The 52,988-nt window shown below is 67.5% G+C and carries 46 protein-coding genes, 1 tRNA gene and 1 pseudogene (1 of these 48 cut by a window edge); 27 read left to right on the top strand and 21 right to left on the bottom strand.

What is annotated here, in order from left to right; genetic code table 11:
* The first annotated feature begins 254 nt into the window (after positions 1-254).
* From QRN34_RS09235 to QRN34_RS09205, 7 genes are all read left to right on the top strand, one after another.
* Entirely contained in the window at positions 255-1,001 is a 747-nt protein-coding gene (locus QRN34_RS09235; protein ID WP_285403974.1) for a DUF6776 family protein, read from the top strand.
* Positions 988-1,422, top strand: coding sequence for a polymer-forming cytoskeletal protein (locus QRN34_RS09230; protein ID WP_285403973.1), 435 nt, complete (start codon positions 988-990; stop codon positions 1,420-1,422). Before QRN34_RS09235 ends, QRN34_RS09230 begins: the two co-directional genes overlap by 14 nt.
* A 31-nt stretch (positions 1,423-1,453) precedes the next feature.
* Complete coding sequence (erpA, locus tag QRN34_RS09225) at positions 1,454-1,840, top strand: iron-sulfur cluster insertion protein ErpA (RefSeq protein ID WP_081916807.1); 387 nt, start codon at positions 1,454-1,456, stop codon at positions 1,838-1,840.
* 13 nt (positions 1,841-1,853) lie between these two features.
* Entirely contained in the window at positions 1,854-2,795 is a 942-nt protein-coding gene (gene nudC, locus QRN34_RS09220; protein WP_285403972.1) for an NAD(+) diphosphatase, read from the top strand.
* Between the two features lie 46 nt (positions 2,796-2,841).
* Complete coding sequence (locus tag QRN34_RS09215; RefSeq protein ID WP_285403971.1) at positions 2,842-3,708, top strand: beta-lactamase induction protein; 867 nt, start codon at positions 2,842-2,844, stop codon at positions 3,706-3,708.
* A 139-nt stretch (positions 3,709-3,847) separates the two neighbouring features.
* Positions 3,848-4,981, top strand: coding sequence for a hypothetical protein (locus QRN34_RS09210; RefSeq protein WP_285403970.1), 1,134 nt, complete (start codon positions 3,848-3,850; stop codon positions 4,979-4,981).
* A gap of 15 nt (positions 4,982-4,996) precedes the next feature.
* Entirely contained in the window at positions 4,997-5,737 is a 741-nt protein-coding gene (locus QRN34_RS09205; protein WP_285403969.1) for an RICIN domain-containing protein, read from the top strand.
* Positions 5,738-5,797: 60 nt separating this feature from the next.
* On the opposite strand, the gene QRN34_RS09200 is transcribed toward QRN34_RS09205, so the two are convergent.
* The 7 genes from QRN34_RS09200 to QRN34_RS09170 all read right to left on the bottom strand — a co-directional run bounded on the left by QRN34_RS09200 (position 5,798) and on the right by QRN34_RS09170 (position 16,053).
* The gene (locus QRN34_RS09200; protein WP_285403968.1) at positions 5,798-7,672 is read right to left on the bottom strand and encodes an MFS transporter; all 1,875 of its coding nucleotides are present in this window, start codon (positions 7,670-7,672) and stop codon (positions 5,798-5,800) included.
* A 97-nt stretch (positions 7,673-7,769) separates the two neighbouring features.
* Positions 7,770-9,050, bottom strand: a complete 1,281-nt coding sequence (gene purD / locus QRN34_RS09195) for a phosphoribosylamine--glycine ligase (protein WP_285403966.1) — start codon at positions 9,048-9,050, stop codon at positions 7,770-7,772.
* A gap of 33 nt (positions 9,051-9,083) precedes the next feature.
* A complete protein-coding gene (locus tag QRN34_RS09190) occupies positions 9,084-10,448 on the bottom strand; it encodes an AMP-binding protein (RefSeq protein WP_285403965.1) in 1,365 nt (454 codons plus the stop codon).
* 16 nt (positions 10,449-10,464) lie between these two features.
* Complete coding sequence (locus QRN34_RS09185; RefSeq protein ID WP_285403964.1) at positions 10,465-11,034, bottom strand: Sua5/YciO/YrdC/YwlC family protein; 570 nt, start codon at positions 11,032-11,034, stop codon at positions 10,465-10,467.
* Position 11,035: 1 nt separating this feature from the next.
* The gene (locus tag QRN34_RS09180; RefSeq protein ID WP_285403963.1) at positions 11,036-13,588 is read right to left on the bottom strand and encodes a DNA topoisomerase I; all 2,553 of its coding nucleotides are present in this window, start codon (positions 13,586-13,588) and stop codon (positions 11,036-11,038) included.
* Between the two features lie 100 nt (positions 13,589-13,688).
* On the bottom strand, positions 13,689-14,831 hold the full coding sequence (gene dprA, locus QRN34_RS09175) for a DNA-processing protein DprA (RefSeq protein ID WP_285403962.1): 1,143 nt from the start codon (positions 14,829-14,831) through the stop codon (positions 13,689-13,691).
* A 61-nt stretch (positions 14,832-14,892) separates the two neighbouring features.
* Complete coding sequence (locus QRN34_RS09170) at positions 14,893-16,053, bottom strand: LysM domain-containing protein (protein WP_285403961.1); 1,161 nt, start codon at positions 16,051-16,053, stop codon at positions 14,893-14,895.
* 207 nt (positions 16,054-16,260) lie between these two features.
* Here QRN34_RS09170 and def point away from each other — a divergent pair, with 207 nt between their 5' ends.
* The 3 genes from def to rsmB are packed head-to-tail and all read left to right on the top strand — an operon-like array spanning position 16,261 to position 19,015.
* Positions 16,261-16,764: a peptide deformylase gene (gene def, locus QRN34_RS09165; protein WP_285403960.1), complete on the top strand. Its 504-nt coding sequence runs from the start codon at positions 16,261-16,263 to the stop codon at positions 16,762-16,764.
* A 2-nt stretch (positions 16,765-16,766) separates the two neighbouring features.
* Positions 16,767-17,711, top strand: coding sequence for a methionyl-tRNA formyltransferase (fmt, locus tag QRN34_RS09160; RefSeq protein WP_285403959.1), 945 nt, complete (start codon positions 16,767-16,769; stop codon positions 17,709-17,711).
* Positions 17,708-19,015, top strand: coding sequence for a 16S rRNA (cytosine(967)-C(5))-methyltransferase RsmB (gene rsmB, locus QRN34_RS09155; RefSeq protein WP_285403958.1), 1,308 nt, complete (start codon positions 17,708-17,710; stop codon positions 19,013-19,015). Before fmt ends, rsmB begins: the two co-directional genes overlap by 4 nt.
* Positions 19,016-19,030: 15 nt before the next feature.
* Here rsmB and QRN34_RS09150 read toward each other — a convergent pair whose 3' ends face one another.
* Positions 19,031-20,185, bottom strand: a complete 1,155-nt coding sequence (locus QRN34_RS09150; RefSeq protein ID WP_285403957.1) for a glycosyltransferase — start codon at positions 20,183-20,185, stop codon at positions 19,031-19,033.
* A 162-nt stretch (positions 20,186-20,347) separates the two neighbouring features.
* Between QRN34_RS09150 and QRN34_RS09145 the strand changes: the two genes are divergently transcribed.
* Genes QRN34_RS09145 through QRN34_RS09130 form a run of 4 tightly spaced genes read left to right on the top strand, consistent with a single transcriptional unit; the run spans position 20,348 to position 24,911 of the window.
* A complete protein-coding gene (locus tag QRN34_RS09145) occupies positions 20,348-21,604 on the top strand; it encodes an O-antigen ligase family protein (protein WP_285403956.1) in 1,257 nt (418 codons plus the stop codon).
* A gap of 1 nt (position 21,605) precedes the next feature.
* Positions 21,606-22,616: a glycosyltransferase gene (locus QRN34_RS09140; protein WP_285403955.1), complete on the top strand. Its 1,011-nt coding sequence runs from the start codon at positions 21,606-21,608 to the stop codon at positions 22,614-22,616.
* A 31-nt stretch (positions 22,617-22,647) separates the two neighbouring features.
* Complete coding sequence (locus QRN34_RS09135) at positions 22,648-24,588, top strand: glycosyltransferase family 39 protein (RefSeq protein WP_285403980.1); 1,941 nt, start codon at positions 22,648-22,650, stop codon at positions 24,586-24,588.
* Positions 24,585-24,911 (top strand): hypothetical protein, encoded by a 327-nt coding sequence (locus tag QRN34_RS09130; RefSeq protein WP_285403954.1) that lies wholly within the window; start codon positions 24,585-24,587, stop codon positions 24,909-24,911. Before QRN34_RS09135 ends, QRN34_RS09130 begins: the two co-directional genes overlap by 4 nt.
* Here QRN34_RS09130 and QRN34_RS09125 read toward each other — a convergent pair.
* Positions 24,886-25,791, bottom strand: coding sequence for a lipid A biosynthesis acyltransferase (locus tag QRN34_RS09125; RefSeq protein ID WP_285403979.1), 906 nt, complete (start codon positions 25,789-25,791; stop codon positions 24,886-24,888). The two genes, QRN34_RS09130 and QRN34_RS09125, sit on opposite strands and share 26 nt — an antisense overlap.
* A 94-nt stretch (positions 25,792-25,885) precedes the next feature.
* Between QRN34_RS09125 and dtd the strand changes: the two genes are divergently transcribed.
* The 5 genes from dtd to QRN34_RS09100 all read left to right on the top strand — a co-directional run bounded on the left by dtd (position 25,886) and on the right by QRN34_RS09100 (position 29,810).
* The gene (dtd, locus tag QRN34_RS09120) at positions 25,886-26,326 is read left to right on the top strand and encodes a D-aminoacyl-tRNA deacylase (RefSeq protein ID WP_285403953.1); all 441 of its coding nucleotides are present in this window, start codon (positions 25,886-25,888) and stop codon (positions 26,324-26,326) included.
* A 182-nt stretch (positions 26,327-26,508) separates the two neighbouring features.
* Positions 26,509-28,371: an RNA polymerase sigma factor RpoD gene (rpoD, locus tag QRN34_RS09115; protein ID WP_036138422.1), complete on the top strand. Its 1,863-nt coding sequence runs from the start codon at positions 26,509-26,511 to the stop codon at positions 28,369-28,371.
* Positions 28,372-28,501: 130 nt separating this feature from the next.
* Entirely contained in the window at positions 28,502-29,032 is a 531-nt protein-coding gene (locus tag QRN34_RS09110; RefSeq protein WP_285403952.1) for a hypothetical protein, read from the top strand.
* 96 nt (positions 29,033-29,128) lie between these two features.
* Positions 29,129-29,671, top strand: a complete 543-nt coding sequence (locus QRN34_RS09105) for a hypothetical protein (protein WP_285403951.1) — start codon at positions 29,129-29,131, stop codon at positions 29,669-29,671.
* 63 nt (positions 29,672-29,734) lie between these two features.
* Positions 29,735-29,810: transfer RNA gene (locus QRN34_RS09100), tRNA-Ile, on the top strand.
* A gap of 316 nt (positions 29,811-30,126) precedes the next feature.
* On the opposite strand, the gene QRN34_RS09095 is transcribed toward QRN34_RS09100, so the two are convergent.
* Positions 30,127-30,537, bottom strand: coding sequence for an SgcJ/EcaC family oxidoreductase (locus tag QRN34_RS09095; protein WP_285403950.1), 411 nt, complete (start codon positions 30,535-30,537; stop codon positions 30,127-30,129).
* A 283-nt stretch (positions 30,538-30,820) separates the two neighbouring features.
* On the opposite strand from QRN34_RS09095, the gene QRN34_RS09090 reads away from it, so the two are divergent.
* The 4 genes from QRN34_RS09090 to QRN34_RS09075 all read left to right on the top strand — a co-directional run bounded on the left by QRN34_RS09090 (position 30,821) and on the right by QRN34_RS09075 (position 35,647).
* Positions 30,821-31,102 carry a hypothetical protein gene (locus QRN34_RS09090; RefSeq protein ID WP_036138436.1) on the top strand — a complete coding sequence of 94 codons (282 nt, stop codon included), beginning with the start codon at positions 30,821-30,823 and terminating at the stop codon, positions 31,100-31,102.
* 116 nt (positions 31,103-31,218) lie between these two features.
* Positions 31,219-32,862: a multicopper oxidase domain-containing protein gene (locus QRN34_RS09085; protein WP_285403949.1), complete on the top strand. Its 1,644-nt coding sequence runs from the start codon at positions 31,219-31,221 to the stop codon at positions 32,860-32,862.
* Positions 32,863-33,067: 205 nt separating this feature from the next.
* Positions 33,068-35,104: an alkaline phosphatase family protein gene (locus tag QRN34_RS09080; RefSeq protein WP_285403948.1), complete on the top strand. Its 2,037-nt coding sequence runs from the start codon at positions 33,068-33,070 to the stop codon at positions 35,102-35,104.
* A gap of 114 nt (positions 35,105-35,218) precedes the next feature.
* Positions 35,219-35,647 (top strand): DUF3617 family protein, encoded by a 429-nt coding sequence (locus QRN34_RS09075; RefSeq protein ID WP_285403947.1) that lies wholly within the window; start codon positions 35,219-35,221, stop codon positions 35,645-35,647.
* A gap of 283 nt (positions 35,648-35,930) precedes the next feature.
* On the opposite strand, the gene QRN34_RS09070 is transcribed toward QRN34_RS09075, so the two are convergent.
* From QRN34_RS09070 to QRN34_RS09055, 4 genes are all read right to left on the bottom strand, one after another.
* The gene (locus tag QRN34_RS09070) at positions 35,931-36,311 is read right to left on the bottom strand and encodes a glyoxalase (protein ID WP_285403946.1); all 381 of its coding nucleotides are present in this window, start codon (positions 36,309-36,311) and stop codon (positions 35,931-35,933) included.
* An 82-nt stretch (positions 36,312-36,393) separates the two neighbouring features.
* Complete coding sequence (locus QRN34_RS09065) at positions 36,394-37,512, bottom strand: J domain-containing protein (protein WP_285403945.1); 1,119 nt, start codon at positions 37,510-37,512, stop codon at positions 36,394-36,396.
* An 89-nt stretch (positions 37,513-37,601) separates the two neighbouring features.
* Positions 37,602-39,170 (bottom strand): glycoside hydrolase family 30 beta sandwich domain-containing protein, encoded by a 1,569-nt coding sequence (locus QRN34_RS09060; protein ID WP_285403944.1) that lies wholly within the window; start codon positions 39,168-39,170, stop codon positions 37,602-37,604.
* Between the two features lie 21 nt (positions 39,171-39,191).
* Entirely contained in the window at positions 39,192-40,043 is an 852-nt protein-coding gene (locus tag QRN34_RS09055) for a helix-turn-helix transcriptional regulator (RefSeq protein WP_285403943.1), read from the bottom strand.
* Between the two features lie 98 nt (positions 40,044-40,141).
* On the opposite strand from QRN34_RS09055, the gene QRN34_RS09050 reads away from it, so the two are divergent.
* Positions 40,142-41,038: an SDR family oxidoreductase gene (locus tag QRN34_RS09050; protein WP_285403942.1), complete on the top strand. Its 897-nt coding sequence runs from the start codon at positions 40,142-40,144 to the stop codon at positions 41,036-41,038.
* A 241-nt stretch (positions 41,039-41,279) separates the two neighbouring features.
* Here QRN34_RS09050 and QRN34_RS09045 read toward each other — a convergent pair whose 3' ends face one another.
* From QRN34_RS09045 to QRN34_RS09020, 6 genes and pseudogenes are all read right to left on the bottom strand, one after another.
* Positions 41,280-43,592 carry a hypothetical protein gene (locus QRN34_RS09045; protein WP_285403941.1) on the bottom strand — a complete coding sequence of 771 codons (2,313 nt, stop codon included), beginning with the start codon at positions 43,590-43,592 and terminating at the stop codon, positions 41,280-41,282.
* A gap of 309 nt (positions 43,593-43,901) precedes the next feature.
* Entirely contained in the window at positions 43,902-44,423 is a 522-nt protein-coding gene (locus QRN34_RS09040; RefSeq protein WP_051938507.1) for a DUF2127 domain-containing protein, read from the bottom strand.
* A 132-nt stretch (positions 44,424-44,555) separates the two neighbouring features.
* Positions 44,556-44,846, bottom strand: a pseudogene (locus tag QRN34_RS09035) (DUF2894 domain-containing protein); the annotation flags it as partial.
* A 14-nt stretch (positions 44,847-44,860) separates the two neighbouring features.
* Complete coding sequence (locus QRN34_RS09030) at positions 44,861-45,505, bottom strand: OmpA family protein (protein ID WP_036138457.1); 645 nt, start codon at positions 45,503-45,505, stop codon at positions 44,861-44,863.
* Positions 45,502-47,475, bottom strand: a complete 1,974-nt coding sequence (locus QRN34_RS09025) for a DUF802 domain-containing protein (protein ID WP_285403937.1) — start codon at positions 47,473-47,475, stop codon at positions 45,502-45,504. The genes QRN34_RS09030 and QRN34_RS09025 overlap by 4 nt, the downstream gene beginning before the upstream one ends.
* 10 nt (positions 47,476-47,485) lie before the next feature.
* The gene (locus QRN34_RS09020; RefSeq protein WP_285403935.1) at positions 47,486-48,181 is read right to left on the bottom strand and encodes a DUF3348 domain-containing protein; all 696 of its coding nucleotides are present in this window, start codon (positions 48,179-48,181) and stop codon (positions 47,486-47,488) included.
* Positions 48,182-48,272: 91 nt separating this feature from the next.
* On the opposite strand from QRN34_RS09020, the gene QRN34_RS09015 reads away from it, so the two are divergent.
* On the top strand, positions 48,273-50,027 hold the full coding sequence (locus QRN34_RS09015) for an alpha-amylase family glycosyl hydrolase (protein ID WP_285403933.1): 1,755 nt from the start codon (positions 48,273-48,275) through the stop codon (positions 50,025-50,027).
* 22 nt (positions 50,028-50,049) lie between these two features.
* Here the strand turns inward: QRN34_RS09015 and mgrA are convergent, their stop codons facing one another.
* A complete protein-coding gene (gene mgrA / locus QRN34_RS09010) occupies positions 50,050-51,081 on the bottom strand; it encodes an L-glyceraldehyde 3-phosphate reductase (protein ID WP_285403931.1) in 1,032 nt (343 codons plus the stop codon).
* Between the two features lie 121 nt (positions 51,082-51,202).
* On the opposite strand from mgrA, the gene QRN34_RS09005 reads away from it, so the two are divergent.
* Entirely contained in the window at positions 51,203-52,213 is a 1,011-nt protein-coding gene (locus QRN34_RS09005; RefSeq protein WP_285403929.1) for an iron ABC transporter permease, read from the top strand.
* Positions 52,210-52,988 carry the 5' portion of an ABC transporter ATP-binding protein gene (locus tag QRN34_RS09000; RefSeq protein WP_051938510.1) on the top strand. 10 nt of this gene lie beyond the right edge of the window, so 779 of the gene's 789 nt are visible here — the first part of the coding sequence; the start codon lies at positions 52,210-52,212; its stop codon lies off the right edge, out of view. Before QRN34_RS09005 ends, QRN34_RS09000 begins: the two co-directional genes overlap by 4 nt.

The following is a 52,988-nucleotide window of genomic DNA, read 5'->3' as shown; positions in this document are numbered from 1 at the left end:
AACCAGGTACACGGCCGCGCCAGCGGCCTTTCATCCGGGTCGCCGCAGGCGTGGCACCGAGGGGGCTACCCGCCGGCTCTTGCTCCAGGCGCCAAGGCTCCAAGGCTCCAAGGCGCCAAGGCTCCAAGGCTCCAAAGCCAAACGCGATGCCGAAGGCGAGCCCACCAACACCACGGCCATACGCAACGAACTTTTCGCCCGGAGCCGCCAAGGCGATACCATTCGGCCTTCACGCATTCTCCACGGACTCGCCCATGGCGTCACGCCACCCACCCCGCTTCGTCGTACGTCGCCTCGAGGACCTCTCGGCGGCGCGGCGCAAGCGCCTCCTGCTGCTGGCCGCCTGGCTGGGCAGCCTGGTGGCCGTGGCACTGGTGACTTGGGCTGCGGTCAGCGCGCGGCAGCCGCATCGCCTTGGCGCATCGGCCACGGCGGCGAGCGGCGATGCCGAAGGCGAGGCGCTGCGCCAGAAGGTCGCCAACGGGCAGCGCGACAGCCAGGTCGCCGAGATTGCCGCCAGGGAACTTCGGCGCAACCTCGCCGAGCGCGACGAGGAAATAAGCGGCCTTCGCGCCGACCTGGCGTTCTACACGCGACTGGTGGGCAACGGCGGCCAGCGCGACGGCCTGAAGATCCAGGGAGCCCGGGCCACAGCGGTCAGGGGCAGCGCGGACGCGTGGAACCTGGTGGTCACCCTCACACGCAGCGCCCGGGGCGGCGATCCGGTCAAGGGCGACCTGCGCCTTGCCGTCGAGGGTATCCAGGACAACACGGTGCGCACGCTGGAAGGCCCCGCGCTCGGGCTGGCCGTTTCCGGGGAGGGCCTGCCGTTCGCCTTCCGGTATTTTCAACAGGTCCAGGGCAGCTTCACGCTGCCGACCGGCTTCCAGCCGACCCGGCTCCGCTTGCAGGCGAAGGGCGCCGGCCAGGAAGAGGTCGCCGCCACGCTGTCCTGGACCGATGTCACACGCAACGACGAGGCTAGCGATGTTCAGCACTAAGGGGAAAACGCAGGGGCCGGCGGTCAATGCCGCGGCGACGAGCCTGATCGCCCGTGGCGTAGTCATCCGGGGCGACGTGTCGTTCAACGGCAACCTGCATCTGGATGGAACCGTGGAAGGCGCCGTCCACGCCGAGGCGGGCAGCGACGGCGTGCTCACCATCAGTGAGACCGGCCGCGTGGTCGGGCGCATCGAGGTACCGCATGCGGTCATCAACGGCGCGGTCACCGGCGATATCGACGCTGCCGAACGCCTGGAACTGGCGCCGCTGGCCCGCATCGAGGGGGATGTGCACTACCAGGTGCTGGAGATGGCGGCCGGCGCGCAGGTGAACGGCAAGATGATCCACCGCGGCCCGGTGACGGTCCGCCAGCTGGCCCAGGCGGCCATCGCCGCGGCGCCGGTGGCATCCGAGGCTTGACCTGTCGCCGATCGGCGCCATTATGGACGGCATGAACAACCCCTTCCCCATGGCTCCGTCGGCATCCGCGCCGGATTACCGCACGGCGGGTGCGCCCCTCATCTTCACCGAGGCCGCGGCCCGCAAGGTGCACGAGCTGATCGACGAAGAAGGCAACCCGTCGCTCAAGCTGCGTGTCTATATCAGCGGTGGCGGCTGCTCGGGTTTCCAGTACGGGTTCACCTTCGACGAGGAACAAGCCGAAGACGACCTGGCCGTGTCCCGCGAAGGGGTGACGCTGGTGGTCGATCCCCTGTCGCTGCAATACCTGACGGGCGCCGAGATCGACTACGCGGAATCGTTCAGCGGCTCGCAGTTCGTCATTCGCAACCCGAACGCGAAGACGACCTGCGGCTGCGGCTCCTCGTTCAGCGCATGAGCGGCACCACCGCGTGAGCAATGTTTTCGCGGGGCTCCAGATCGACCGCATGGCCGAGCGCCGTGAGGATCGGGTCTGGGTCGAAGAGATCGAACGCGCACCCGACTCCCGTTTCCTCGTGCTGGACAGCGAGGGCCAGGCCTTTGTGGCCGCCCAGGCCGATCTGCCGGAGTGGATGCCCCCCGCCATGCGCGCCGAGCGCTTCGGCGATGTGCCGTCCACCCTGCTGGGCCTGGCCGAGGGCAACGCGTGGTTCGCGCTGGTACTGGACGAAGCACACGCCGCGACGTTCATCGACCTGACCGCCGCCCGACGCATGTCCCTGCGCGAGGCCGGGCTGGTGTTTCCGGCCTTCGAGGCGGGCCTGTTCGCCTTCGCCAAGGGCATCGCGCACTGGCAGCGGCAGATGCGGTTCTGCAACCTCTGCGGGGCACCGACCCTCGTCGTGGCGTCGGGCCATCGCGTGCAATGCACCAACCCCGATGGCCCGCACATGCATTTTCCGCGCACGGACGCGGCCATCATCGTGATCGTGGAGGACGGCGACCGCTGCCTGCTCGGCCGGCAACGCGGGTGGCCGGCGGGTCGCTATTCCACGCTCGCCGGTTTCATCGAGCCGGGTGAATCGCTGGAGGATGCCGTGAAGCGCGAGGTGCGCGAGGAATCGGGCGTGGAGGTGTTGCACGCCACGTACCACTCGTCGCAGCCCTGGCCCATGCCCGCATCGCTGATGGTCGGGTTCACCGCTACCGCGAAAACCCGCAAGATCGTGCTCCGCGACGATGAGCTGGAAGACGCCCGCTGGTTCACCGCCGACGATATCGCCGCCGGCATACGCTCCGGCGAACTGGGCGTGCCACCGCCGCTGTCGGTGTCGTACCGGCTGATCGAGCACTGGCTGGCGCAACGGCAGGTATCGCTCGAGCAGCTGCTGGCGGACGCGCCGCGCCACTGAGTTCTTCGCCTACAATCGAGTCATCCATCTACGGATTGCGCTCGCCATGGCCATACGCCTCCTCGCCATCCTCATCGCCCTGGTCGTCGTCTGGAGCGTGCCCCGCCTCGCGCGTTGGCGAGACGACCGCTGGTTCCGCGGCTGGGCCGCGCGCACGGGCGACCTGTCCGGCCCCGGCCGCGTGGCGGTGCTGCTGCTGGTACCCGTCGCCCTGGCCGCGATCATCTCGGGACTGCTTTATTCGCTGCCCTTCTTCGATCTGGCCTGGCTGGTCTTCGCCATCGTCGTGCTCACCTATGCCCTGGGCCCGCGCGAGATCGAAACCGATATCGATGCCGTATTGCGCGCCGCCGATCCCTTGCGCCGCGATGAAGCCCTGAACGCACTGCGCCATGACGAAGCGACCCTGCCCTGGTACGCGCCCGCCCTCGTCGAGGCCGCGTTCTACGGCGCCCTGCGCCGCCGGTTCGGCGTCCTGCTGTGGTTCCTGCTGCTGGGCCCCGCCGGCGCGCTGGGCTATCGACTGGCGCAGGTGCTGGGACGCGACGCCTCGGTGTCGCTGGACGGCGCCACGCGTACGTCGGCACATCGCCTGGCCGACGCGCTGGACTGGCTCCCCGCCCACCTCATGGTCTTCGCCATGGCCCTGGTGTCCGACTTCGACGCGGTCATCGGTGCATGGAAACAGTGGCACCACACCTCGGGCAGTCCACGCTCACGGCTGGAGCCGGATTTCCTCGGCGCGGTCGCCCGCGCCGGCGTGGATGCCGATGTCGAAGCCGGCGACGGCTATGCGCAAGATGTCAGCGATCCGCTGGTCGAACTGGAGGACGCCCGCCGGGTGATCCGACGCGTGCTGGTGGTCTGGATGGCCGTGGTCGCGGTGATCGTGCTGGCGGCATGGGTGGCCTGAGACTGCAGCGAACACATACTCACTTATCGGGGTTTTCCTACAGAAGAGTCCGGTTAGACATTGCGATGCTGCGGGCTCCCCCCACCGCCAAGGAACTGGCATGCGTCATCCCCTCTCCCTGTGTCTCAGTCTCGCCCTCATGGGCACCGTCGGTCATGCCGTCGCGTCGCCCGCATCAACATCCGCTCCTCCCGTCTATCTTCGGCTCTCCGAACTCGGCACAGCGCTAGCCGCCGACGGACAACGCACATCGGCCTCCCACTTCTCGTTTCCCCACCTGGCCGGAGCGGAGACAAAGGCGCGGCTGCTCTGGCTGACCAGCACCGAACTGGCGTCGCGGGAGGTTCGTGAACTCGTGGCGGACGCGCTTCTGCTCGGCGACGGGATACTGGTAAGCCGGAACGACACGGGCGACACGGAACGAGCGATGTTCGGTTTCGCCGGCCAGTCCGGCATGTCGGTCTATCGACGCTCTCCCGACGGGGTGCTGGACGTGATGGTCATCGACGATGCGATGTCCGTCGAAGACGCGACCGCACGCGTGACGGACTGGTTTGCCCGTTCCTCGCCGAAGGACGCTCGGTCGAGACCGGCACGTCTGGCCCGCCAGGTCGAGGGATTGAACGCCGCGGACAAGCTGGACGATGGAAGCTATACCCCGTCACTGCAACTGTGGGTGGACAAGCCGTTCGCCGATGGCCGCCGGATCTTCCACGACATCAAAGTCATGCGCGACGTCACCCCGAGCCGAGACGACAAGGTGGTCATCGTCAAGACACAGGTCAACCAGGCCCCATCGCGCCGCGGCACCTGGTGGAACGGCGCACCCAATCCGGGCGGCAAGTCTTATTACCTGCTCATCCCCGACCGCTATCGCGTCACGACCGGGCTCAACTTCGCCGACAATGCCTCCCTGGTGACGCTGCAGGAATATGCCCCCATCTCCGATGGCGTGAAGGAGCGCACGGTCAACCACTCGCTCAGCATCAAGGCATCGAGCAACCTCAGCGCCACGCCGGATGTCCTCGCCGCCCTCGCCAGCGTCGGGGCCCCGTCGGTGGGCAAACTTCCCGTGACGCTCTCCAGTGGCAGGGAACGCATGGAGACCCAGTCGGTCACCATGACACTCAAGGACTACACGACGCACGTCGCCCCGGTGACGATCGGGCAATCACGTGCCGTGAGCTGGGCATTCCCGCTGGCGAACGATATTGCCAGCGACATCGATTATTTCAAGGATGGCGAGAACCATAACGCCTCGCTGCTTTCCTAGAGGAAAGCCACGCCGATGATGAAGAGCGCCACGCTCGAAATGGCCTCGACATGGCGCATCCAGGGTGATCGCGATGGCGACCTCGTCGTCACCACACGCGCCGATGTCTCCACTCGCGTCTACGACACGCTGGAAAACGATTCCGCTATCGAGGACGACGAGGAGTCCGTCATGGAGCTCACGACACGCGTATCGATGGACTCGCCGTTCCTGGCGCGTCAGCCGGTCGTGCGGTTGCAGTCGCTGGCGGGCACGGGCGCCTGCCTTACCCAGCCGGATGCCGGTCGGCCCGACGTCGTGATGGCGGCCTGCGACCGCGGCGAGGCCAATCGCGGGCAGCAGTGGATGCTGGAGCTGGACGGCACATATCGCAACCGGGCAAGCAAGCGATGCCTCACCGCGGAGGAAACCAGCGGCGAGGTGGTGGTGTCCGACTGCGACAGCCCCTCGCTCAACAAGCAGTGGTCATGGTCGGCCGATCGCATCCACTCGCGCTATGCGGGTGGCAACCACTGGCGCCTGCATGTCCGCGGCGGACGTCCAAATGCCAAGTTCGATCCCGCCCTGCATCAGGTCATCGTGTCCAACGACAGCCATCCGCTGCTACGTCCCTGGTCGTCCTACCCGAACAAGCCGACGCCCGGCGACGTGATTCCGCGGCTCGCTACCGTCTCACCACCGGTCCCGGAAAGCTACCTGGCCTATCGCGAGGTGAGCGCGGACGAGCGCTGGCAGCCCGTCCTGGTGCGCAAGTAAACCGCGCCCGCGCCTGATGCCCCGGTCCGGAGACTGTGGCAGGTCTCGACGCCGACGGCTTCAGGCGCGGTCACCACGAAGTTCATCCACCCGCGCGTGCAGCGACGCGGCGGTCGCCTGCGCGGCCGGCGTGGGCACGCTGCCCACGAGTTCGATCCTGGACCAGAAGCGACGTGGCAGGCGGGTTCGGCCCAGCGCCGTGTCACGCCGGCTGAAGATGCTTCCCCACAGCCCCCGCAACGCCAGCGGCACCACCGGCACAGGGCGGCGGGCGAGGATGTGTTCCACCCCGGGGCGGAAGGGCATGATCGAGCCATCCTTGGTCAGCCCGCCTTCGGGAAAGATGCAGACCACCTCGCCTTCGGCCAGCGCCTGGTCGATCGCCTCGAAGGCCGCGGCGAGTAAAGCCTCGTCCTCGTGGCGGCCGGCGATAGGAATCGCCCTGGCGGTGCGGAAGACGAAATGGAGAACCGGCAGGTCGTAGATCCGGTGATACATGACGAAGCGCATCGGCCGTCGCACGCTGGCCATCAGGATCAACGGGTCCATGAAGCTCACATGGTTGCAGACGACCAGGGCGGCGCCCTCGTCGGGCACGTTTTCCAGCCCCTGCACGCGAATGCGGTACAGCGTGTGCACGAGCACCCAGGTGATGAAGCGCATCATGAATTCGGGTACGAGCGTGAAGATGTATGCGGCCACCGCAATGTTGACCAGCCCGGTGACCAGGAAAATCGTCGGCGTGTCGAGGCCCAGTGCGGTCAGTCCGATGCCGAATCCCGACGCGATGCAGATCAACACTGCGTTGACGATGTTGTTGCCCGCGATCACCCGCGAAAGCCGCTCCCTCGGCGCGCGACTCTGCACGAAGGCGAACAGCGGCACCACGTAGAAGCCGGCGAACGCGCCGATCATCGTCAGGTCGAACGCCACCCGCCATGCACCCGGTGCAGCGAGGAATGCCGTCCAGCCCAGCGACAGGCCCGGGGTCACGCCCGGCCGGGCGAAGAACAGGTCCACCGCGAACACCGTGAGGCCGAAGGCGCCGATCGGCACCAGGCCGATCTCCACGCGCTTGTTCGACAACCGTTCGCACAGCAGCGAACCGATCCCCGTACCGAGCGAGAACAACGTAAGCACGAGCGTATTGACCGAGCCGTCGCCAGCAAGCACGTGGCGCGTGTAATTGGGTAGCTGGGCGATCATCACGGTGCCGAAGAACCAGAACCATGAAATGCCGAGCACCGCGTTGAACACCGCGCGGTCGGCATGGGTGATCTTGAGCACGCGCCAGGTTTCGCTCAGCGGGTTCCAGTTGAACCGGAGCCCGGGAGCGGTCGCCGGGGCTTCCGGAATGGACCGGCTGACGAGGTAGCCGACGACGGCGATCGCGATGGTCGTGAGCGACGCGGCCAACGTGCCATAGCCTGCGATGAGCATCAACGCGTTGCCGACGATCATCCCGACCAGCATCGCCAGCTGCGTGCCGGTCTCCACCAGCGCGTTGCCGCCGACCAGCTCGGTCCGCTCCAGCGCCTGCGGCAGGATCGAGTACTTGATCGGGCCAAACACGGTCGAATGCACGCCCATGAGGAACAGCACCACCAGCAGCAGGGACACGTGGTGGGTAAAGAAGCCCACGGCGGCGATGGTCATCGCCGCGATCTCGAACAACTTCACGTAGCGGATGATTCGCGTCTTCTCGAACTTCTCCGCCAGTTGACCCGCCGTCGCCGAGAACAGGAAGTACGGCAGGATAAACAGTGCGGGCGCGAGGTTCGTATACAGCGAGACCTGGGCGTCGGGCAGCGCCATCTGGAAGGCAACCAGCATGACCATCGCATTGCGGAACGCGTTGTCGTTGAACGCGCCCAGGGCTTGCGTCCAGAAGAACGGCGCGAACCGCCGCCTGGCAAGAAGTGAAAACTGGGACATGCCATGGCCGCCTCGGTAGGTCGACGCAGTGTATCGCAGCGTTGCCGGACCCAGGACGTCGATGCGGCCCGCTGGGGCCGCGACATCGAACCGTTTATCAGCGATCGAAAGCCCGATGGGCGATGTCGCGACGGTGGAACGCATCCGCGAAGTGGACGCGTTCCACCGCCGCATACGCCCGGCCACGCGCCTGTGCCAGGTCGTCGCCAAGCGCGCAGACGGTCAGCACGCGACCGCCGGCGGTCACCGGTCGGCCCTGGTCGTCCTGGGCCGTGCCGGCGTGGAATACCTTCACGTCGATACCGAAATCGCCGTCGGCACCGGTGATCGCGTCCCCCGCGCGCACCTTGCCCGGATACCCTCCCGCGGCGAGAACGACGCCGAGCGCGGGTCGCGAATCCCAGTCGGCGCTGGCCTCGCGTATCGCCCCGTCGAGCGCCGCCTCGACCAGGTCGACCAGGTCGGAGCGAAGGCGCAGCATGATCGGCTGGGTTTCCGGATCGCCGAAACGCACGTTGAACTCGATGACCTTGGCCGCGCCGGTGGCGTCGATCATCAGGCCCGCGTAGAGAAACCCGGTGAAGGGCACGCCATCCGCACGCATGCCATCCAGCGTGGGCTGGATGATCTCGCGCATGACGCGCGCCGAGACCTCGTCGGTGACCACCGGTGCTGGCGAATAGGCGCCCATGCCGCCCGTGTTCGGGCCGAGGTCGCCGTCGTCGCGACGCTTGTGGTCCTGGCTGGTGGCCATGGGCAGCGCATGGCGACCGTCGGCGATGACGATGAAGCTGGCTTCCTCGCCCTCGAGGAATTCCTCGATGACGACACGCGACGAGGCGTCACCGAAGGCCTGCTGGCCGAGCATGTCCTCCAGCGCCGCCTCCGCCTCGGCCAGCGTCATGGCGACCACGACGCCCTTGCCGGCGGCCAGGCCGTCCGCCTTGATGACGATGGGCGCCCCGGTGCCGCGCACGTGCTCCAGGGCCGGCGCCAGCTGCGTGAACACCGCATAGTGCGCCGTGGGGATGCCGTGACGGGCCAGGAACGCCTTGGCGAAGGCCTTGCTGCCTTCCAGCTGTGCCGCGCCGGCGGACGGACCGAAGCAGCGCAGCCCGGCGGCGGTGAAGCGGTCGACGACGCCGGCGACCAGCGGCACCTCCGGCCCGACCACGGTCAGGCCGACGCCTTCGTCCCTGGCCAGCGCCACGAGCGCATCGATATCGGTCACGGCGATGGGCACGTTGCGCAGGCCCGGCTCGTGCGCGGTGCCTGCGTTGCCGGGCGCGACGATCACCTCGTCCACCCGGTTGGACTGGCCGAGTTTCCACGCCAGCGCGTGTTCGCGACCACCGCCGCCGATAACGAGGACCTTCATGCTGTTTCTCCGGGCAAGTAGCCCGGAATTCTATCAGCCGCGCGCCGCCAGCATCTGCAATAGCGGGCCCCGCGGCAGCTTGCCGGTCTCGTTGCGCGGCAAGGCATCCACCAGGCGCAACGGGCGCGGCAGGAACACCGGGTCCATCGAGCGGCGCAGCGCCGCCATCACGGCCTGCTCGGTCATGCCCGGCGCGACCACCAACCCGGCGATGCGGCGGATACCCGAGGCGTCCGCGTCGTCGAGCTGGAACAGCACGCCGTCCTGGACGCCGTCGATGTCGAGCAGCCGGCGGTTGAGGTCGCCCAGCGAGGCGCGCTTGCCCGCGATCTCCAGCAGATCGGTGTTGCGGCCGCGAAGCTGGAAGCGGCGTCCCTCGTCGTGCAGCGAGACGATGTCCGCCAGGGCGATCGGCTCCGCCAGCTGCGGCGCATCGACCAGCGTGCCGTCCGGCTGCGGGTGCAGGGTGACGCCGTGGTACAGCGACCAGTGATCGTCGGTCGCGGTGCGGCGGCTGGCGAAGACGCAGGTCTCGGTGGAGCCGAACACCTCGTGCAACGGCGCACCGAAACGTGCCTCCGCGGCACGGGCGAGCTCCACCGGCATCGGCGCCGTGGCGGAAACGAAGGCGGCAAGGCCGGGCAACGTGACGCCGGACTCCACCAGCGCGCGCAGGTGCACCGGCGTGGTCACCAGCACCCGGGGCTCGGGCATCGAGGCCAGGGCGGTGGCGACGTCGGCGGGAAAGAAGGGACGCCCCGAGTGCACGCTGACTTCCGACAGCAGCGGCATCACCACCGACATCTCCATGCCGTACATGTGCTGCGGGGGCACCGTGGCCACCACATCGAAGGCGCGACCGATGGTGCCCACGAGCATGCCGGCGTTACCGGCGTTGCTGGCGGCGAAGCTGCCCCACGTCTTCACGTTGGGCTTCGGCTTGCCGGTGGAGCCGGAGGTGTACCCGATCGCGACCACCGCATCGGCGGGGATCGCGGGCACGGGATCGGACGACGATGCGGCATCGTCCAGCACGGGCATGCACACGTAGCCGGCCGGCGAAGGATCCAGCAGCCGCTCGCCGATGGCGTACGAGCCGGCATGGCTGGCCATCACTTCGTCCACGGCATGCGTGGCGCGCGAGGGTGGCAGCAGGTTGGTCTGGCCGCGCACGATCAGTGCCGCGAAGGCGACGAGGAACGCGTAGCGGTCCTCGCAGAGGTTGACGGCACTGCCCGCCTCGGGAAGCAGCGCGGCCACCTGGCGCACATGGGCCAGAAAGGTCGACACGGTGACGGGGCGACCGTCGCGCCAGGCGACCACGCGCGAGGGCGCGCCGATCAGCAGCGGCAGGCTGGGCGCGTTTTCACGGCCGGAGAGTTCGCAAGCGGTCGACACGGTGGTTCCCCCTGTTTCAGGCGCGGATGATAGCGCCGGTCAAGGCGTCGCGGATGGTGGTGGGACGCGACTGGTCGCCCAGCGGGGCGTCCAGGGCGTCGTCCAGGCGGTCGCCGAAGTAGTGTTCCAGCGTGGCGAGGTCGCGCGCGGGCGGCTGGCCGTGCGGATTGGCGCTGGTGGATACCAGCGGCCCACCGAACGCCTGGCACAGCGCGGCGGAGGGCGCATGCGCGGTCACGCGCAACGCGATGCCGGCATGGCCACCGGCGACCCAGTCGGGCACATCGCCACTGCGCGGGAACACCCAGGTATGCGGCCCGGGCCACGACTGACGCACATCCTCGAGGACCTGCGCCGGCACGGCGCCGACGTCGATGTAGGGGCGAACCTGATCGAAATCCGCGGCGATGAGCAGCACGCCCAGCGACGAGGGGCGCCCCTTGAGCGCGAAGATCCGCTCGAAGGCCGCCCGGTCGTGCGGGTCGCAACCGAGGCCGAACACGGCCTCGGTCGGGTAGGCGAGCACGCCGCCCTCGCGAAGCCGGGCAGCGGCCAGGGCGACATCGGCGAGAGCGATGCGTCGCATGTCAGTCCGCGGCGGGCGACGCCGTCTTGGACGCCGCAGTGCCGGCGGCCTTCTTCGCTGCCGTCTTCTTCGTCGCGGACGCTTTCTTCGCAGCTGTCTTCTTTGCGGCGGTTTTCTTCGCCGTGGATTTCTTCGCGCCGGACTTTTTCGCCGCCGCTTTCTTTACGGCCGTTTTTTTCGCCGGCGCGTCGCCCGCGGCCTTCTTCGTGGTCGCCTTCTTTGCAGCGGCCTTCTTCGTCGCGGTTTTCTTCGCCGCACGGCCGCCGCGCGGCTTCTTGATCGGCGCGGCCGCCAGCAGTTCACGGCATTCGGCTTCGGTCAGCGACTTCGGCTCCTTGTCCTTGGGGATGCGCGCGTTCTTTTCGCCGTCGGTAATGTACGGACCGTAGCGACCGTTCAGCACCTGCACGCCGTCGCCGAAGTCCAGGATGATGCGGTTGGCGATGGCCTCGAGCTTCTCCTGCACCAGCTGCAAAGCCCGCGGCAGCTCGATGGTGTAAGGGTCGTCTTCCGGCTTGAGCGAGGCATACATGCTGCCCTGCTTCACGAAGGGACCGAACCGGCCCACGCCGACGGTGACCTCGTCGCCCGCCTCCGACTGGCCCAGGTTGCGCGGCAGCTTGAACAGTTCCATCGCCTCCGGCAGCGTGATGGTGTGCATGCTCTGGCCGGGACGCAGGCTGGCGTAGGTGGGCTTGGCCTCGTCGTCCTTGCTGCCGATCTGCGCGTAAGCGCCATAGCGGCCCAGGCGCACCGACACCGGCTTGCCGGATTTCGGATCGTCACCGAGTTCGCGCGCGCCCGTTGCCTCGTTGCGGTCGACCGATTCGGTCTTGTCGTCCACCAGCGTCTTGAACGGCTGCCAGAACCGCTCCAGGAGCGGCACCCAGGCTTCTTCGCCACGGCTGACCGCGTCCAGTTCGTCTTCGAGCCGGGCGGTGAAGTCGTAATCGACGTATTGGGCGAAGTGGCCGGAAAGGAACTGGCTGACGGCGCGACCCACATCGGTCGGCTTGAACCGGCGGCTTTCCAGGAGCACGTATTCGCGGCTGAGCAGCACCTGGATGATGCTGGCGTAGGTGGACGGACGGCCGATGCCGTATTCCTCGAGCGTCTTGACCAGGCTGGCTTCGGAGAAGCGCGGCGGCGGCTCGGTGAAATGCTGGTCGGCCGCGATGGCGGCGACCGGCACGACCTCGCCCTGGGTCAGGCGCGGCAGGCGGCGCTGGTCGTCGTCTTCATCGCCCTTCTGGTCCTTGCCTTCCTCGTAAACGGCGAGGAAGCCCGGGTCGATCACCGTGGTGCCGGTGGCACGGAACGCGGAGTCGGCCACGGGGAACTCCACCGAGACGGTGTTGAGCGTGGCGTGGACCATCTGGCAGGCGACCGTGCGCTTCCAGATGAGTTCGTAGAGCTTGCGCTGGTCGTCGTTGAGGAACGAGCCGACGCTGCGCGGCGTGCGCATGGCGGAGGTGGGGCGGATGGCCTCGTGCGCTTCCTGCGCGTTCTTCGACTTGGACTTGTAGGCCTGCACCGCGTCGGGCAAGGCGTTCCTGCCGTATTCGTTGGCGATCAGCTCGCGCAGTTCGGTCGTGGCGTCGTTGGACAGGGCCACGGAGTCGGTACGCATGTAGGTGATCAGGCCGACGTTGCCCTCGCTGCCCAGGCCGACGCCTTCGTAGAGGCCCTGGGCGATACGCATGGTGCGGCTGGTGGAAAAACCGAGCTTGCGCGCGGCCTCCTGCTGCAGCGTGGAGGTGGTGAACGGCGGCGCCGGGCGACGCTTGCGCTCCTTGCTGGTGACCTCACCGACAGTGAAATTGCCGGCCGCGGCCTGTTCCAGCGCAGTGCGCGCCGACATCGCATCGGCCTCGTTGGTGAGGTCGAACTGCTCGAACTTCTTGCCGTCCAGGCGGACCAGGCGGGCGTCGAAGGCGCCGTCCTTGTGCGTGAGGTTGGCCTGGATGGTCCAGTACTCCCGCGCCCGGAAGGCTTCGATTTCCAGTTCGCGCTCGACGATCATGCGTAGCGCGGGCGACTGCACGCGCCCTGCCGACAGGCCCCGCTGCACCTTGCGCCAGAGCACCGGCGACAGGTTGAAGCCGACCAGGTAATCCAGCGCGCGGCGCGCCTGCTGGGCATCGACCAGGTCGTGCGAGAGCTTGCGCGGGTTGGCCACGGCTTCCTTGATGGCCTTGGGGGTGATCTCGCTGAACACCACCCGTTGCACGTCCTTGCCCTCGAGCAGGCCGCGCTCGCGAAGGATCTCGCTGATGTGCCAGGAGATGGCCTCGCCTTCGCGATCCAAGTCGGTCGCGAGGTAGATGCTGCTGGCGGCCTTGGCCGCCTTGGCGATGGCATCGACGTGTTTCTCGTTGCGTTCGATCACCTCGTAGGCCATGGCGAAGCCGTGCTCGGGATCGACCGCGCCCTCCTTGGGCCGAAGATCGCGCACGTGGCCGTACGACGCCAGCACCTGGAAATCCGTGCCGAGGTACTTGTTGATCGTCTTGGCCTTGGCGGGCGACTCGACGATGAGCAGGTTCTTTGCCATGCGTTAACCGATTCCGAAAACCGCCGGGGCCAGGGGGCCCCAGGGTATGTATATATTTAGTGGGACCATAACGCCGGGATGCCTGTCAAGCGGCACGTGCTTACATCACGCGCTGATAACGGTTTCCAGGGAGGCAGGCGACCTCGCCTTCCAGTTCGAGAATCAGCAGCATGGACGACAGCGGCCCGGCGGCGAGCCCCGTCGTGCCCACCAGGGCGTCCAGAGAAGCGGGATCGTACCCCATGACGTCCAGCAGGCGGCGATATTCCTCATCGGCCCGCCAGTCGAACGGAGCGCGCCTGGACCGGGCGGTGGCCGGTGCGGCCTGGTCGGCGGCCAGCCGCTCACGCAGCTGGGCGCCCAGTTCCATGGCGGCCGGCGCCAGCGCGGCCAGCACTTCGTCCGGCCGCTGGACCAGCCGGGCGCCATCGGCGATCAGCGCGTGACAGCCCTCGGCCAGCGGATTATGGATGGAACCGGGCAGGGCGAAGACGTCCCTGCCCTGCTCGCCGGCGACCCGGGCGGTGATCAGCGAGCCCGAGCGCAGCCCGGCCTCGACCACCACCACCCCCAGGCTGAGCCCGGCGATGATGCGATTGCGCTGGGGAAAGTGGTAGGCCACGCCGTTGGTGCCCGGCGAATACTCGCTGACGATGGCCCCCTGGGCGGCGATGCGCCGGGCCAGGGCGTGGTGCTTCGGCGGATAGACCCGGTCCGGGCCGGTGCCGATGACGGCGATGGTCGGCTGACCGGCATCCAGGGCGGCCTCGTGGGCAGCGCCGTCGATGCCGTCGGCCATGCCGCTGGTGACCACCAGGCCCCCTTCGGCCAGGCCGGCGGCGAACCGGCGGGCATTGGCCAGGCCGGGTGCCTGGGCCTTTCGCGCGCCCACGATGGCGACCTGCGGACGCAGCAGCAAGGTGGCATCGCCCTTGACGAACAGCGCGGCCGGCGGGTCGGGGATAGCTTCCAGCTGTGGGGGGAAATCTTCCTCCGTGCACAGCAGCAGCCGCTGGTCGTCGCCGCCATTCACCCAGGCGAGGTCGCCGGCCAGGGCGGTTTCGTCAGGCCGCTCCAGCCAGGCCTGGCTTTCCGCGTCGAGCGCCTCGGTGTGTCGCAGCAGCCAGGCGAGCAGCGCGGGGGCGCTGCCGCGGGCCTGCAGGCCCTCGCGCAGCTGTCGGGCGCTGACGCCGGGTGTGCGCAGGAGGATCAGCCAGGCGCGGAGGTCGTCGGTGTCGGTCATCCGGCCAGTGTAGACACTCCGGCCGGGCTGGCTATCGGCGAACGACCCGTCGGTGTCGCCGTTATTCCGGCATGACCAGCTTCTGGCCCTTCCTGATCGGACGGTAGGCGTCCATCACAAGGGCGTAGCTGACGTGGTCGAACGTGCGGAACACCATGAGGTGGCCGGCGAATTCATCCGGCAGCTTGACCTTGCGGGAGGTGTCGCGGCGCTCGTAGTTGCCGCCCACTTCATCGGGGATGACCTCACCCTGGTCCATCACGGTGAAGGTGGTGCCGTTGTCCACGCCATCGGCCGAGCCCGCGGAGATGGACACCACCTGGCGGCTGCCGGCGAAATTGCCATCGGCGATGCCGATGACCCGGCCGTCCCGCGGCAGGCCCTTCGGCGCGTGCGGGTAGAAATAGGGATCGTACGGTTTGTCGTCCACCTGCATCAGGCGGTCGCCCTTGCGGATCTCCTGCGTGGAGTCGACCAGGACCAGGCTGGCCACGTTGTGCTCGGGCTGCACCGCGATCACCTCGGCGGTGCCGATGACGGACACTTCCACGCCGCGATCCACGCCACGGCCGGTGTGCGTGTCGTGGCGGGAATCCTCGCGCCACGGGCTGGGCGCCATCGAGGCGTCGCTGTCCAGCTCGTCGGCCACGAAGGCGCCGTGGCTGGGATTGTTGAGCATGTCCTTGTCGCCGGCATACGTGCCATGGTCGCGGAAGCGGTTGGACGGGCGGACGATGGCCCAGCGCTGGCCCGGCAGGGCCGAATCCAGGTCGCGGGCGTAGATCTTGTTACCCGGCGACGCGCGCAGGTGCGACTCCTCGAAGCCGACCAGGTAGGGCAGGCGATCCACGTCGTCCGCGCCCATGACCCGCATTTCCTTGAGGAACATACGCAGGTCGGCGAGCGGAATGGCGGGAACGGCGTCGCCCTCGCTGCGCACGCGGGGCTCCATGCTCAGACGCGGACCGCTGCCGACGGACATCGACAGGTTCAGGACATCGCCCGGATAGATGAGGTGCGGATTGCGGACCTGGGGATTGGCCTGCCAGATCTCGGGCCACAACCACGGTTTGCTCAGGAATCGCGCGGAAATATCCCACAGCGTGTCGCCCCGGCGGACCGTGTAGGTATCCGGATGATCGGGGCGTAGCTGGGCAGCCGCGGCGTAGACAGCCACGGTGAAGAACATGCCGGCGAGCAGCATGGCGAACTTCTTGATCATGCGGGATTTCCCCCTTCCCCGGTGCTGTCGCGAGTGTAACTGAATCGTTAAGGGGCACAATACTCGGCGTGACTCGCCCCGTCCCCGGCGCGCGCGTAGAATACAGGCTCATCCTACCTTTGCCCCTGCTTGGTTTCCGCCGATCCGCCCGCAATGTGTCGGCTATCCGGTGCCGCAGTGGCCCGCGCAGACGTTCAAGGTGACACCGTGTCGATCCTCACCATCCTCGAGTTCCCGGACCCGCGCCTGCGCACCGTCGCGGCCCCGGTCACCGTGTTCGATGCCGAACTGAAGCAGTTCGTGGCCGACATGTACGAGACCATGTATTCCGCCAACGGCGTGGGCCTGGCCGCCACGCAGGTCAACGTGCACCAGCGCTTGCTGGTGGCCGACATGAGCGACGATCGCAACGAGCCGATGGTGCTGATCAACCCCGAGATCGTCGAGAAGGACGGCCAGCAGGTCTACCAGGAAGGCTGCCTGTCGTTCCCGGGCATCTACGCCGATGTCACCCGCGCCCTGCACGTGAAGGTCCGTGCCCAGGACGCCGACGGCAACCCCGTTCTCGTCGATGTGGAAGGCCCGCTCGCGGTGTGCATCCAGCACGAGATGGACCACCTGGCGGGCAAGGTCTTCGTCGATTACCTGTCGCCGCTCAAGCGCGGCATGCTGTTGAAGCGGATGGAAAAGCAGCGCAAGGCCAGCGCCTGAGCGTGGCCATCCGTCCGTTGCGCGTGGTGTTCGCCGGAACACCCGAATTCGCCGTTCCCTGTTTCAACGCCTGCCGTGCATCGGGCGCCGAGGTCGTGGCCGCCTACACCCAGCCCGACCGCCCCGCCGGCCGTGGCCGCAAGCTGGCGGCCAGCCCGGTCAAGGAAGCGGCGCTGGCGGCCGGCGTACCGGTGGAACAACCCGAATCGTTCAAGGCCCAGGCCGACCGCGATCGCCTGGCCGCCTACGCGCCCGATCTAATGGTCGTGGTCGCCTACGGCCTCATCCTGCCCCGCAAGGTGCTGGCCATCCCCGCGCTGGGCTGTTGGAACGTGCATGCCTCGCTGCTGCCCCGCTGGCGTGGCGCGGCACCCATCCAGCGGGCGATCCTGGCCGGCGATGCCGAATCGGGCGTCGACCTGATGCAGATGGAAGCGGGCCTGGATACCGGCCCGGTGCTGGTCGAACGGCGCACCCCCATCGCGGCGGACGACACCGGCGGCAGCCTGCACGACCGGCTCGCGGCCCTGGGCGCGGATGCGCTGGTGGAAGGGCTGCGGCGCACGATGGCCGGCGAGGTCCTTGCGGCCCGTGCCCAGGATGCTGAAGGCGTGGCCTACGCCCACAAGCTCGACAAGGCCGAAGCCGGCCTGGATTTCACGCAGCCCGCCGACGCGCTGGAGCGCAAGGTGCGGGCGTTCGACCCCTGGCCGGTGGCCGAGGCCGAGGTGGCCGGCGAGCGCCTGCGCATCTGGTCCGCGCGCGCCATCGACGGCACCCCGGGGAGTCCCCCCGGTGAGGTGCTTCGCGCCTCGCGCGACGGCATCGACATCGCCTGTGCCCAGGGCGCACTGCGCCTGCTGGCCGTACAGCGCGCCGGCGGTCGCCGGATCGGCGCCGCCGACTATCTCAACGCGCGCCCGGAGCTGAAGCAGGCGCGTCCGTGAGCCAGGCCATTTCGGTTCGCGCCCTGGCCGCCGAGTCGCTGGCCGGCATCGCCCTTTCCGGGCATTCGCTGCGCGAGGTGGCGGACCGCGCGCTGCCACGGCTGGCTGACCCGCGCGATCGCGCCCTGCTCACCGCGCTGCTGCACGAAGGCGCGCGCTGGTGGCCACGCTTCGATGCGGCGCTGGATCGCCTGCTGGCAAAGCCCATCCGGCGCAACGAGCCGGCCGTCCACGCGCTGCTGGTCACCGCGCTGGTGCAGCTCGAGGTATTGCAGATGCCGGGCTACGCGGCCGTGGCCGCCACCGTGGAAGCCGTACGCGAGTTGCGCCGCCCGCGCCTGGCGGGCATGGCCAACGCCGTGCTGCGTCGCTGGCTGCGCGAGCGCGAGGCCCTGCTGGCCGAGCTGGATGCCACGCCGGCCACGCGCCACGCCCATCCTGCCTGGCTGGCCTCGGCCCTGGCGCACGACTGGCCCGGACGCGCCGACGAGATCATGGCCGCCGCCAACCACGAGCCGCCCCTGATGCTGCGCGTGAACCGCCGGCGTACCGACCGCGGCGCCTTGGCGACCACGCTGCGCGAGGCCGGGCAGGATATCCAGCCGCATGACTGGCTGGCCGATGGCCTGGTGCTGCCGCACAGCACCGACGTGACCCGCCTGCCCGGCTTCGCCGCGGGCCATTTCGCCGTGCAGGACGGGGCCGCGCAGGTGCCGGCCGACCTGCTCGACCTGGCGGACGGCCAGCGCGTCCTCGACGCCTGCGCCGCACCCGGCGGCAAGGCCTGCCATGCGCTGGAGCGGGCGGACGTCACCCTGCTGGCCGTGGAATCCGAAAGCCGCCGGGCACCGCGCATCCGGCAGAACCTCGACCGGCTCGGCCTGGCCGCCGAGGTAGTGGTGGGCGATGCCGGCGATACCGCCGCGTGGTGGGACGGCCGTCCGTTCGACCGCGTGATGATCGACGCCCCGTGCTCGGCCACCGGCGTGATCCGCCGCCGGCCCGATGTGCGGCTGCATCGTCGCGCCGCGGACATCCCCGCGCTGGTGGCGCAGCAGCGGCGCATCCTGGCCGCCTGCTGGGACACGCTCGCCACGGGTGGCACCCTGCTCTACGTCACGTGCTCGCTGCTGCGCGCCGAGAACGAGGGCGTGGTCGGCGCGTTCCTCGGCGAGCGCACCGACGCCACCGTGGTGCCGTTCACCCTCCCGGTGGGCCAGGCCGCCGCCATCGGCTGGCAGATCCTGCCGGGAGATGGCGACCTGGACGGCATGTATTACGCGCTGCTGCGCAAGACCGGCTGACCGGGTCGGCCGGGCTCAGGCCGGTGCCGCACCCGGCAGGCTGGCCAGCCTGACCTCGCGATAGAACGCCTCGGTGCCGTCGATGAAGCGATCAAGGCCGAACGCGGCTTCCGCATGGGCACGCGCCGCGAAGCCCATCGCCGGCAGGCTGTCGCGCTGTTCCACCAGCCGGCGCAGCGCCGCGGCGATGGCCTGGCGATTCCGCGCCGGCACGACCCAGCCGTCGCGGCCTTCATCGACGTTCTCGGGCAGGCCCGCGTAATCGCTGACCAGCACCGGCTTTTCCATCGCCATCATCTCTCGGCAGGCGAAGGAAATGGTCTCCACGTCCCAGGACAGCACGAAACCTGCGTCGAGGGCCGCCACCAGCGGCCGCACGTCGTCCAGCAGGCCGGCAAAGTGCACGTGCGAGGCCAGCCCCAGGGCCTGGATACGGGCGCGGTCCGCCTCGTCGGGCAGCGCACCGGCCAGCACCACGCGCAGGCGATCGCGCCATTCCGGTGCCAGCGACCCCAGCGCCTCGACCAGGTCCATCCAGCCCTTGTAGCGCGATGTACCGGCGTTGCTGCCGATCAGCAGCGGCACCGGCGCGCCGGGCGCGCCGTCCGGGGCCAGCCAGGCCTGGCGCAGGGCCGGGTCGGCCGGGCGCGGGGCGAAACGGTCGATATCGACGCCGTTGAACACGGTGGCGACGCGGCAGCGGGCATACGGCGAGGCCATGACCTGGCGCCGCACGTAGTCGCATACGGCGATCACGCCGTCGGTACCGGCCCGCGCCCGCCAGGCATGGCCAATACCGGTCATCGGCTTGGAGTTGTGCTTGGTCAGCACGATGGGCGGCCGGCGCGGCAACCCGCGAGCCGCCGCCATGACCAGGCGGTGGTCGGCGGAGCCATTGACGTGTACCAGCTCGAAACGGTGGTCAGCCAGGTAGGCGGCCAACTGATGGCGCGCGCGACGGCGCGCGGGCAGCTTGCCCAGGCCGTTCGGGAAGGGCTGGTCCAGCACATGCACGCCGGGCAGGCGCCGGGCTTCACGGTTGAGGCGGCTGCCCGGCGGGGCGGCCACATGCACCTCATGGCGCCCGCACAGCCCGCGCGCCAGCGCGATGAGGTAGGTCGTATGGCCGCCGCCGTCGCCGGCATGGAAGTTGGTGAACAGGAGCTTCATGCGCGGGGCAGGTCCTTACGGAAGCTGAATTGGCGCCGCTCACCGGGATGCCCACGGAGAGGCATCCGCGATCCGTTAAAGTACCATGCCCTCGCGCCGCCCCGGCGGCACGAGCCGGTGCCGGCGAAGCCGCCGCACCGTTCCGATTCCGACAGGTGCCGAGTGCTCGAACAACCGAATCCGTGGCGCGCGTGGATCGTCTCGCTGCTTATCGCGATCATGCCCCTGTCCTTCGCCGTGCCGGTCAAGGCCAAGGCGCTGCCCGCACTGATCCTGTTCCTCACCGGCTTGTGGGCCATCGCGGCACGCCCGGACGTAAGGCGCGCATATCGTCGCGCCGCGCCGGTGGTCGTACCGGCCGCCATCGCGCTGGTGTTCTGGGGCGTCAACGTCGGCGCCCACGGCGTGGACTGGCGCGAGTTCGACGTGACCTCGCACATGCTCGCCTTCATGGTGATCGCCGGCACGTTCGCGCTGCCCCTGCGCACCGCGGTCGTGCGCATCGGCTTCAGCAGTTCGGCCGGCGTGCTCGGCCTGATCTGCCTCGAACAGCACTACGTCGAAGGCATCGACCGCGTCTACGGCCTTAACAACGGCGAATGGGGCGCGATCGAGTTCGGCATGTTCATGCTGACGCTGGCCCTCGTCGCCATCCTGCAGGCCTTGCGTGGCGAGCTGCGCCCGCGCGAACGGGCGATGCACGCCGTGTTCGCCGCACTCGCTTTCTACGGCGCCCTGCTGACCCAGAGCCGTGGTCCGCTGCTGGCCTTCGTGCCGGTGTTCGCCGCGCTGATGCTCATCCAGGGCCGGCGCACCGGCCGCTGGCGGCAGAGCGTGCTGGCCCTGGTGATCGGTGTGGGCGCGGCCGGCCTCGCGGCCACCACGCTGCACGGCGAGATGGTGGAACGCCTGGCCGCGGTCAAGGACGAGGTGGCCACCTACAGCGAACAGGACGCCACCGGCGCCGTGCGCGAGCGCCTGGAAATGTGGCGTGCCGCCCGCATGGCGGTGATCGCGCATCCGCTGACCGGCGTGGGCATGAACCAGTTCGGTAGCTTCACCCGGGCGCGCATCGCCGACGGGAAGGTCAATCCGTCCGTGGAGCGCTACACCCACCCGCATAGCGAATACCTCGAATGGGCCGCTACCGGCGGCGTTCCCGGCCTGCTCATCCTGGTGGCGCTGTTCGGCTGCTCGCTGGGGTACTTCGGGCGCCATGCGCTCAATCCCGACAACACGGTGGCGATGCCGGCCTGTGCGGGGTTTTCCACCACCGCCATGTATGCGCTGTGCGGGCTGACCGACAACGTGTTCTACCGGGCCATGCCGCACTCGCTGTTCTTCTTCCTGACCCTGGGCCTGGCCGTGCACGTGGCGCGCGTGCGGGAGCGGCGGCGCGCGGTCGCCGGGCCGCTCTGACATGGCCCACGTCAACCTCATCGCCTGGGACAACGGCCGAGGGCTTGCCCACGACATCCGGCTGGTGGAAAACGCCTTGCGCGGCCTCGGCCATCAGGTGACCGTGACGCGCGCGCCCCAGCGCAACAGCGGCTGGCCCTGGCGCGCTTGGGCGCAGCGAGCCGCCATGGTCGCGCGCTGGCTGACCGGGCGCGGCCCGCGACGCTACGACCTGGGCATCACGATCGAGCACGTGCATCCGGGCTACCTGCCGATGTCACGCCGCAACGCGCTCATCCCCAATCCGGAGTGGATGAGCCAGCGGGATCGCCGCCACCTGCCGCGCTTCGACGCCATCCTGTGCAAGACCCACAGCGCGATGGCCACGTTCGGCGCGATGGGACTGCCTGTCGCGCACATCGGTTTCCTCAGCGCGGACTGCCGCCGGGACGGCCTGCCGCGCGACCGCGAGTTCCTCCATCTGGCGGGAGGCAGCCGCATGAAGGGCACCGAGCGACTGCTGGACATCTGGCGCCGGCATCCGGAGTGGCCGATGCTGCACGTGCTGCAATCGCCTTCGGTGGCCGCGCCCGGGCGCACGCCCGCGCCGGCCAACCTCGACCACCAGGTGACCTACCTGGCGGATGCCGAAGCCATCCATCGCCTGCAGAACACGCATCGCTTCCACCTTTGCCTCTCCGAGGCCGAGGGCTGGGGCCATTACATCGCGGAAGCCATGAGCTGCGGCGCCGTGGTGCTGGCCACGGACGGCGCCCCCATGAACGAGCTGGTGGACGACACCCGTGGGCTCCGGGTGGCCGCGCACGAAAACGGCACGCTCAACGCAGCCACGCTGTGGGCCTTCGACGAAAAGGCGCTGGAAACCTGCGTCGAGCGCGCCATCCGCATGCCCGATACCGAGGTCGAAAGCCTTGGCCGGGCGGCACGGGCGTGGTACGAAGCCAACCAGTCCGGCTTCCCCGCCCGCCTGGGCCGGGCGCTGGATACGCTGCTACCACGCCGAAGCGTTTAGAATTCCCGATCCTTCAGCGGTGACGACGCCCTTGTCCAACAGCGCCTATAACCGATCGGAACACCTTCGCGCCCTCTGGCCCTGGCTGCCGCTGTGGGGCGCGATGGCGTTGCTGGCGATCTTCTCCCACGGCCCCATGCCGATGTTTTCCACGCGAACCCTGGCGGTCGCCTGGGAAATGTGGGCACACGGCCACTGGCTGGTGCCGCACATCAACGGCGAGCCGTACAGCGAGAAGGTGCCGCTGCTGTTCTGGATGATCCATGCCGGCTGGGCGGTGTTCGGCGTCAACGATGTCTGGCCGCGCGTGCTCGAGGTGATCTTCGGCGGCGCGCAGCTGGTGCTGGCCTCGGTGCTGGCCAGCCGGCTTTTTCCGGCACGTCCGTGGGTGGCCAAGGCCACGCCGTGGCTGCTGATGGGCCTGGCGTACGCCTTCCTGTTCGGCCTGCAGATCATGTACGAGGTGCTGCTGGTGGTGTGGGTGCTGGCGGCCCTGCTCGCCCTGACGCCCACGGCGACGCGTGCGGAGCCACGCTGGTGGCTGTTCGGCCTGTTCGTCGGCGCCGGTCTGCTGACCAAGGGCCCGGTGATGGCGCTGCACGTGCTGTTCCCGCTGCTGCTGGGCCCGCTGTGGAGCGACTGGGCGCGCCAGCACAAGGCGCGCTGGTATGGCTTCGGCGTGCTCGGCCTGCTGCTGGGCTTCGCCATCCTGCTGGCCTGGGCGCTGCCCGCCGGCGAGGCGGGCGGCGAGGCGTACCGCCAGCGGCTGTTCTTCACCCAGACGGCCGGCCGCGTGGTCGACACGCATGCCGCCGACCTTCAGAACCACGCCCGCCCCGCCTGGTATTACCTGCTGTTCCTCCCGGTCATCGTGTTTCCGCTGAGCGGCTGGCTGCGCGGCATCGTGGCCCTGCCGATGACGCTGTTCCGCCGGCCGTGGCGCGCGGGCACCGGCGGTGCCATCGCCTGCTCGGTCGTGGCGCTGCTGCTGTCGCTGGTTTCCGCGGTGGCACACTTCCCGCCGTTGCTGGAAAAGCTGCTGGTGGTGCTGGTGGTGGTGCCGCTGTTCGTCGCGCTGATGCGCCAGCCGCTGGAAACCGGGCTGCGCTTCCTGCTGGCCTGGCTGCTGCCGTCGCTGCTGGTGTTCTCGCTGGTCACCGGCAAGCAGTTGTACTACCTGCTGCCCGAGCTGGCCGGCGTCACCATGCTGGTGGCCGCGTCGGTCGCCGACCTGCGCGAGCGGCATACCGGCCTGGCCACGCGCTACGTCCTGGGCACGTGGCCGCTGTCTGTCGGCGCCTTCGTGCTCGCCATTGCACTGTTCGCCATGCCGTCGCTGGTGCCCTCGCGCTTCCCGGACAACCTCTGGCTGACCGGCATGGCGCCCTATGCCCGCTTCTTCGGTGTGATCTTCATCGTGCTGGGCGCGCTGCTGTTGCTGCGCGGCCGCGGCGAGATGCGCCGGCTGGCCTTCGCCGGCCTGATCGGTACGGTGTCGCTCAATGCGCTGTTCACGCTGGGCGTGTGGTACCGCTACGACCTGGCGCCGGCATCGCAGTACCTTGCCCAGGCGGATGCCGCCGGGCACCCGATCGGCAACCTCGGCGTGTCGTACAACGGGCAGTACCACTTTGCCGGTCGCCTGATGCATCCCATCGCCCGCATCAACGTGGTGCCGGGCATGGCGACACCGGTGGAAGACGACGAGGACACCGCCATACACAACGGCGACAGCCTGGAGGACTTCGCGCACCACCACCCTGACGGCGTGATCGTGTCCTATGCCAAGCATCCGCCGACGGAGGCCTTCCGCTACGCCCGCCTGATCCAGCCCTCGCGCACCGGCTGGCTGATGATCTGGGACGCGCCGACGCTGGCCGCGTTGCAGGCGGGCCGCGTGCCCGCGGAGCCGAAGCAGCCGACCATGCTCTATCCGCAGGACTACTGGCGCACGCGGGCGGCACTCCGATGAGTCCCGATCCCCTGATCGAACGCCTGCGCGCCCAAATGGGCGGCCCACGCGACGGCGCACTGCTGCGCTTCTCGATCGGCAATGCCCTGCTGGGCGACGGCATGTACCGCGACGCCGCCGCCGCGTTCCGCGAGGCGCTGACGTTCGATCGCGACTACTCGGCGGCGTGGAAGCTGCTGGGCAAGGCCCTGCTGGCGGAAGACAACGAAAGCGCCGCGGCCGAAGCCTGGCGCGAAGGCGTTGCGGCCGCCACGCGGCGTGGCGATATCCAGGCCGGCAAGGAAATGACGGTGTTCCTCAACCGCCTTTCGCGGAAGGGCTGACCTTGTAGGGATCCGGCCGGTCGTGGGCGGTGAACCGTTTGTAGTGCCACTGGTACTGCGGGTAGGCGCGCTCCACGCATTGTTCCACCCCGCGGTTCAACGCCGCGCAGGCCACGCCCAGGTCCGTGCTGTCGAGGCCTTCCGGCGCAGGCAGGATATGGATCCGGAAGCCCTGGCCGTCCGGCAGGCGCTCGGCGAAGCTGAAGAGCACGGTGGCGCCCGTGCGCGCCGCCAGCCGGGGCAGCAGCACCATCGTCAGCGCCTCCACGCCGAAGAACGGCGCGAACTCGCCGTCGCCCTCGCGGGGTTTCTGGTCCGGCAGGATGCCCACGGTGCCGCCCGCGGCCAGCCGCTTGAACAGCGTGCGTACGCCGGCGCCTTCCGCCCGCACCTGCTCCGGCGCCAGCTTGCCGCGCACCTTGCGCAGCAGGGCCTCGATGGCGGCGATGCGCGGCGGTCGGTAGAGGATCGCCATGGGTGTGCGGCTGCACAACCAGTAGTTGAGCAACTCCCAGCAACCCAGGTGCGGCGCGGCGACGATGGTGCCCTTGCCGGACGCCAGCGCCGCCTCGAACAGGTCGCCGCCGACCACTTCCCGCACGAGGCCCAGCGAACGGTCGGCGCCGGCACCCCAGATGGCCGCGACCTCGGTCACCGACTTGCCGGACTCCTCCATGGTGCGCACGAGCAGCGCGTGGTGCTCCGCCTCGGTGAGCGCGGGGCGGGTGAGCCGCAGGTTGACCGCGCTGTAGCGCGCACTGCGCGAGCCGGACCGCAACGAACGACGACCGATCCACGCGCCGACGCGATGGACGGTACGCAACGGGAAGAGGCTGACCAGCCGCAGCAGGAGATAGAGAACGTAGATATCCGGGCGCATCCGCGGAAGTGTAAGCCACACGTCGGGACCCCGCCTCCTGTAAAGCGGGCCGTGCACCCTTTAAGCTTGGCCAACCGCCGCCGCTAACCCCGCCATGATTGCACTGATCCAACGTGTCGAATCCGCACGCGTCGATGTCGACGGACAGACGGTGGGCGCCATCGACGCCGGCCTGCTCGCCCTGGTCGCGGTGGAACCCGGCGACGGCGAGGCCCAGTGCACGCGCATGCTGGAACGGCTGCGCGGTTACCGCGTTTTCTCCGATGCGGACGGGAAAATGAACCTCGCGCTGGCCGACACCGGCGGCGGCCTGTTGCTGGTCAGCCAGTTCACCCTGGCCGCGGATACGCGCAAGGGCATGCGGCCCAGCTTCACCACCGCCGCCGCGCCCGACGACGCCCGCCGCTGGTTCGACCGCCTGGTCGAACTGGCCCGTGCCGCCCAGCCGGGGGTGGAAACCGGACGTTTCGGCGCCCATATGAAAGTTCACCTGATCAACGATGGCCCGGTCACCTTCCGTCTGGAGGTGCGCTGAGGCGTCCCTGCACGGGGGCTGCGGCCTCCGTCTCCCCTCCCACCGCGACGCGGTCGCCCGGCCGGCAACGGCGATCTGGCGCGATTCTTGCGTTGCATCGGTGGGTTCGATCCACTTGAAAACTGGTCAAAAAATCATCAAATGACTATACTGATCGGTTCCTGTAACCCGCGGCGGTCGGCATGACTAACAAAGCTCACGAGCAGCAGTCTGAAATCAAACAGCTCATCTCCAAGGGCCTGGAGCAGGGCTACCTGACCTACGCGGAAATCAACGATCACCTGCCCGACGACATCGTCGATCCGGAGCAGATCGAAGACATCATGGCGGTGCTCAAGGGCGTCGGCATCGAAGTGCACGACTCCGCGCCGGATACCGACACGATTTCCGACGGCGCCGCCCCCGGCACCAGCACCGACGACGAGTCGGCCGCCGAAGAAGCCGTAGCGCTGCTGTCCGCTGTCGACGCCGAGGTGGGCCGCACCACCGACCCCGTCCGCATGTACATGCGTGAGATGGGCACCGTGGAACTGCTCACCCGCGAGGGCGAAATCGCCATCGCCAAGCGCATCGAGGAAGGCCTCAGCCAGGTCCAGACCGCGCTGGCCAGCTTCCCGCTGACCATCCAGCTGCTGCTCGAGGAATACGACCAGCACGTCGAGGGCAAGCGTCGCCTGAGCGAGATCCTGGCCGGCTTCGCCGACCTGGAAGAAGCCGCCGACCAGGCCAAGGCCGAGGCTGCGGAAGCCGCCGAGGCCGCGGGCGATGTCGAATCCGACGACGACGAGGAAGCGGTGGAAGGCGCCGAGGAAGAGGAAGCCGGTCCCACCGGTCCCGATCCGGAAGAAGTGAAGCGCCGCATGGAAGAACTGCGCTCGCTGCATGGCAAGTTCCAGAAGACCGCGCCCAAGGCCGAGATCAACGACAAGAAGGTCGCGAAGATCCGCGAGCAGATGTCGGAGGCGTTCCTCAACCTCAAGCTGCCCTCGGCGCTGATCGACAGCTTCGTGCGCAAGCTGCGCGAAGTGGTGAACGACATCCGTCACCACGAGCGCGTGCTGATGGACATCTTCGTCAAGCAGGTGAAGATGCCGCGCGCGGAGTTCCTCAAGAGCTTCCCCTCGAACGAAGGCAACCTGGAGTGGGCCGCCGAGCTGTCGCGCAAGCGCCAGAAGTGGTCGCCCAACATCAAGAACTTCCGCGAGGTGATCGACGGCGAGCAGGAAAAGCTGGCCGCCATCGAGCGCACGCTGTACCTGCCGCTGACCGACATCAAGGAAATCAACCGCGCGATGTCCGTCGGTGAGGCCAAGGCCCGCCGCGCCAAGAAGGAAATGGTCGAGGCCAACCTGCGCCTGGTCATCTCCATCGCCAAGAAGTACACCAACCGCGGCCTGCAGTTCCTCGACCTCATCCAGGAAGGCAACATCGGCCTGATGAAGGCCGTGGACAAGTTCGAATACCGCCGCGGCTACAAGTTCTCCACGTACGCCACGTGGTGGATCCGTCAGGCCATCACGCGTTCGATCGCCGATCAGGCCCGCACCATCCGTATCCCGGTGCACATGATCGAGACGATCAACAAGTTGAACCGCATCTCCCGCCAGATGCTCCAGCAGTTCGGCCGCGAGCCGACGCCGGAAGAGCTGGCCAAGGAAATGGAGATGCCGGAGGACAAGATCCGCAAGGTGCTGAAGATCGCGAAAGAACCGATCTCCATGGAAACCCCGATCGGCGACGACGAAGACTCCCACCTGGGCGACTTCATCGAAGACACCAACGCCAGCTCGCCCATCGAGTCGGCGACGGAAACGGGTCTCATGGAAACCGTGCGTGACGTGCTGGCCGGCCTCACCCCGCGTGAAGCCAAGGTGCTGCGCATGCGCTTCGGCATCGACATGAACACGGATCACACGCTGGAAGAAGTCGGCAAGCAGTTCGACGTGACCCGCGAGCGTATTCGTCAGATCGAAGCGAAGGCCTTGCGTAAGCTGCGTCACCCGAGCCGCTCGGAAACCCTGCGCTCGTTCCTCGATATCGACTGATATCGGGGTTGAGGGTTTCGTCGGAAGCGCCCGCTTATGCGGGCGTTTTCGTTTTTGTGGCTGCGGCTGCGGCTGGCGCCCCGAAAGATCTTGCGCTCTAATGCGCCTTGGGGAATCAGGGAATCGCACCATGACAGGGATCTTCCGCGTCATCGCCTTTGCGGTACTGATCTACGCCGCCTGGGCGGTCTTCCGAAGTGGAGCGGCTGCTTACCAACGTCATGAAGCGCGGAAGGCCGTGGCGGCTTCCCTGGACGCACTGCCGGAGGCCCAGCGACGCCCTGCCGTGCTTGCGCTCTACCTCGGCTACTACTGGGGCAATGTCCTCATGATCCCGGCGCTATGTCACGAGAAGGGCGTGGACCTGGACGGCTACGCGGACGCGTTCAAGGAGCGCTATGACACCGAGCACGAGCAGGTGCGCCAGGCCTATGCGAAGCTCGGCGGCAGCGAGCGGCCGATCAGGGAAGCCGCGCGCTCGGACCCGGCCTTCCGTGCAGCCTTTACCAAAAAACTCATCGACACTGAATCGCTGTTCCACCGCGGCGATGCCCTGACGGACAGGTGCCGCGAGGTTGCCGACAAACAGCAGAAAGTCATCGAAACCATGAGCTTCCGCGACCTGATGCCGTATCCGTGGCAGCTGACCGGCTTGCCCTGACGCCATCCGATCGGATGTTCGGCTGGGCTGCGTGCGTTACGGCGCCCGGCGCGTTCTAATGGGCCTCAGGCCTTGTCCCGGCTACAGGAAATCACCATGCCACAGCTTCTCACCACCGCACGGATCGCCAGCGTATCGCTTCTCCTGGCCGTTGCCTGCGCCCACGCTGCCCCGCAGACACCTGCCGCGCCGGCGCGTGCCGAAGCCGGCGCTGCCGCGTCCAAGGATCTCAACTCGCTTCCGCTGGCGGACCAGAAACGGTTTGCCGCCGGTCGGTTCCTTGGCTTCTACACGATCAACGGCCGCACCACGGGCGATGTATGCCGTGCCGAGGGCGTCGATCTGACGGCCTACGTGAAGGCGTTCCAGCGCAAGCACGATGCGGAATACGAGCGGGCGGACAAGATCATGGTTGCTTCGGGCTTCTCGACCGCGGAGATGGCCTCGGCCACCGATGCCAACCGTAGCAGGCTGGAAGAGAAGGTGCGGCAATCCCTACTCGACCTGGCCACGGCGATGAAAAAGACGACGGTCAAGGACGGCTGTGACTACATCGCCGCGCACGTGAGCGACGCCGTGGCCGGGCAGTCTTTCGCCGCCCAGAATCCCGACATCGAAGCGGTCCTGATGTCCAACTGACGTGAGATGTCGGGCCGGGGCGTTTCGATGCCCCGGCCCAGCGGTTACACTTGCGCACCGCAAGGGCCTATAGCTCAATGGTTAGAGCAGGGGACTCATAATCCCTTGGTTCCAGGTTCGAGTCCTGGTGGGCCCACCATGCGCCCCACGGTTTGGGGCATGACGCCCCTTGTCCGCCGCACCGATCAACGTCGATACCCAGCACCGCCGCGCCCTTGCCCTGTGCTGTCGCTGGCACAACATCGGCTACCCGCTGAGCATCCTGCACAGGGCGTGGTCATAGCCACCAGCTGTTCCAATTGCTATCCGCAGTTCGCGCGCTGATGTATCGGTAGACGTGGGGCCGTAAGCGGCAGCCATCTGGCAGACACATCTTGCTCATAGCTAACCTGCCACATCTTTCGTTTGTGGATGATGGAGCTACTCACAGAGTAGGCACCACCCGTTTTGATGTCCTACGGTCCGACGACGCTATCCAGAAGTGTCGTCCCATAGGAATTGTCCACTACGCATAGCCACTTTTCCGAGATTTGTCGAAAGACGTAGGTCGCCCTGCGCGAAATCTCAGTTTTCACACCGGCCTTGTTCGTGGCCTGTAGCAGGGTCTCCATGATAACGAGAGCCACATCGCCACCTCGTATAACCTGCATCTCCCCCTGTGTGACAACGATGCTGTTATTGAAATGCGCCGCAATGGCGACAAAAGCTCGGCGGATGCTGTCTTTGCCTGCGACTGTCAGTCCTGGTTTGACCACGAGACTTGCGTCATCCGCATAAAACGTCATCAGTTCGTCGAAGTCTTCGGCTGTGATGGCTCGATCAGCGGCCTCGATTGTCTCTTTGAGAGTTCGGGTAAGTGCGTCCATTTCTGTGCTCCTGGGTGAGCCTCAGAATCCGGAATGAAAAACCCCGCTTCTGAGGCGGGGTTCGGCATACCGTGCGCAGTCCCACCACCTAGGTGCAGGTGATAATAATGGGATTGGCGCAACGGAAACGGTAACTGTTCATGGCATGACTCTTCCGCATACAGCCAAGAAAATCAACTGATAAGATCCTGTATTGCCAGACCGGTTGCGGTCACCGCAATGTGGCCGCATCGATGGTTGAATATTATGAACATGTCGGGTCATACGGGATGAGAGAGCGCCCATGACAACGCAGCGTAGTTGGAAGACCGCAGCGGCTTCGATAGGTACTTTAGGCATTGCCCTACTGGCGTATCACCAGCACCCAAACCTAAAGGGCGCTTTGGCGGGAGGTGCGTTCCTGGTGCTTGCCTGGCGATTGGCCTTCATCGGCATGCCTGCACTCAATGTCACTCTCGGGCAGGTTTATCGTCTGAATCGCGAGGGCTCGTTCAATTGGCCGCTCGCCGGTAAGCTGTGCGACATCGCCATGGGAATCCTGTTACTGGCCAGTTTTCTGGTTTGAGGCAAAGGAACACCGACCGTAAAAAGTTACGCATGACCGATGACCCGGATTGAAACATCCTTGTCATTCAGCCGACCTACGGTGGCTTGCTCGACAAGCCATCAACGATGATTCCCATGGACAACTCCCGACGCCGTTTCCTGGGCGTCGCCGGCGGATTCGCCGGTGCATGCGTTCTCGTCGACACCTTTCGCGTGGCCCAGGCCATGGATATGCGGATGACCATGCCCATGAAGCAACGCATGGCCATGCCGGCCCTGGCCGCGCCGAATGTGCCGCTGGTAAACCCGGTGACTATGGCAAAGTTCGTCGATGCCCTGCCCGTGCCACCGATCGCCGTGCCCACGGGCAAGCGTGCACACCCCGCCTTCGGCGACCGGCAACTGCCGTTCTACCGCATGCCGATGCGCGCCTTCAGTGCCAAGGTGCACCGGGATCTGCCGCCGACACCGCAATGGGGTTACGCAGGGTGCACGCCGGGCCCCACGATCGTGACGCGTCGCGGCGAGCCGGTGCTGGTGGAATGGGCCAACGAGCTTCCCACCCGGCATTTCCTGCCCATCGATCACAACATTCATGGCGCGGAGAAAGCCAAACCCGACGTTCGCACCGTCACCCATGTGCACGGTGCGCGCGTTTCCGCGCCGAACGACGGCTGGCCGGAAGACTGGTACGTGCCGGGCAAATCGTCGACTGCGCTTTACCCCGGTGACCAGGACGCCACCACCTTGTGGTACCACGATCACGCCATGGGCATCACGCGACTGAACATCTACGCGGGCCTGTTCGGCAGCTTCCATGTGCATGACGACGACGAGCAGGCGCTGGGGCTACCCTCCGGCGAGTTCGACATTCCGCTGATGCTCTACGACCGCCTGCTTGCCAGGAGCGGCAAGCTTTACTACCCGGTGTCCGACGACCCCGACGCGCCCTGGGTGCCCGAATGCCGCGGCGATGCGGTGCTGTGCAACGGCAAGCTGTATCCGTATCTCGAGGTGGAGCCGCGCCGCTACCGCCTGCGGCTGATCAACGTGGCCAATACCAGCTTCTTCAACCTGTCGCTGTCACATGGCAAGCCGTTCCAGCAGATCGGTAGTGACCAGGGGCTGCTGTCAGCGCCCACAGATCGCCTGCGCATCGAACTCTACCCGGCCGAACGTGCCGAGGTAATCGTCGACTTCAGTGCGTATGCCGGCCAGTCGGTGCAACTACGCCATCAGGCCGATGGCATCGTGGAGTTCCGCGTTCGCGCCAAGGGTCGCCGCGATACCTCGGTGGTACCGGCCGCGTTGCGGCCAGTGCCGCGCATCGATCCCTCCACGGCAGTGCAGGACCGCGTGCTTGCCTTGGGCGAGCAGGACGATTCGGGCGGCAATCCGATGACGATGCTGCTCGATGGAAAGATGTGGAGCGATCCCATCAGCGAGAAACCAAAGAAGGGCACGGTGGAAACCTGGACGTTCGTCAACGTGACGGGCGACGCGCACCCCATCCACCTGCACCTTGTGCGCTTCCAGGTGCTGGAGCGCCGTCCGTTCGACCTCTTCGCGTGGAACGCCCGCAAGGAACTGAAATTCACCGGGCCATCGATACCACCTGCAGCGCACGAAGCCGGCTGGAAAGACACCGTGCGCTGCGACCCCGGGATGGTCACGCGCATCATCACGCGCTTCGACGGCGAGCCAGGCAAATACGTCTGGCACTGCCATTACCTCGAGCACGAAGACAACGAAATGATGCGCCCCTACGAACTGGTCTGAACGTTCTCGGTTTTTGTTACGACCGCAACGATTGTTCGCAATATCTTGCATTGACACAGGAGTGTCATCACGCACTCACGCATTGTCGCGTGTGTGCCAACGATTGGTCACATGCGGGGTAGATGCTCAGTTTGGTCGATAGGCCACACACACAACCTTATCGACACGCATCAGGGGGAAGACTTCAGGTAGGGAGAGATTCAAAATGCTTACACGGTTGCACCGCACACGGCTTTTGCCGCTGTTGATGGGGGCGCTTTCCGCCGGCCTCGCCGGCGTCGTCAGCGCGCAGGACACCACGCCGCCCGACCACGATGCGCCGTTCCGCCAGAATGTGCCCGTGGCTCCCTTCAACAACCCGGGCGGTCTTCCCGGCGGCATCGTCTTGATGCACAAGCCGCACCATGGCCAGGACAACAGCGACAATACGGTTACCCCGATCAAGCACGTGATCCTGCTGATCGGCGAAAACCGCACGTTCGACCACGTGTACGGCACCTACACGCCGCCGAAGGGACAGTCGGTGGACAACCTGCTGTCCAAGGGCATCGTCAATGCCGACGGCACGCCGGGTCCGAACGTGGACCTTGCCACGCAGTACATGGCTTCGAGCACCGGCAAGTTCGACATGTCGCCGAAGAAGGCCGGCAAGTACAAGACCCTTCCGCAGATGAACACCGGTGGCGCACCCACCGCGGCACCCTTCGCTTCTGCGACGCAGGCACAGGCCATCGAGCCGGCCCTGCCCGATGACGCTTACGACATGCTCGCTGCCGGTGGCACGGGCCTGCCCAACCGCGTGGTCGATACCCGCTTCCCGGCCAAGCTTGCCAACGCGCCGGTCGACATGCATGCGTCGATCGGCTACGACGCCTACGCCAACAGCCCTGTGCACCGCTTCTTCCAGATGTGGCAACAGCTCGATTGCGACACCAAGGCAGCCACCGCCGCCAACCCGAGCGGCTGTCGCCACGACCTGTTCCCCTGGGTCGAAACCACCATCGGCGCGGGCACCAACGGCAAGCCGCTACCGGCGAACTTCAACGACGAGAGCACCGGTGAAGGCGCCACCGCCATGCAGTTCCTGAACATGGCTCAGGGCGATGCACCGTACTTCAAGAAGCTGGCCCAGAAGTATGCGCTGAGCGACAACTTCCACCAGTCGGTGATGGGCGGCACGGGTGCCAACCACATCATGCTGGGCTACGGCACCTTGATCTACTACGCCGACGCCAACGGCGATCCGGCCACCCCGCCAAAAAACCAGATCGAGAACCCGGACTCGCAGTACGGCACCAACAACTGGTGGATGCAGGACGGTTACAGCGGTGGTTCGTACGTCAATTGTTCCGACGAAAGCCAGCCGGGCGTGAAACAGATCAAGAACTACCTGCGCTCGCTGCCGTACCTGACCTTCAAGGGCACGGACTGCAAGCCCAAGGCCTACTACCTGGTGAACAACTACAACCCGGGCTACCTGGGTGACGGCACGCCGGCTCCGCTGGGCGCCGACCAGTTCACCATCCCGCCGACCACGCAGGAGAACCTGGCGCTGCTGCTGGAGAAGCACAAGGTTTCGTGGAAGTACTACGGTGAAGGCTTCGGTGGCGGCAAGGAAGACGGCGAGGGCGGCACCTTCTGCAACATCTGCAACCCGTTCCTGTACTCCACCCAGGTCATGACCAACCCGGAACTTCGCGCCAAGAACCAGGACCTCAACGACCTTTACAACGACATCCAGAACGACACGCTGCCGGCGGTTTCCATTGCCAAGCCGGACGGCATCCTCGATGGCCATCCCGCCTCGTCGAAGCTGGACCTGTTCGAAGGCTACGTGCGCAAGATCGTCGAAATGGCCGAAGCGAACCCGAAGGTGTGGGACGACACCGTGATCATGGTGACCTTCGATGAGGGTGGTGGCTACTACGACTCCGGCTACATCCAGCCGATCGACTTCTTCGGCGACGGCACGCGCATCCCGCTGCTGGTGGTGTCGAAGTACTCCGTCGGTGGCAAGGTCGTGCACACGTACTACGACCACGTCTCGTTCGACAAATTCGTCGAGGCCAACTGGAACCTGAAGGACCAGATCTCCAACCGCAGCCGCGACAACCTGCCCAACCCGGTGTCGTTCAAGGAGAACCCGTATGTACCGGTGAACGCACCGGCCATCGGCAACCTCATGGACATGTTCAACTTCACCCGGAAGGATGTCCACGACACCGCCGCGATTGATGACTGACCGCGCAAGGTTCGCTTGATACCGACCCTGCCCGCGAAAGCGGGCAGGGTTTTTATGTTTGCAAGGAGTCGGATGATGATGAAGCCCTACCTGCCCAGATGGAGGGTCGGAGCCATGACCCTGACCGCGCTGGCCGCTGCCGCCGCGTGCGCCCTTGCCATGACGACGGCCACACCGGTCCATGCCGATCCCGGCGACTTCGGCGCCATGCCCGGGCTATGGCGGATCAAGGTGCGGCACGTGGTCAACGGCAAGGCCGGTGCACCCGAGGTGCAGTGGCATTGCGTGGATGAAGGCGCCGATCCCTGGACCACGTTCGCCGCGTGGACGCCGGCCGAGGGTGAGTGCACCGCCACGGACCAGCAACGCCGCAGTACCTCGCTGGCGTGGAAGCTCAGCTGCAAGGCGGCCGCGCCGGCTTCGGCACATGTGGATTTCGACAGCGCCAAGCACTACACGGGCAGCGTCACGATCGAAGGCCGCGGCGAGGTCACGCAGGTGGAGGGCGACCGTTATGCCGCCTGCACCAGTCCGGAGGATTGACGCGGCGGCGGCAGCCACGACGCCAGTGTGTCGGGAGCGCCTTGTGCCCCGACTACTCGTGAATGGCGTCTACCGATGGGTCCAGCGCACACAGCGCCGCCTCACCTGGGCGCAACGTCAGCATCCGCACACCGTGACACGTCACCGCAAAAGTGTGGTCGAACTGCGCGGACAGCTTGCCATGCGGCTGTGGCCCTTACCGCTGCGTCGGCTGGGACGATCCGTCACGTCGGCTGGCCGATCGCTCGTAGGCCTCGTCGACACGCGCCATGACGTGCACAGGCTATCGATTCGGAATCCACTGGCAAAGGTGCAACAACACCCCACTCGGGTCGTGAACGAAAACCACGATGGCGCCATAGTCCTGCCTCGCTGGGGGCTGGACGCGCGCCTCCGGGAAAGCGCCCCCATCCAGCACCGAGGCGACATGCGCGTACCAGGCCTGCGCATCATCCACTGTCACATGCAGCATGCTGTTCTCGGCAAACGCCTTGACGTAGTAATCCTGGATGTAGAAATGCTGCTCGTCAGCCAGGCGTACCAGCGCCAGGCCAGGGCCAACATCGAAGGTTTCCCAGCCGAGGGCGGCGTAGAACCGTTTGCACAGCGCGAAGTCTTTGGCCGGGACAAACGGCCGTAGATCGGTGGCTTTCAGGTCAGGCATAACTACCTCCATGCTTCTTTTGACGGCTTGCATGCTGCGACGAATGCCTTCGAGAATCGGCGTCGGGATGCCGGCAGCCCGGTCAGAACATCATGTCCCCGTCCTCCGTCGCCGCCAACTCCCGCCTCACCTCCTTCAACCAGACCTTCAACCGCCGCGGATCGTCGAACAGGCGAAGGTCCCGCTCGAACACGCGGATATCCTCGCGCATGGCAGTGATCTGATTCGTCAGGCTGCGCTTGACGCCCTTGGTGGAGGCAGGCCGCGTCAGGTCCATGCCACAGCGTGCCTGGAACCCCATCCGCACGTCCGTCAGTTCCCCGTCCAGCCGGCGCAGCTGTTCCTTGAGGACGACATTCCATCGCTTGAGCCTGTCCTCGCCGACGTTGTCGAGCGACGCCTGGTCGATGTGCTCCAGCTCGAGCTGCAACTCCAGCAGGTCCAGCAGGCTCTTCTTGCCGTAAGCCAGGTTGACCTTCTGCATCAGGGCAGCCTTGCGCTCCCGTTCGACCGGATCGGGCTCGCGGTCGGGATGCAGCGCGCTGGCCAGCTTGCGGTAGACCTCGCGGATCGACAGGTTGACCTCGTCCTGCTCCGCACGCGCGCGATCTTCGGCGGTGCTCTGCCTTGGCGTCTTCTTTCGCCGGGCGTGGTACTCGTCACGCGCCTGCCGATGCGCGCGCGCCCGCTCCTCGTGCGCGTCCAGGGGTTCGGCGTCATGCACCCCATCGTCGGTGGGCTGCGCGAACACGCCATCTGTCTTCTCGTCCCCGAGCATCGCAGACAGGGTATCGCCGATCTCGTTCATGGCGGCCTCCGCCCTGGGATCCATCGGGTTGTAGCGCCGATAGAGATCCGCGACACCCGGGTCGTCCACGCTCTGCACCAGATCACCGACGACCCGGATCAGCAGGTCGGCAACGGTCCGGCGCTCGGTCTTCGTCAGGTCCTTGCTGCCGTGCATCTGGTCCAGGCGGGTGACCAGCTGGATACGCACCGCGTTGTACTGCTGCAGCAGGGGGACGAACTCGTTGCCGTACTTGCGCTGGAACTCGGCGTCGAACGCGGCCCAGTCGGCCAGTGCCTCACGACGCTCGCCGATCTTCTGGACCAGCTCGTTGAACGTCTTCTGGCCTTTCGAGACGACTCGCGCCGTTCCGGCGGCAGGCGTACCGATGGGGCTGAGGGTGTGTTTGGGCACGAAGCAACTCCGGCGAAGTACGAAAAGCGCACCCCGATGTTACGCGACATGGCCTGACCGCTTCACCGTGCGGATGTCGCTGCAACGCCCTACTCCACCCGCGGCGGCGCACGCTCCGGGCCCAGCCACCGCTGCACACGTCGTATCCACGTACCCAGCACGTCCGGATGCCAGACGAACGTGGCCACGCTTTCCGCCGGCAAGGTGTACGCGAACTGGCTGCGCCCCTGCGCCACCGTCAGCTGCTGCGCCTCGGTCTTGATGTTCACCGCCACCAGTACGATCGATCCATCGACCGGATTGGCGAATGCGACATTGGCGATACCCATGCTGGCATCGGTATCGTTCGACTTGATGCGCACGGCCCCCGGCGCGACGAACCGACTGAAATGGGCCAGTGCGTAATATTCGTCGTTGCGGGTCACCTCGCCCGTCTGCGAATCGATGGTGACGACGCCCTTGCACACGGCGCATCCGCCGAAGTGGGGGCCGTGGTCCTCGTCGAGCGCCAGGTTCCAGTAGATGACGCCACGCGCCCACTGCCGCGTGCCGGTAACCAGCAGGTTGCGCGTGAACCACAGCAGTTCGCCGTTCATGCTCAGCGCCCAGTCGCCGCCCGAGCACTCGGTGATGTAGGCATCCTTGTCGGGATGCGCGCGATGCACGGTGCCCTGTGCGTGCTGGCTGCCTTCGTAGCAATGCCAGGCGACGCCGTCGACATAACGGGCCACGTCGGGATTCGACAGCACGCCCAGCGGTTCCTCCGGGTGGCTCCAGTTGTGGTCCCAGTCGAGAATGCGCGTGCGCGGCGTCCGTGCGGCAAGCTTCGGCCCCAGGTACTGGCCGATGATGCGGGCACGCGTGGCGGCATCCATCGGCATGCCGGGATACGTCATGGGCGAGAAGTGCGGCTCGTTCTGCAAGGTGAGCGCGAAGATGGGAATACCGAAGTGACGGTACGCATCGAGATACCTGATCAGGTAATCGGCATACACGCTCTCGTACTGCTCCAGCAGTTGCCCGCCGATCAGGTTGCCCTCGGACTTCATCCAGGCCGGCGCGCTCCAGGGCGAGGCCACGATCAACAGGCCCGGCTGCAGGGCAAGCGCTTCCTGCACCGTCGGGATCACTTCGGGCAGGTTCTCGGCCAGGTTGAATTGCTTCAGGTCCGGATCGGTCTCGCCGAAAGGAATATCGTCCAGCGTGTAGAAGTGTCGCGAGAAATCGGATGCCCCGATGGTCAGGCGCATCATGTTGAAGTCGAGGCCGGGCGGCGGACCGTACAACTCGCGCATCAGCGCGTGGCGCTGGCGCGGGTTCAACCGGTGGCGCAGCAGCCAGGCGGAGGCATCTGTCATCGCGGCGCCGAAGCCGGTCATGCTCTGGTACGCCACTTCCGCGTCGATCGTGATGTCGGCGGTCGTGCCATCGCGCGCCTTCATGGCGACGGCGTCCTGCGGTGACAGCTTGAGCCGGCGATCCGCCGTGCTCAGCCACACATCCACCGACGGCATGATCGGCTGCACCGCCGGCTTGGCCACCTTTGCAGGCGACGATTGCCGCGCCTGCGGCGCGACCAGCACCGTGATAGACAGCACGACGAGCAACAGCAACGCGCCCGCTATCACGCGGTGGGATGCGAACCGTGCTTCATCCATGAAGAACGCGCCTGCACAAGGTCACGTGGCGGCTCGCCCGTTCATCGCGCGTCGAACCTCGACCCGCTCGCGAATGCGTTCCGCATCCGCCACGGACACCGCGTTGTAGACGATGACGTGCAGGTCCGGACGGCCGTCCACGGCAAACGCCGAATATTCCAGGTCCAGCACGCCGAGGTCCGCATGATGGATCCGCTTGATGCCGTCGCCGTGCGCGCGCACATCGTTGTCGAGCCACATCGCCTCGAATTCCGGACTGATCCGGGCCAGGTCTTCCACGAACTGGCCGATCTCCGCCGTGGCGCCGGCACGGGCGACATCCGCGCGAAACGCGCCCACGACGAACCGGGCCACCTTTTCCCAGTCGTCCTGGTGCTCGCGCACGCGTGCGTTGGCGAACATGAGGTGGAGGATGTTGCGCTCGGCCGGCGGCAGCAGGCCGTAGTCGGTGAACACCGCGGCGGCGGCCTCGTTCCAGGCGACGACATCCCACAGCGCGGTGCGCACGAAGGCCGGGCTGCTGCCCAGGGCATCCAGCACGCGTTGCAGGCGTGGCGTCACGCCGTCGTAGGATCGGTAACGCACCTCGGGCAGGCGCCCCAGCGCCAGCATGAACAGGTGCTCGCGCTCCGGCTCGGTCAGCAGCAGGCCGACGGCGATGCGGTTGAGTACCTCGGCCGACGGTGCGCCACCCCGCCCCTGTTCCAGCCAGGTGTACCAGGTGGGGCTGATATTGGCGCGCTGGGCGACTTCTTCGCGACGCAGGCCCTTCGTGCGCCGCCGGCCACCGACGAAGCCGAAGCTCGCCGGATCGAGCCGCGTGCGGCGATCGCGCAGGAAGGTGCCCAGCGGATTGTCGAGGGGATCGGACATGGCGAGCCTGTTGGTTTCTATACCACGATAACGTCACTACTTTACCCGTATGCGGGCCGGGACCATCGTACCCCGACACCCCCAGTTGAGGCATCCCCATGCGTATCTTCCTTACCGGCGCCACCGGCTTCATCGGCTCGCGCATCGTTCCCGAACTGCTCGCGGCCGGGCACCAGGTGCTGGGCATGACCCGCTCCGACGCCGGGGCCGAGGCCCTGCGGGCGGCGGGTGCCGAGGTCCACCACGGCCTGCTGGAAGACCTGGACAGCCTGCGTGCCGGCGCGGCGCAGGCCGATGCCGTGATCCACACCGCGTTCGACCACGACTTCAGCCGGTTCGTGGCCAACTGCGAGAAAGACAGGCAGGTGATCAAGGCGCTGGGCTCGGCACTGGCCGGCACGCGGCGTCCCCTGCTGATCACCTCGGGCACCGGCATCGGCAGCCGTGGACCCGGCCGGTTGGCCACCGAGGATGTCTTCGACGCCGCGCATCCCAACCCGCGCATCGCGTCGGAGATGGCCGGCAACGAACTGCTGGCCCAGGGCGTGGCCGTGGCGGTCGTGCGGCTGCCGCAGGTACACGATACGGTGAGGCAGGGCCTCATCAGCCCCTTGCTGGACGTGGTGCGCGAGAAGCGCGTGTCGGGTTACGTAGGCGATGGCCAGAACCGCTGGCCCGCGGCGCACGTGCTGGACGTGGCGCGCCTGTACCGGCTGGCCATCGAGCGGTGTACGCCGGGCGCGCGCTACAACGCGGTGGCCGAGGAAGGTATCCCCGCGCGCGATATCGCGCAGGTGCTGGGGGAAGGCATGGGTGTGCCGGTGGCATCGATCGACGCCGACAAGGCGGCCGATCACTTCGGCTGGCTGGGGATGTTCGTCGGCCTGGACATGGCCGCGTCCAGCGCGTGGACCCGCGAGACGCTGGACTGGCACCCCACTGGCCCCACCCTCCTGGAGGACCTCAGGCGCATGGATTACTCCAGCCACGCCTGAGTCGGGGGAAGCGCGCCGTTACTTCTGGTTGCGCTTCTTTTCGTCCTTGACCGCTTTCTTTTCCTTCATGGTCTTGGCGGGCTTCTTCTTCTCGCCCTTCTTCGAATCTAGTCCCTTGCTCACGGCGTCTCCTCGATAAGTGCTTCGGCGGATCGCCGTCGCTGGGTGGACCGCGCACGCGCGGTCCACCCAGCGAAGATTACGCCTTATTGCGTACACACGGGGCGCGCGACCCCATGATTCACACGCTGCCGAACAGGCCCCGTGCATAGTCGTACTCCGCAAGCATCTCGTCGAAGCTCAGCGCCCGGTTCCATACCGCGGCATAGCGGGTCAGCACCGCACCCTGCCCCGCGGCGTCGCCGCCGTCCTTCCATGCGTTGATCAGTACCTTGCCGTTGAGTGGCCGCGCCGGCAGGCCGGGATAGCCCTGCTCGCGCGGCTGGTCTTCATAGGCGGGGCAGAGGAAGCGCACGGTGCCGGCCACCGCATCCACCGACACGATGGCGAAACGCGGCTTGTAGCGCGTGTCGGTGGATTGGCCAGGGCCCGTGGTCACGGCTTTCTCACTACCGGTGAGCGCCAGCCGGAAGCTGGTCAGTTCCGCGTCGGTGGCGCCCAGCGTGTACGAGTGCTGCAGGGCCAGGCCCGCCATGCGCGGGCTGAATCCCTGGAAGGTGCTGATCGCACGCCCCGCGTTGCTGCCGGGCCCGACACCGTAGGGACTGCAGAACACCGCCGCGAACGTCATGCTGGCGGTCTCGTCGATGTCGGTCTGGAAGCCCTGCGTACCGTTGGCCGACTGCGTGCCGGACGCGGTGAAGCTGGGCCGGCCGATCAGCGTGAGCGCCGCGCGGCCGCTGCCGGACCGGTCGACCACGTCGCTGCGCGCGTTGCCGTTGAAGTGCCACTCACCGGTGGGTTGCACACGCCTGACCCAGCCCAGCGCGACATCGGCGACGAGCGCGTAGTTGTGCATGGGACGCGTCGTGCCGTTGCTGGCCACGTAGACGTCGGCGTCGCCGGCACTGTCACGGATGTTGGTGCGCGGCCCGCCGTTGCGCCCGGCGATGGACGCCGGCTCGGCGGGGTCGCCCCAGCCCAGCGAGATCTTGCTGGCGCTGGACGGCAGGTCTGTCTTCAGCGTGATCTGCAGGGTGTCGCGCGAGACCACGCGGACGGACGCGATCAGGTTGCTGTCGGTGGGGCTGGCGGGCACGATGCGGTTGTCGGCATCGCGCACGTCCAGTCCGTAGTTGCGCGTGGGCGCGACCCAGCGCGTATCCAGCGTCAGCACGCCGGAGGGCACGTTGAAGGTCAGGTTGATGGTGCGGGCGCTGACTCGTACCGCTGCCACGACGTCGAGCGCGGGATTGCGCAGCGCGATGCCCGCCGAGCGATCGAGGATCAGCTGGTAGAGCGCACGCGCGAAGTAACGCCCCTGCCACCGATGGCTTTCGTTGGTCAGGTGCAGCATGGGCTGATCGACAGCGGCTTCGTCGGCGTAGTCGAACAGGTACTGCGGGTTCACCATGCGCAGGTACGGACTGGCCAGGCAGGCGTCGCGTTGCGCGAGCGCGATGAACGGGTTGCAGAACGCCAGGCTCATGGCACCGTAGCTGTTATGGCTGCACACCTGGCCGATCAGCCACAGCGGTCGCCAGCTCTGCTCCGGCAGGTTCACCTGGCACAGCTTCTGCCAGTGCGCGCGCTCCAGCGCGATCAGCTTGCTCTTGTAGGTGGCGCGCGTTTCCGAACGGCCCGTGGAATCCGCTTCGCCCTGTTGCCAGGTGGTGGCCAGCCAGGCGATGTTGCTGCCGTCGCGCTGGCCCTCTTCGCGCATCAGCCGCAGCATCGAGGTAAGCCGCAACCGGCTGTTGTTCCAGCCCTGGTAGCCGTCGAGCTTGTCGTCGTCGAGGAAGCTGGCGAAGTAGCCGATCGGGCGACCGCCCTCGCCGCTGGTGAAGGCCGCATAGCGGCTGTACTGCGATGCCGCGGGCACGCCGGTAAGGGCGGCGGTGTAGTCGACCAGGCCATCCGCGCAGGCATTGGTGCCGACTTCGCCACCGGTACCGTGGCCGCCGTCATATTCCACGAGCGGCGCCAGTCCGGTCATGGCGCTGGCGTCCGTACCCGGACGCACGCCGCCGTTGAAGGTCACGTTGGCGTAGATCTGCTGCAAGGTCAGCGCGGGTCGTCCACCCGTGCCGACCGCGTTGGACTGGCCATGGAACATGATCAGTTCGCGGCGCGCGCGAAGGATGGTTTCCGACGCGGCAATGGCGTTCGCCGCGGGCAGCATGCCGCCGGCGACCACCGTGCCGGCGTTGGCCGTACTGCCGAACAACCAGGACAGCCCGAGGCTACCGCCCACGCTGGCCAGGCCGACGCCACCCGCCGCGGAAACACCGACGCGAAGGAACTGCCGTCGGGTGATGTCCGGTTGGCCCGGTTCCGGCACGGCCGCGGCAGGACGCCACGGTCGCAGGTCGATGCCGCCATCGGGGCGATGCAGGTTCAGGGAGACACGCTTGAATATCCAGGACTGTTTCATGAGGCAACTCGTTGGCGCCCGGGCGCATGCCGGGCGTGAATAGAAAAGAGGAGCGCACGAACGAAACCTGCCGAACCACGTGTGGACGGACGACGCACGACGATGGCTTCGGAATGTGCAGTTACGATGTATCACGCGAACCGGGTTACGCGACCCGTCGTAATCGGCAAGGAGGCCACGCATCACTCCTTTTGTGAGCTGCGCCGCAAACCGGCGCGCGCTGCGCAAGCCCGCACGGATGCACGGGCATCACGCGTCACGGGCACTGCGTTGCGCAGGCCCGTGCGTCCATCGGTCACACCCTTGTCGTTATCGCGCGTGCAGCGCCGATGCGTCCGTCACGCCACCACGCGGTCGCATGGCGAGGCGAACCAGATAGATCACGATGAGCACGTTGGCGACGAGCACGGCAACCTTCAGCCAGCCGAAACGCACGATGCATTCGTAGATCTCCACGGGCACGAGCGAGCCGGTGGCGATCACGGTGAACCACTCGGCCCAGTGCTTGCGCATCCACAGGCCGATGCCTTCGGTGGCGAAGATGGCGGCATACACCAGCGCCACGATGCCCACCGCTTCGACCTTGGCCGGCCCCATCTGTTCGAGCAGGTGCACGAGGCTCCAGCGCAGGTCGTTGCTGTCGGTCAGCGGCAGGTGTTCCAGCCAGTGGACCAGGTGCCGGAAGCGGTCTTCCTGGTCGAGATGGAACGCGGCGCTGGCGATGATGATGAGACCGATCGTCTTGACCGCCTTGTAGACCGCGATGATGCGCAGGCCGGCAGGGTGGTGGTCGGGTGCGTGCGTGTCGTTCGGAAGATCGGTCGGCGTCATCGGCGAACTATAGATCGGCCAGGGCCGTGGCGTAATCCGCCGCGGGCATTATTTGCGCGGTTTCTTCCGCGCGCGCTTGCCGATGGTGGCCGGCTGCGGCGCGCCATCGGGTGTCGGGCCGCCGCGCTCGCCCACGCGCTCCATCCAGGCCAGGTCGTCGACATAGCCCAGGAAGTGCTGCAGGTAACCGGGTGACACGTCGCGCATCACGCCCAGGGCACGATGCACCAGGGCCGACGAATTCAGCGGGCCGGCGTTCTCGGGCACCGGCGCCAGCGACTGGCGCAGCTGGCTTTCGGTACGCACCCGCGACCACAGACGCTGGAAGTCGTCCAGCAGCGGCAGCTCCGGATACGACGAGGTGCCGCCGCGTTCGGCCGCGAGGGCGTCGACCAGCTGGCCGAGAGGGCCGCGAGGCACCGAGGGCGGCGGGGTGCTCACGGCGCGCCGGCGGCCGGCTTGGACGGCCGCGGCATCGGCGCGATCTCCACGCGGCGGTTCTTCGCCCGGCCTTCCTCACTGGTGTTCGCGCCCACCGGCTGCTCGGCTCCGAAGGCGGCGGCAAACACGGACGACGCCGGCACGCCCGCGGCGATCAGCGCGCGGGTGACCGTGAGCGATCGCTGGGCCGAGAGTTCCCAGTTGTCGACGAAGTGGCGGTTGCCGTCGTGCACGGGCTGGTCGTCGGTGAAGCCACTGACCATGAGCACGTCGTCGCGCGTCTTCAGGTAATCGGTGAGCGGACCGGCCAGGCTTTTCATCACCTCCTGGCCCTCCGGTTGCAACTGGTCGGAATTGAGCGCGAACAGCACGCTGCCGCGGATGCCGATGCGGCCGTCCACCAGCGTGACCCTTCCCGCGGCGATCGGTGCGGCCAGGGCCTGCTCCAGCGTCTGCCGGCGCTGCTGCTCCACCTGTTTCTGCTTCACCGCTTCGTCGAGCTTGCTGGTGAGCTGCAACTGCATGCCGATGACGCCGACCAGGATCAGCACGAACGCGCCCAGCAGCACCGACATCAGGTCGCCGAACGCGGCCCAGATCGGCGTGCCGGCTTCGCCTTCGAGTTCGGCGTCGTCACTCATGCGTCGGCCGCCCCGCTCGCACGCTGGCGCGCCAGCTGCTGCATTTCCTCGATGATCTGCTTCTGCGACAACACGCTGAGGTCGACCACCTCCCTGGCCTGCGCCACGTAGTACGCCAGTTGCTCATCGCTGCGTGCCATCGCGCCGTCCAGCGCACCGGCGATGTGCTGCAGGCGCTCCGCCAGGGCCTCGTTGGACTGGCCAAACAACTGCACGGCGCTGCCGAAGGCCTCGCCCAGGCCGGCCACCTCGGTGGTGCTGCCGGTGAGCTGCGCAGCGACGGCGTCGAGCTGGCGCGCGCCGGCCTCCACCTGGTCGCCGAAGCGCGTGCCGACACGCTCGAGCAGGTCGGCGGAGGTGGTGACGAGCGCATCCACGGCGGTGCGTTGTTCGTTGGATGCGTGGTTGACGGCATCCAGCAACGTTTCCAGCGTAGCCAGCAGGCGGTTGCGCTCGTCGAGCATGGCCGTGTCGCGCAGCATGCTGTCGGACAGTTTCTGGCGCAGCTCCGCGACCACTTCGGCCGCCGCGCGGGGCGCCTCGGCCACGGCCTCGACCAGGCGTGCCATCTCGGCGATGGTTGCGCCGGCGTGGGCCTCGGTGCTGGCCGACACCGCCGTGGCCGTGCGCTCCAGCGTGTCGCAGATGGCCTGCTCGCGACGGATCGCGTCCGCGGCGGCGGCCTCCCACTGGGCCTGCAACGAGGTGGTCATCGCGGCCAGGGCGTCGCTCCACGTGGCCAGGCGCGCGGCATCGCGCGAGGCGAGCACGTCCTGCAGTTCCGCATGCGACTGGTTGACCGCGTGGACCAGCGAGGCGGTATGCGCGTCGAACGTCGCCGCCGCCGTGGCCAGCGCCTCGTGGTGGCGGGTGGCCAGCGCGGCACCATGGTCGTCCAGCGCGCCTTGCAGGTGCTGCACCAGGGTGGCGTTGCCGGCCTGCTGGCGGGCCAGGGCGTCGTGCCAGATCGTCGCCACCTCGGCGGTGCTTTTCGCAAAGCCGGCGGCGAGGCCGTCCAACTGTGCCTTTACGGCGTGGGTCACCGTGTCGTGCAGTGCCGAGGTCTCGCGCGCCAGCCCCTCCATGGTCGCTGCCATCACCGGCTGGAACGCGGCACTGGCCGCACGCGCGCTCTCGGCCACGCTGTCCTGCAGGGACGCACGAACCGACTCGGCCAATCCCGTGTAGACCGTGGCCGTCGCGGCATGGAAGGCTTCCTGGCTGGCGAGCTGGCGCTCGCCCGCGGCCACGCCCTGCTGCTCCAGGCTGGCCATCATCGCCTGCAAACGATCGACCAGCGCAGGCATCACCTCGGTCTGCTGCTGCAGCAGGCGGAACGTCTCGTCACGCCGGTGCGCCTGCGAGAACACACGCAGCGTGGTCGATGCCTTCGCATCCAGCGCCTGCACCACTTCCAGCCGCTCACGGCGAAGCAAGGCGGACAGCAGTCCCAGCATGGCCGAGCTGGCCACGCCGGCAATCGACGTGCCGAAGGCGAAGCCCAGCCCCTTCACCGGCGCGGCCAGCGAGCCGCGGATCGCCTGCAGGTCGGTGGCGCTTTCCAGCGCCAGCCCGGTACCGCGCAGGGTGGCCATCATGCCCAGCAGCGTGCCGAGCATGCCCAGCAACACCAGCAGGCCGACCAGATAGGGCGTGAGCGACGGTGCGGGCAGGGCCACGCGCTCGCCTTCGATACGCAGGCGCATCGCGGTGCGCAGGCCGGGGTGCAGGCGCTCCAGCCAGGCGCCCAGGCCGGGCGGCGTGGCGGTCAGGTCGTCCACGGCCTGGCGCAGGCTGGACGTGGCCTGCCGGTAACGGTGCAGTTCCAGCGCACCGGCCAGGTAGCACAGGCCGATCAGCAGCGCGACGGCCGCACCCAGCGGATTGCTGCCCACGTAGCCGAAGCCGATCCAGCACACGGCCAGCAGGCCCACGAGGAAGACGGCGAGGTAAAGAGGAGTTCGGGACATGATTTCTCGGTTATCGGGCGGGCAGCGCGGCGAGCAGCGCATCCACCGGTTGGAAGCGAACGTGGAGTTCGGCCAGCAGCACGCTCTGCATGTCCTTGCGGAAGGTATCCAGCCAGGTTGCGGCGCCCTCGGCCTGGGCCGCGATGCGCAGCCGGTCGAAGTGCCGTCCCAGCACACCCGGCACCTGGCCCAGCAGCGCCTGCTCGCGCGGGCTGAGCGCCGCCTCCATGACGGCATCGACCCCGGCCAGGCGCGCCATATCGGCGGACACGGACGCCACGCTGTCGCGCAGGCGACCCCGCAGCTGGCCCGTCTGCGCCTGCATGGACCGTTGCAGGACGAGATAGCGCCGGCGGAACGGGGCGAAGTCGGCCAGGCCGCCCGTGTCGTCGCCCGAGGCGACCAGTTCGCGGGCGCCGGCGATGGCGCCGCCCAGCGCCTGGCGCACCCGCGCGCATTCCGCCACCTCGTCGGACAGCGGCCGGGAGAGGTCGTCGGCCGACGGAGCCGCCGGGCCGTCCAGCGTCGCGGACAAGGCAAGCGCGTGGGTCCAGTCGAGCCACTGGCTCAGCCGGTCCGGCAGGGCGATGTTCGGACGCGCGGTGTCGACGTCGGTGAGACGGGACAGCAGGCGGATGAACGTGGGGCCACGGACGCTCGTCCGCTGTACTCGTTGCACGGTATCTGCTGGCGAAAAAACGCCCATTTTACACGCGAACGGTGGCGACCCATGGATCGTCGGCAAAAGCCGCCCCCTGGGATACCATCCGGGGTCTTCCAAGTGAGGGGACGGGTCGATGGGGATGGTTCGCCGACTGGCAGGCATGGCGTGCGTGGTGTGGCTCGGCTCCGCGGCGATCGCCGCCCCGGCGCCCCCCGGCACCGGCACCGCCGCCGCACCCTGGTGGCAACATGCCCTGGTCTACGAGATCTACCCGCGCAGCTTCGGCGACAGCAACGGCGATGGCGTGGGCGACCTGAACGGCATCACCGCCCACCTCGACGATCTGCAGAAGCTGGGCGTCGATACCCTCTGGATCGCGCCGATGTACCCCTCGCCACAGGCGGACTTCGGCTACGACATCGCCGATTACGAAGCGATCGACCCGCAGTACGGCAACATGGTCGACTTCGACCGGCTGCAGGCGGAAGCGAAGAAGCGCCATCTCCACGTCGTGCTGGATATGGTGATGAACCACACCTCGGACAAACACGCCTGGTTCCTGGCCTCGGCGGCATCGCGCGACAACCCCAAGGCCGACTGGTACGTATGGAACGACGGCATCGATGCCGCCGGCGCCACGCTGTCCGCCGTGCAGAAACGCAACGTCCACGACGGCAAGGCACCGCCGAACAACTGGGAGTCGGTATTCGGCGGCTCGGCCTGGCAGTGGGTGCCCGCGCGCAAGCAGTTCTACTACCACCGCTTCTACGTGCAGCAGCCGGACCTCAACTGGCGCAACCCGGCGGTGGAGAAAGCCATGTTCGGCGCGATACGGTTCTGGCTGGATCGCGGCGTGGACGGCTTCCGGCTGGATGCGATCTCCACGCTGTTCGAAGATCCCCGCCTGCGCAACGATCCCATCCGCTCCGGCACCAATGCGCAGGGCGAGCCCAACCTGCAATCGCTGTACAGCGACAAGCTGCCCGAAGTGCACGGCGTGATGCGCCGGTTACGCGCCATGGTCGATGCCTACCCCGGCCAGCGTGTGCTGATCGGGGAAACCTACGAGCCCGACATCGCCCAGCTGGATGCGTGGTACGGCACGAAAGACGCCCCCGAACTGCACCTGCCCATGAACCTGCAGCTGGGCTTCGGCTGGCAGGCCAGCTTCGACGCGCGCTGGTTCCGCACGCGCCTGCAGGAATCGCAGCAGGTGCACGGGCAGCCGCTGCTGGTGGTGGACAACCACGACAACCCGCGCTCCATCGACCGCTTCGGCGACGGCCAGCACGATGTCGCCCGCGCCAAGGTGGTGGCGGCCGCCTTGCTGACCTCGCGTGCCGTGGCCCTCACGTATTACGGCGCGCCCATCGGCATGACCACCGCCACGCCCACCCGCGTGGAAGACGTGCGCGACCCCGTCGGCATCACGGGCTGGCCGAAGGACAAGGGCCGCGATGGCGAACGCACGCCGATGCAGTGGACGGCAGGGCCGCAAGCCGGATTTTCGACCAACCCGCACACCTGGCTGCCGGTCAATCCCAACCACGTCACGATCAACGTGGCGGACGAATCGGCACGGCCGGACTCACTGCTCAGCTGGCACCGCCAGCTGATCGCCCTGCGTCGTGACAACCCCGCGCTGCGCGACGGCGCCATGCGCTTCCTCGATACCGACAACCCCGACGTGTTGGTCTATCGCCGCGACGGCGACCGCCCGGTGCTGGTGATGCTCAACTTCAGCGGCAAGGCGCAACCGCTGGCGAAGGGCCTGATGCCGGGCAAGGTCAGGACGCTGGCCGGCAGCGACGCATGCCTGCCGGCCACGGCCACGCTGGAGGGGGCACGCTTGCCCGCCTATGCCGCGTGGGTCGTCACGCCTGACTGAGCGTGGCGACCACGCTGGCCGGTTATAGCTGCGCCGATTCCTTCCACAGGTCGGTGCCGCCGTCGCTGGCGTGCCGGTCGATCTCGGCCAGCTCGGCGTCGCTGAAGTCCAGGCGCTTCACGGCGTCCAGCGAGTTGTCCAGTTGCGCCACCGTGCGCGCGCCGATCAGCGACGAGGTGACCCGCGGATCGCGCAGCGTCCAGGCGATCGCCATCTGGGCCAGGGTCTGGCCGCGACCCTGGGCAATGACGTTCAGGGCGCGGATGCGTTCCAGGTTGGTGGCGTTGAGTTGCTCCTTGCCGAGCGAGCCCTCGCGCGTGGCGCGTGCGTCGGCGGGGACGCCGTCCAGGTACTTGGAGGTGAGCAGGCCCTGCGCCAGCGGCGAGAAGGCGATGCAGCCGGTGCCCAGGTCGTGCAGCGTGTCCAGCAGGCCATCCTCGATCCAGCGGTTGAACATCGAGTAGTTGGGTTGGTGGATGAACAGCGGCACGCGCTCGTCGGCCAGGATGGCGGCGGCCTTGCGCGTCAGCTCCGGGGAATAGCTGGAGATACCCACGTACAGGGCCTTGCCCTGGCGGTGCAGGTGCGCCAGCGCGCCCATGGTTTCCTCCAGCGGCGTGCTGGCATCGACGCGGTGCGAGTAGAAGATATCGACGTAATCCAGCCCCATGCGCCGCAGCGACTGGTCGCAGCTGGCAATGAGGTATTTGCGGCTGCCACCGATGCCACCGTACGGGCCGGGCCACATGTCCCAGCCCGCCTTCGACGAGATGACCAGCTCGTCGCGATACGGCGCGAAGTCGCTGGCCATGATGCGGCCGAAGTTCTCTTCGGCCGAACCGTACGGCGGGCCGTAGTTGTTGGCCAGGTCGAAATGGGTGACGCCGCGGTCGAACGCGCGTCGCAGGATGGCACGGCCGGTCTCGAACACGTCGGCACCGCCGAAGTTCTGCCACAGGCCCAGCGAGATCGCCGGCAGGTCGATGCCGCTGCGACCGCAGCGGCGATAAGGCATGAGGTCGTCGTAACGATCGGCGGCGGCTTGGTAGGGCATGACGGGGCTCCGGTTCACGTACGAAAAGAGGAATGGTAAGCCATGCGTGCGTGAATCCTTTATCCTGCCAAACCGCTACGGGAGCCGGGTGCAGGTGCCAAGCAAGGGCAGGACAACGCGGATGCCGCGCACGGCCACGTTCGCCTCGGCCATGAGGCTCTGGTCGGGCATGCTGCTGGCGTCGCTGGCGGTGCTTCTGGTTTCCGTGCTGCTGGGCGGGGCGGAGTCCACCGTGGCCGCCTCGTGGCAGGCGCTGTGGCACGACGTGGATACACCGATGCACGCCATCGTGTGGGAGCTGCGCATTCCGCGCTCCCTTGCCGCTTACGGCGTGGGCGGGCTGCTGGCGCTGTCCGGCTGCCTCATGCAGATCCTGGTGCGCAATCCGCTGGCCGATCCGTACACGCTGGGGTTGTCCGGCGGCGCGTCCGTCGGCGCGCTGGGTGCGATGCTGGCCGGCGCGGGCGCCGTCGTCACGACGCTGGGCGCCGCCGCCGGCGCGCTGGTCGCCTGTGTCGCCGTGTTCGTGCTGGCCCATCGCGACCTGCTGTCGCGACAGCGCGCCGCGCATCGGGAGGACGCCACCGACCTGATCCTGATCGGCGTGATGCTGGGCGCCGGGTTCGGCGCCGTGGTCAGCATGATGCTGGTGCTGGCGCCAGACCGGAACCTTCGCGGCATGCTGTTCTGGATGATGGGCGACCTGAGCGCCGTGGCCGATCCGTGGGTGCCCATCGCCAGCCTGCTGGCCGGCGTGCTGCTGATGGCACCGCTGGGCCGGCCGCTGAACCTGCTGCTGCGCGGCGAGGAATCCGCCAGCGCGCTGGGAGTGCGGCCGCCGCTGGTGAAGGCGGCGATCTTCCTCGTCGCCTCGCTGGCCACGGCCGTGGCCGTGACCACGGCGGGCACCGTCGGCTTCGTCGGGCTGGTGGTGCCGCACGCGCTGCGGCGCCTGGTCGGCAACGACCAGCGCGTGCTGGTGCCCGCCTGCGCGCTGGGCGGCGGCATCGTGGTGGTGGTGGCGGACGTGCTGGCACGCATCGTTGCCGAGCCCATCCAGTTGCCGGTGGGTGCGGTGATGGCGGTGATCGGCGTGCCCACCTTCATGGTGTTGCTGGTGGGCCGCCGATGAGCCATCGCCTGGTCGCCGCGGCCCTCGGCCTGACCATGGGCGGGCGGGAACTGGTCGGCTCCCTCGACATGACCGTCGATGCCGGCCAGGTATGGTGCGTGCTCGGCCCCAACGGCGCCGGCAAGTCCACCCTCCTGCGCACGCTGGCGGGATTGCGCCCGGCGGATCGCGGTCGCGTGTCGCTGGACGATCGCGACATCGCTGCCTGGCGGCCACTGGACCTCGCGCGCCGACGCGGCTTCCTGCCCCAGGCCGTGGTGGATGCCTTTTCCCTCTCGGTGATGGAGGCGGTGGTATCGGCGCGCCACCCACGGCTGTCGTTCTGGGCCTGGGGCGACGACGACGCCGGGCCGGCGCGGCAGGCGCTGGAAACGTTCGCGCTGCAGCCGCTGGCCGACCGCGACGTCACCACGCTGTCCGGCGGCGAGCGCCAGCGGGTGAACATCGCCACGCTGTTCGCGCAGGACGTGGACATCATGCTGCTGGACGAACCGCTGTCGTCGCTCGATCTTCACCACCAGATGAAGGCCTTGCACGAACTGATGCGCGTGGCGCGCGTGCACGGCACGTCCGTCGTCTACACCGTGCACGACATCAACCTGGCCTACCAGCACGCGACGCACGCCGTGCTGCTGGACGGCCGCGGCGGCGCGCTGGCCGGGCCACGTGATGCGGTCATCACCAGCACCCACCTGTCCGCCGCCTTCCACCATCCGATCCATGGCGTGACGCTCGGCGACGAGCTGTTCTTCCGCGCCGAACGCCTCGACGGTAA

This window comes from Luteibacter sp. ME-Dv--P-043b, from assembly GCF_030209605.1.
GTDB lineage: Bacteria > Pseudomonadota > Gammaproteobacteria > Xanthomonadales > Rhodanobacteraceae > Luteibacter.
Note: the sequence above shows the minus strand (reverse complement) of the source record. Positions and strands in the feature narration are given on the sequence as shown.

Bases quoted from the DNA above. Each gene is read 5' to 3' on its own strand.
- QRN34_RS09235 (WP_285403974.1), top strand. From the start codon at position 255: ATGGCGTCACGCCACCCACCCCGCTTCGTCGTACGTCGCCTCGAGGAC.
- QRN34_RS09150 (WP_285403957.1), bottom strand. From the start codon at position 20,185: ATGAAGCTCCTGTTCACCAACTTCCATGCCGGCGACGGCGGCGGCCAT.
- erpA (WP_081916807.1), top strand. From the start codon at position 1,454: ATGAACAACCCCTTCCCCATGGCTCCGTCGGCATCCGCGCCGGATTAC.
- dprA (WP_285403962.1), bottom strand. From the start codon at position 14,831: ATGACCGACACCGACGACCTCCGCGCCTGGCTGATCCTCCTGCGCACA.
- QRN34_RS09180 (WP_285403963.1), bottom strand. From the start codon at position 13,588: ATGGCAAAGAACCTGCTCATCGTCGAGTCGCCCGCCAAGGCCAAGACG.
- QRN34_RS09055 (WP_285403943.1), bottom strand. From the start codon at position 40,043: ATGTCCGATCCCCTCGACAATCCGCTGGGCACCTTCCTGCGCGATCGC.
- QRN34_RS09005 (WP_285403929.1), top strand. From the start codon at position 51,203: ATGCCGCGCACGGCCACGTTCGCCTCGGCCATGAGGCTCTGGTCGGGC.
- QRN34_RS09205 (WP_285403969.1), top strand. From the start codon at position 4,997: ATGATGAAGAGCGCCACGCTCGAAATGGCCTCGACATGGCGCATCCAG.
- QRN34_RS09090 (WP_036138436.1), top strand. From the start codon at position 30,821: ATGACAACGCAGCGTAGTTGGAAGACCGCAGCGGCTTCGATAGGTACT.
- QRN34_RS09020 (WP_285403935.1), bottom strand. From the start codon at position 48,181: ATGGGCGTTTTTTCGCCAGCAGATACCGTGCAACGAGTACAGCGGACG.
- QRN34_RS09070 (WP_285403946.1), bottom strand. From the start codon at position 36,311: ATGCCTGACCTGAAAGCCACCGATCTACGGCCGTTTGTCCCGGCCAAA.
- purD (WP_285403966.1), bottom strand. From the start codon at position 9,050: ATGAAGGTCCTCGTTATCGGCGGCGGTGGTCGCGAACACGCGCTGGCG.
- QRN34_RS09210 (WP_285403970.1), top strand. From the start codon at position 3,848: ATGGGCACCGTCGGTCATGCCGTCGCGTCGCCCGCATCAACATCCGCT.
- QRN34_RS09110 (WP_285403952.1), top strand. From the start codon at position 28,502: ATGACAGGGATCTTCCGCGTCATCGCCTTTGCGGTACTGATCTACGCC.
- QRN34_RS09075 (WP_285403947.1), top strand. From the start codon at position 35,219: ATGACCCTGACCGCGCTGGCCGCTGCCGCCGCGTGCGCCCTTGCCATG.
- QRN34_RS09130 (WP_285403954.1), top strand. From the start codon at position 24,585: ATGAGTCCCGATCCCCTGATCGAACGCCTGCGCGCCCAAATGGGCGGC.
- QRN34_RS09050 (WP_285403942.1), top strand. From the start codon at position 40,142: ATGCGTATCTTCCTTACCGGCGCCACCGGCTTCATCGGCTCGCGCATC.
- QRN34_RS09200 (WP_285403968.1), bottom strand. From the start codon at position 7,672: ATGTCCCAGTTTTCACTTCTTGCCAGGCGGCGGTTCGCGCCGTTCTTC.
- QRN34_RS09095 (WP_285403950.1), bottom strand. From the start codon at position 30,537: ATGGACGCACTTACCCGAACTCTCAAAGAGACAATCGAGGCCGCTGAT.
- QRN34_RS09105 (WP_285403951.1), top strand. From the start codon at position 29,129: ATGCCACAGCTTCTCACCACCGCACGGATCGCCAGCGTATCGCTTCTC.
- QRN34_RS09080 (WP_285403948.1), top strand. From the start codon at position 33,068: ATGCTTACACGGTTGCACCGCACACGGCTTTTGCCGCTGTTGATGGGG.
- QRN34_RS09125 (WP_285403979.1), bottom strand. From the start codon at position 25,791: ATGCGCCCGGATATCTACGTTCTCTATCTCCTGCTGCGGCTGGTCAGC.
- QRN34_RS09060 (WP_285403944.1), bottom strand. From the start codon at position 39,170: ATGGATGAAGCACGGTTCGCATCCCACCGCGTGATAGCGGGCGCGTTG.
- QRN34_RS09030 (WP_036138457.1), bottom strand. From the start codon at position 45,505: ATGAGTGACGACGCCGAACTCGAAGGCGAAGCCGGCACGCCGATCTGG.
- QRN34_RS09140 (WP_285403955.1), top strand. From the start codon at position 21,606: ATGGCCCACGTCAACCTCATCGCCTGGGACAACGGCCGAGGGCTTGCC.
- QRN34_RS09040 (WP_051938507.1), bottom strand. From the start codon at position 44,423: ATGACGCCGACCGATCTTCCGAACGACACGCACGCACCCGACCACCAC.
- QRN34_RS09230 (WP_285403973.1), top strand. From the start codon at position 988: ATGTTCAGCACTAAGGGGAAAACGCAGGGGCCGGCGGTCAATGCCGCG.
- QRN34_RS09170 (WP_285403961.1), bottom strand. From the start codon at position 16,053: ATGATCAAGAAGTTCGCCATGCTGCTCGCCGGCATGTTCTTCACCGTG.
- QRN34_RS09015 (WP_285403933.1), top strand. From the start codon at position 48,273: ATGGGGATGGTTCGCCGACTGGCAGGCATGGCGTGCGTGGTGTGGCTC.
- dtd (WP_285403953.1), top strand. From the start codon at position 25,886: ATGATTGCACTGATCCAACGTGTCGAATCCGCACGCGTCGATGTCGAC.
- QRN34_RS09045 (WP_285403941.1), bottom strand. From the start codon at position 43,592: ATGAAACAGTCCTGGATATTCAAGCGTGTCTCCCTGAACCTGCATCGC.
- QRN34_RS09215 (WP_285403971.1), top strand. From the start codon at position 2,842: ATGGCCATACGCCTCCTCGCCATCCTCATCGCCCTGGTCGTCGTCTGG.
- mgrA (WP_285403931.1), bottom strand. From the start codon at position 51,081: ATGCCCTACCAAGCCGCCGCCGATCGTTACGACGACCTCATGCCTTAT.
- rpoD (WP_036138422.1), top strand. From the start codon at position 26,509: ATGACTAACAAAGCTCACGAGCAGCAGTCTGAAATCAAACAGCTCATC.
- QRN34_RS09025 (WP_285403937.1), bottom strand. From the start codon at position 47,475: ATGTCCCGAACTCCTCTTTACCTCGCCGTCTTCCTCGTGGGCCTGCTG.
- QRN34_RS09085 (WP_285403949.1), top strand. From the start codon at position 31,219: ATGGACAACTCCCGACGCCGTTTCCTGGGCGTCGCCGGCGGATTCGCC.
- QRN34_RS09185 (WP_285403964.1), bottom strand. From the start codon at position 11,034: ATGCGACGCATCGCTCTCGCCGATGTCGCCCTGGCCGCTGCCCGGCTT.